Here is a 42439-nt window from a genome sequence, read left to right on the forward strand (position 1 = left end):
GATCGAACGCCTGGCACCCGATCGTTTCGCACCCGATCGAACGCCTGGCACCCGATCGTTTCGCACCCGATCGAACGCCTGGCACCCGATCGTTTCGCACCCGATCGAACGCCTGGCACCCTCACCCCTCAAACATCATCCACATCCCCTCTCCGCCGGTCCCCACCACCTCGCCCGCACCTTCGTCCAGGCGCCGGAACACCTCGTTCCCGTTCACCCAGGTGCGCACCGGCCACCCCGTCAGATCTCGCCCCGCGTAAGGCGTCCAACCGCAGCGCGATCGCTGATCCTTATCCTCAACCCGCCGCATCATATGCGGATCGATCAGCACCAGATCGGCAAACGCCCCCTCCGCAATCCGGCCCCGATCCACCACCTGATGCACCCGCGCCGGCCCCTCGCACATCCAGCCAAGAACCTCCTCGTAGCTGCACACCCCGCGAAACGCCGCGTCCAGCATCAAGGGCAGGCTCAGCTCGACGCCGGGCACCCCGCTGGGCGCCTGTCCGTAGGGGTGCGCTTTCTCCTCCGGGGTATGCGGCGCATGATCGGTAGCGATCATCGCGACCTCCCCGCGCCCCAGCGCCTCCCACATCGCGTCGCGCTCCGCCTCGGTACGCAGCGGCGGGTTCATCTGCACCCGCGTCCCCCAGAACTCATAGTCGCGCGCATCCAGAAAGAGATGATGCGGACACACCTCACAGGTGATTCGCCCGCCACCGCCTACCTCCTCCAGCCGGGCCTGCGCCTCTTTCAACGCCAGAAGCTCCGCCCGCGTTGAGAGGTGCAGCACATGCACCCGACGCCCGAATCGCGCGGCCAGTTCCCCGGCCACCGCCACCGCCCGCGCGGCCGTCTCCGCGTCGCGAATCTCCGAGTGCACGCCCGGATCTTCGCGTCCCTCAAACATCGCCTCCCGCTCGCGCATCCGCTGCGGATCTTCGGCATGCACGCAGATCCGCCCCGAATACGCCTCAAAGATGCGCTCCAAATCCTCATAACGATCCACCAGCAGGTCGCCTGTTGAGTCCGCCATAAAGATCTTCAGCCCCGCCACAGCCGCCTCACCCTGCGAGGTAAGGATCGCCTCGAGGTTATGCGGATTGGCCCCGAAGTAGAGCCCCACATTGCAGCGCGCCTTCGCCCGCGCCACCTCCCGCTTCTCGCTCAACCTCTCCAGGGTCGTGGTTGCCGGCGAAGTGTTGGGCATATCGATCACCGAGGTGACGCCTCCGCTGACGGCGGCTGCGCTCCCCGAATCCCAATCTTCCTTATGCGTTGGACCCGGCTCGCGAAAATGCACATGCGCATCGATCACGCCAGGCCACAACCACCTCCCCTCCGCGCGAACCTCCTGCGCGTCGCCCGCATTGCCCACATCGCCCACTTTCGCGATGCGCTCGCCATCCACCAGCACATCCCCCTCCACTCGCCGGCCATCTTCCTCAAAGATCACCGCATCTCGAATCACCCATCGCGTCATCACTCCCCCTTTAGCTCTCAAGTGTGTCCATGATCTGTGCCACCGTCCCCTCCCACGCCTCGGCCTCCCGAGGCTCACCCAGCAGATACCCCTGCCCGAGCGCCACCCCCATCTGCTGCAACACCTCCAGATCGTCGAAGGTCTCAATGCCCTCGGCGATAAGCTCCGCGCCGCTGCGTTTGGCCAGATCTTGCAGGTACTGCGCCAGCGCTCGCTTGCGCTCGCTGCGCGCGATCCCGCGGGTCAGCTCAAGATCCATCTTGATGTAATCCGGCTCCAGCTCGGCAAGCAGGCGCAGATTCGCTGCCCCCGTTCCCACATCATCGAGCGCAAAGCGGTACCCCTCCTCTCTCAACTTACGCACCGTGGGCATGATCCTCACAAACTGCTCGTAGGTGATCTGTTCGGTCACCTCAAAGACAAGCTGATCCGGCCGCATCCTCGCCAGCCGCCAGCTCTCAAGCAGCGCCTGCAACTCCGGGTTCGACGCATAAAACGTGGGCGGAAGGCAGTTGATAAACAACTTCCCCTCTTCCCCGATCTCCGGCCTGCGCTCCAACGAGAGCGCCCGACACGCCTGGTCCAACTCCCCATCGAGCTCCGCCCGCGACGCCGCCACAAAAAGATGCACCCCCAACCGTTGCGCCGCCCCTCCCTCGGCCCGACTCAAGGCCTCAAAGCCCTCCACGCGCCGGTCCGCAAGGCGCACCACCGGCTGAAACAGCGTGCGAATCTTTCGCTGCGCGATCAGATGCCCCACCACCCGGCTGCGGCGACGTTGCTGATCGTGATAGCCCACCTGCGCCTCCGCCCGCGCCCGCCGAATCGCCCGATAGATCTGCCGACGAGGATCGACCGACGCGTTGGCCAGCACCATCGCGCTCCCCAGCGCAATGCGCTCCAAAGCCTGCTGCACCACCATCTGTGCCCGATCAAACGCTCCCAGAAGTCGCTCGTTGATCGCGTCGAGCGCCCCCTCTTCGATCAGGGCATCGCCCATCACAAACACCACCAGCGTATCGCCTCCCGAAGCCTCCACACACGCCACATCCGGCGCGCCCTTCACGCCCTCCACACCCTGCGCCAACCGCCCCATCAGGGCATCAAAGGCCCCGCCCCCGTGCTGGCGCTCCCACCCCTCAAGCTGGCTCGTGTCCACCACCCACAACCCCGAGCAACGCCGCGCGGCCACCGCCCCCCCCACCTCATCGAGCACCTCTCCCAGCGTCGGCAGGCGACCTCGAAACTGCGAGGCCTCCTCATCGCGCACCGCCTCCGAGAGCTCTTCCAACGCCTGCTGCTCCATGCCCCCGAAGGGATCGTCTTCCCACATTCGTTCAGCTCCCGTCGCGTCGTCCCGCCATAATCTTTCAATAAAGTTGTAATCCTCTCCGACGCTAGAAAGAGCGCCCCCCGCTGTCAATTCCGACCTTCGCCTCCGCCCACCACCACCTTGTCACCGCGCCGCCGCTCCGCTAACTTCCCCACCGGTATTCGTCTCGTTGACTTCCCACTCCCCCTTAGACTCAGGGTGTCCCATGACCCACGCCTTTGTGGTCCCCCGCGTCCCCTCGGTCGACGCCGTCGCCGTTGAGGAGCGCGCCGCCAAATTCCGCACGCGCAGCATCAAGAAAGACGCCAAGATCAAAGGCCTCAAGCTCGTCGCCTCCATGATCGACCTGACCACCCTGGAGGGCATGGACACCCCGGGCAAAGTTCAGATGCTCTGCCAGAAGGCCATCTCCCCGGGCTCAGGCTGCCCGCAGGTCGCCGCCATCTGCGTCTACCCCACGCTGGTTCCCGTGGCCAAAGCCGCACTCAAAGGCACCTCGATCAAAGTCGCCTCGGTGGCCACCTACTTCCCCAGCGGCCAGGCTTCGCTCAAAGAGCGCACCGACGAGGTCCGCCGCGCCGTCGAGGCCGGCGCCGACGAGATCGACATGGTCATCAGCCGCGGCGACTTTTTGGCCGGCCACTACGCCAAGATCGACGAGGAGATCCGCGCCACCCGCGAGGCCTGCGGCCCGGCGCACCTCAAAGTCATCCTCGAGACCGGGGAGCTTCAGACCTACGACAATGTGCGCCTGGCCAGCCAGATCGCCATCGACGCCGGCGCTCATTTTATCAAAACCTCCACCGGCAAGGTCTCCCCCGGCGCCACCATGCCGGTGACGCTGGTGATGCTGGAGGCCATCCGCGACCACTTCATCAACACCGGCAAGATGGTCGGCATGAAACCCGCCGGCGGCATCCGCGACTCCAAGCTCGCCATGCATTATCTGGCGATGGTCAAAGAGACCCTGGGCGACGCCTGGCTCTCCCCGGACTGGTTCCGCTTCGGTGCCTCCTCGCTGCTCAATGACGTGCTCATGCAGCTCGAGAAACAAAGCACCGGACGCTACCACTCCGACCGCTACCTCAGCCTGAGCTAAGCCCCCCGCCATGTACGCGCCGCCGCGGACAGACTCCCGGCGCCGCTCGAAAGACTTCTCTGCCCGACACGCCACGGAGAACCACCTTATGGGTAAGACGGCCAACACTTCAGTGCGCGACCTCCTCTTCGGCGACCTCTGGGACTACGCCCCGGCGCCCGAGTCGCGCGATCATCTCACCATCCACGAGCGCTACGGCCACTTCATCGACGGCAAATTCGTCGAAGGGGAAGACCACTTCCCCTCGATCAACCCCGCCACCGAAGAGCAGCTTTTTGAAGTCGCCTCCGCCGATGAGGCCACGGTCGACCTCGCGGTCAAAGCCGCCCGCAAAGCCTACGACAAGGTCTGGGGCAAGATGCCCGGCTCAGAGCGCGCCAAGTACCTCTACCGCATCGCCCGCATGATCCAGGAGAAAGCCCGCGCCCTGGCCGTGGCTGAATCCCTCGACGGCGGAAAGCCCATCAAGGAATCCCGCGACGTCGACATCCCCCTGGCCGCCGCCCACTTCTTCTACTACGCGGGCTGGGCCGACAAGCTCGAGTACGCGCTCCCCGGCGCCTCCCCCTCCCCCATCGGTGTGGCCGGGCAGATCATCCCCTGGAACTTCCCGCTTCTGATGGCCGCCTGGAAGATCGCCCCGGCCCTGGCCGCCGGCAACACCATCGTCATCAAGCCCGCCGAGACCACCCCGCTGACCGCGATGATGCTCGCCGAGATCATCCAGGAGGCCGATCTTCCCCCGGGGGTCGTCAACATCGTCAACGGCGCCGGCCAGACCGGCGCGGCCATCGTCAACCACCCCGATATCGACAAGATCGCCTTTACCGGCTCCACCGATGTCGGAAAGATCATCCAGCGCGCCCTGGCCGGCTCCCGCAAAAAGCTCACCCTGGAGCTCGGCGGCAAAGGCGCCAACATCATCTTCGATGACGCCTCCCTCGATCAGGCCGTCGAAGGCATCATCAACGGCATCTTCTTCAACCAGGGCCACGTCTGCTGCGCCGGTAGCCGCCTGCTCGTCCAGGAGAACATCGCCGACGAGCTCATGCACAAGCTCCGCCACCGCGTCTCCACGCTGATTGTCGGCGACCCGCTGGACAAGAACACCGACGTCGGCGCCATCAACTCCCGCGAGCAGCTCCTGCGCATCCAGGAGCTCGTCGCCGCAGGTAAAGATGAGGGCGCTCAGATCTTCCAGCCCTCCAGCCCGCTCCCCGAAAAAGGCTTCTTCTTCAAGCCCACCGTCTTCACCGAAGTCACCCCCTCGCACCGCATCGCCCGCGAGGAGATCTTCGGCCCGGTCTTAAGCGTGCTCACCTTCCGCACCCCGGAAGAGGCCATCGAGAAAGCCAACAACACCCCCTACGGCCTGGCCTGCGGGGTCTGGACCGACAAGGGCTCCCGACTCTTCCGCGTGGCCAACGCCCTTAAATGCGGCATCGTCTGGGGCAACACCTACAACCGCTTCGACCCGACCAGCCCCTTCGGCGGCTACAAAGAGAGCGGCTTCGGCCGCGAAGGTGGTCTCCACGGGCTTCTCCCCTACCTGGAGGTGCGCTAATGGCCAAATCAACCCCCACCCGTCTGCGCGTCCTCAAGACCTTCAAGCTCTACATCGGCGGGGCCTTCCCCCGCACCGAGAGCGGACGTTTTCTCCAGGAACACAACCCCAAGGGGCAGCTCGTGGCCAACTTCTGCCGCGCCTCGCGCAAAGATCTTCGCAACTCCGTGGTCGCCGCCCGCAAGGCCCAGCCCGGCTGGGCCGGACGCACCCCCTTTAACCGCGCCCAGATCCTCTACCGCATGGCCGAGGTCCTCGAATCGCGCCGCGAGTCCTTCGAGAGCGCCCTCGCCGAGCGCGCCGGCATCAAGAGCGCCGACGCCCAGGCGGAGGTCGACGCCGCCATTGATCGCCTGGTCTGGTACGCCGGCTGGGCCGATAAGTTCGTGCAGATCATGGGCACCACCAACCCGGTGGCCTCCCCCCACTTCAACATCACCAGCCCCGAGCCCACCGGCGTGGTCACGGCTTTTGCCCCCCGCAGCGCCCCCCTGCTCGGTCTCATCACCGCCATCGCGCCGGTGATCGTCTCGGGCAACGCGCTGGTGCTCGTCGTCGAAAACGAGCACCCCTCCATCGCCATCGACCTGGCGGAAGTCTTCCACTGCAGCGATCTTCCCGGCGGCGTCGTCAACATCCTCACCGGCCTGCGCGAGGAGCTCGTGCCCCACGCCGCCAAACACATGGACATCGACGCCATCGCCACCTTCGACGCCACCGACGAGGAGCGCCGCCTCATCGCCCTGGAGGCCGCCGAGAGCGTCAAGCGCGTGCACAACTTCGAGAGCCCGGCCAAACACGACTGGGCCCAGGCCAGCGCGCAGAGCCCCTACAACATTCTGCCCTTCGTCGAGTTCAAGACCGCCTGGCACCCCATCGAGAGCGGCGCGGCCATGGGCGCCAAATACTGATCGCGCGGTCTCGGCCGGGTGCCAGGGCTTCGATCATCGTGCCGTCGTTCGGGTGCCTGGCACCCTTACATGACGATGTAAATGTTCGGGTGCCTGGCACCCTTACACGACGATGTAAATGTTCGGGTGCCTGGCACCCTTACATGACGATGTAAATCGTTCGGGTGCCTGGCACCCTTACACGACGATGTAAATGTTCGGGTGCCTGGCACCCTTACATGACGATGTGAGTGATCGGGTGCCTGGCACCCGAACAAGACACCCCAACATTGCGCGACCAAAAAACGCGACCGCCCTCCGGCGGTCGCGTTTTTTGCTCACTTCCCATCCCGTCGCAATGATCGAATGCCTGGCACCCGATCACGACTCCGTAAACGATCGAATGCCTGGCACCCGATCACCCTACCCCTGATCGAAAAACCCCCACGCCCTCCTCACCGCCTCCGCGATGCGATGCGCCGAGGGCTTACCCGCATACCCCGCCTCCGGAATCGGACTGCCGATCCAGGGCAACACCAGCCGCGATGCCACAATCGCACCCTCGGTATGTCGCTCCTGATCTTCGTCCACGCCGGTCGACTTGAGCACGTCCACCAGAAACTGACCCAGCACATGCAGGGTCAACAGGGGAGCCAGCCGCGCGGCAAAGACCGCGGCCTGGTGGGCGTAGGGGTCGCCATGAATGACCATCGCCAGCAACGCGCTGGCCCGCTCACTCAACCCCTGGCGCACCGCCAGCGCCCCGGCCACAAGTTTGGCCTCACTCGCGCCTCCCTCCAGCGTGCGCCGCACCACACGCTCCACCGCACCGTCGAGGCGTACAACCAGCTCAGCAAGCAGCTCGTTAAGACGCTCGGCCTGCGCCTCACCGAAGCTGTCCTCAAACGCCAGCAGCTCCAGAAGCTCCTCGTTGCATAAGAGCGCCCGATCCTCCTCGCTGCGGATCACCTCCGCCCGCCCGTACGCCTCCCCAAACCCGACCTCCATCTTACGCGCGAACATCGCCGCCGGCGCCGTGTCCAGATAACGCGCCAAGACCTGCGCCCCCCCCTCCACCGACTCCCGCTCCAGACGCTTTTTCACAAGCTCATACTTATGCAGCTCCGCGTCGTAGCGCTGGCGCAGCCGCTCGGCCCGCTCCGCCAGCGGCGCGGCCATCCACCGCCCGAAGAGCGGCGCGAGCTCAGCGAGCGCCTCGGTCAGCCGCGCCTCCAGCGCCGCCGGAACCTCACCGGCACGCAACGCGCCGGCCACCACCGGATGCTCCACCACGCAGAGCATCACCCGAACATCGAGCCCCTCCGCACTCCCCGGCTCCCCCAGAACCTCCAGCAGCGCCCCGACCGCCCCCTCATCCAGCGCGCCGGCTCCCAGGATCGCATCGACCGCGTCCATCAACGTCTGCGCATTCGCCTCGTACTTCACATCATCCTCGCCAGTCGGGCTCTTGTTCTCGTCGTCTCGTCGCGTCACTTCACCCTCATGGCGCTTCGGCGCAACGTCCACGTCACGCACCTCAAAGGCGTCTCTCTTTAAAAAAAATCGGCGCTCTCGCGCAACTTCTCTCCGCGGCGCTCGACAACAGAAGGCAGGCGCACCGCGCTCGCTGTCCCCATCGAACTCTGACCTGCAGGCAGCCGCCATCACGCGCACGCCTCAAGGAGGACATACCATGCAACGCATCATTTGCGCTTCAGAAATCCCGACCACGTCCGCTTCCTTTGATGCCGATCGCCACCAACGCCCCGAATCGCGCCCGTGGCACGCCACTCTGGAGCGTCTGCGTATCCTCACCGCGCGCCACACCGATCGTCCCTGCGCCTGCCCCCACCGCCTCGATCACATCGCCCTGGATGGGCCCCATCAGCAACGCTCCCTGCCAGCCCTCATCCTGCGCTACGCCCAGGCCCTCACCCCCGAAGATCGCCACTGGCTCGCTGCCCTGACCACCGCCCACCTCGACCTCTTCACCATCGAGGGGCTCGATGGTACCACCCCCATCGCTCGCCATATCCTCGACGACTCCCTCTACCCGCTCCTCGACTGGGAAGACGGCCTCCCCCTTGCCCCGGGCCAACTTCTGGCCACACGTCAGGTGCGCGCACCGGCGCATCCGGGCAGGATGGCCACCTCCCCCATTCGCATCCCCCGTGCCCTGGCCGACGATCTGCTCTCCGCGCTCTGGCGTGCCCTGGCCGACGGCCCCCACGAGAGCTGGCGACCCTTTATGCGCGACCTCGGCGCCCGCATTCTCCTGAGCTACCTGCACGCCTCCCCTCCAACCGAGCCGGCAGACGCGCCCATCCCGGCGGCGGAGTGGCCCGCGCTCGAAGACGCCTTTCACCGCCTGGAGAGCGCCATCTTCAACGGCCGCCTCACCCCGCGTCTGCCCGCCAACCTGGGCTTCGGCCGCCAGGCCCGCATCCTCGACCTGGCACCGGGCCCCATCCTGCTTGTGCAACAGCACGGCTCAAGCGCCGCCCGCTCCCCCTGGCTGCGCGCGCGCCGCGCCGACCCGCACAACCTCGACCCCGACGCCCTTGATGCCCTCCTCGACGCCGGCCTCAACCCCTTTGAGCAGGGAGGCATCATCGTCGAGGCCACCGATCTCCTCGGCCACCGACGCGATCTTCAGGCCGACGACCTGCGTGCGCTCACCGCCGCCTGCCTCACCCTTCTGGCCCGCGCGCCCTACTCCCAACGGCCCGCGGTGACGCGTGACCATCATCCGCTCCGAACCCACCACGCCGCCTGAGCAGTCACCCTCCGTAGGCGCACCGAAACCCCACATCGGTGCGCCGCGCGGTGGCCTTTCGTTCCACTCTGGCCGTCGAACGCAGCTCAAAGGGGTTGCTCACCCAGCTCCCCCCGCGCACCGCTCCCAGAAGCGGGTCCTCACCCTCAACCCACTCCGCCACATTTCCCGCCATGTCCCAGACTCCGGCCGGACTCGCGCCGCCCTCATAACTCCCCACCGGCGCCGTCCACACATACCCGTCCAGCGCCCCGGCCACCGGCCCGCCCACCACATCACGCTCTCCCCAGTTGGCCGACTCGCTCTCCCAGTGATCCCCCCACGGGTACACCCCGCCATCGACGCCCCGCGCGGCCCGCTCCCACTGATCGTGGGTCGGCAGCGCCCCGCCAGCCCACCCGCAATACGCCCGCGCCTCCTCCCGGGTCACACACACCACCGCTCGCCACTCCTCCTTAAGCACCCGCGGCACCCGCAGGCTGACCTGCAACCCCCGCGGCGTCCACACCTCACACCCCTCATAATCAATCGCCGCGCACGCCCCCTCATCCACACAGCGCTGGTACGCCCCCACGCTCACCTCGAGCCGGTCGATCGCATACGCCTTAAGCTCCACAGTGCGCTGAGGATACTCCCCGGCCAAAAGCTCCTCCTGCTCACAACGCTCCGGTTCGTCGCGCTCTAGCCGATGGCAGCTCAACATCATAAAAGACTGCGCCTGCTCGCTGAGCCCCCGAAGATAAGGCCCCGCCTCAACCTCCACACGCCCCGGCTCCCCGCGCTCAGCGACCTGCTGCGCCCCCTCCATCACCGCCGCACGCTGCAGGTACACCCAACTCATCCACGCCAGCGCCACACAGCACACCGCCGCCGAGGCCCACACCACCCCGCCGACCTGCCCGCTCCAACGCCGCAGCTCGCCATCTCTCGCGCGCGCCCGCGCCTGATCCCCCTCCTCCAGGGAAGCCTCATCCCCCCTGAGCCCCTCCCGGACCGAGATGGCGCGCATCCCCTCCATCACCGTGCGCCCCTCCTCAGCCGCCCAAAGCCCGCTGCTGCTCGTATCGCTCGGGGTGACGCCGCGCGAGGTCCCCTCCGCAGCCCCCGCAGAGGCGCGCCGCACCGGCGTCATCCCCTCGCGCACCGTATCGGCCGGCCGCATCCGATAGCCGCACCGCCCGCAAAAAGGCGCCCCCGACGACTGCTCCGCCCCACACTCCGGGCAACTGACCTGACTGACTTCGCTCATCGGCTCATCGCTTGCGCCCCTTAAGGCGACCGTCTACCATGCCGCCCGACTTCCCGGGCACCTTCTGCGTTTGTGTTCCCCTCCCGGGGCCGTCCTTCGGTCCGATGACCTTTGTAGAACCTGTCGATAGCTCGCGGCAACCGCCCGCCTTATTTTTAGGAGCCTCCCATGCGACTTCCACTGCGCGCCCTCTCCCTCGCCATCATCCTCGGCACCTCCTCGCTCGCCTGTGAGAGCAAGCCCGCCGAGGAGGCTCCCGTAGAGGCCAGCGACCAGGCTCCCGCCACCGAAGAAGCCGCCGAAGAAGCCACCGAAGCAACTGGCGAGAGCGCCGAAGATGACGAGAACGCCGAAGTAGGCGAAGAAACCGTCGAAGAGCTCGCCCAGGGCCAGTGGGTGCAGAGCGACCTCTACGCGGTGCGCTTCCGCGTCCCCGGTGACTGGAACGTCCGCCGCACCGCTGAGGCCGTCTCCGCCACCGCACCCGACGGCACCACCACCGTCCTGCTCGCTGGCTCCGAATCCGACAGCACCATCCAGGCCGCCATCAACGACCTGAAAACCGAAGTCGAGTTCAAAGACATCAACTTCGACAACAGCGGCCTGACCACCATCAACGGCATGCCCGGCACCCGCGGCACCGGCTCGGCCGTGCTCGTCGAAGAAGACGGCGACCGCGAGATCCAGTTCCTCGGCTACGCCGTGCGCGTGGGCACCAACAACGTCACCCTGATGGTCTTCAGCGACGCCGCGATGTACGAAGCCCAGAAAGATGTCATCGACGGCATCGCCCAGACCCTCACCCGTATCTAACTTCAAAAAGAGGCGCACACCGCGCCCCTTCTCATCTCCGAACCAACAAGGCACATCCCCATGTCCGAACTCTTTGCCCGCATCAAAGACGACGTCAAAACCGCCATGAAGGCCCGCGACACCGAGCGCCTCAGCACCCTGCGCATGCTCCAGTCCACGATCAAAAATCAGGAGATCGAGCTCAAGCGCCCGCTGACCGACGACGAGATCACCGACGTGCTGGCCACCGAGATCAAAAAACGCCGCCAGTCCGCCGAAGTCTACGAGTCCGGCGGCCGCCCCGAGCTCGCCGAAAAAGAGATCCAGGAGATCGGATTCCTTCAGGAATACCTCCCCGCCCAACTCTCCGATGAAGAAGCCGGCGCCATCGTCGCTGACGCCATCGCCGAGGTCGGCGCCGAGTCCCGCAAAGACATGGGCAAGGTCATGGGCGTGGTCATCCCCAAACTCAAAGGCGTCTACGACACCTCCAAAGTCAAAGATCTGGTCCTGGCCAAACTCGGCTGAGACATCGATTCAGCTCCAACCCAAAACCCCGGTCACCTCAGGCGACCGGGGTTTTTCGTTGTTTGCGTGTAATCGAACGCCTGGCACTCGATCTTCTTAGCCATGTTCGAACGCCTGGCACCCGATCGTCTCAGCCATGTTCGAACGCCTGGCACTCGATCTTCTCCGCACCCGATCGTCTCCCCCAAATCCACAAACTCCCCCCTGATCAAAAAAATCAGTGCATGCCGTCGTCGCCGAAGTCCGGCGTGCGGAAGCCAACCTCGTCCAGGAGCCCGAAGATCTCCGAGGTGCACTTTAAGCCGCTCGACGGAAACTGAATCCCGCTCCCCTCAAAACGTGCCAGAAACAAGATCGGATCGGCCCCACGGGTATACCCCAGCTGCACCAGCGTGGCCTCCGGGATGAACTCATCGCGCGAGATATGAATCCGCTCCCCCAGCACATAGAGCCCCTCCGGCTTGAGCGGGGTGAGCGTGGAGACGTAGGCCGGCTCGCGAATCAGATAGCCCTTCTCATGAAAACTCCACCGGTTATGCGCGTTGGCCGCCGGCAGCAGCAACAGGGGCGGACCCTGCTGCGAGTGGTTATGAAAATACACCAGCAGGTTCTCCCGAACCCACTGCTCTTTGCCGGGCAAAGCCTCGGTGGTGCGGTACAACCCGCAGGGCGGTAGACTTACATGCATCAGCTTGGTTCTCGCGTCAGGGGCATCCAGGCGGGCTTAACGTCCACCACGCTTGTTGACCAGCGTCTTGGCCATGCGCTGGACCTGGTGGGAGACGTTGCGATTGCGCGTCAAATCGCGCAGATCTTTGGTGCGAAGATGGTTCAAAAAGCTCATCACATCGCTGAGCGGCGTCTTCGGGTTCATCGTCAGACTGACCATCACATCGTAATGCCGCGTCCAGTCGCGGTTCATCGCGATATACTTAATGACACCCTCGGGGATCGATTTATTCGAGGCCAGCTGGCGAATGTCCGCCGGACGCAGCCGCGGTGAGCGAATCGCCGCCAGGTGCACAAGTTTGTTGGAGTCGCGCACCAGAATGTTGATCGCCTCTTTGCTGCCCACCGACGCCAGGCGAATCTTCTGCGAGAGGTTCATCTGCGCGATCTGGCTGTAGAGGCTCCCCTTACGACGGCGCTCCTCCACAACCTCTTCTTCCTCATCCTCCTCATCACCCATCAGCTCGCGTTGCATCCGCTCGCGCTCCGAGCGCGTCAGGCTCGGATCATCGAGCTTCGAGAGCATCTCCTCCTCAGATTTGCGACGGGTCTGCTCCTGCTGCAACACGCCGGCAAAGGCCTCATCATCGAGGCCACCCTCGCTGGTCAGCGGCTCCCCGCTGCGCAACGCCTCCTCAAGCCCGGGAAGCCCGGAGAGATCGACATCGTTACGCCGGGCCAGATCGATGAGCTTATCGACCGTCGCCATGCGCGCGCGCGTATTGGTGTAGAGCGCCTCAATGATCGCCGGGGTGCGCAAGACCCGCACCTGGTTGTTGGCGATGATCTCGCAGACCTCCGCGCTGGCCTCCTGCGCCAGGCGCACAATCGTGCGGTCGTCGGTGCCCTTGTTGAGCGCGATGGCCTGGGCCACCGTCTCGCTCGCGCGCAGCTCCGCCACCCAGTCGAGCACCCCGGCCGGCTGCTCGGCCTGCAACGCCGGCAACAACACCGCCTCGGGCATCCCGTCGAGCGCCTCGCTCACAGCCTGCGTCAGCGCCCCGTCAAAATGCAGCTGATAAAACACCCGGATCAGCTGATCCGGCGGCGCCGGCACCATCCCGCGCGCCGCCATCATCTTCATCGGCGCCGGCGCCTGCGGCCCCACATGCGTACGTAGATTCGGTGCAAAACTCTCCAGCGCCAGCGGCTGACGTTCAAACTCCTCGCTCATCGAGTGTCCCGGTCCTTAATCCATACGTTTTCAAAGGGCTTTGAATGACAGCCTCCACCTTAAGTGCGCCCCCCACCTTTGGCAACGCACCATCCTTGTTCGAACGCCTGGCACCCGTTCGGCAGCACACGATCCTCATCGCCTTGTCCGAACGCCTGGCACACGATCCTCATCGCCACGTTCGAACGCCTGGCACTCGATCACCACCTTCGCGATCGAACGCCTGGCACTCGATCACCACCTTCGCGATCGAACGCCTGGCACCCGAACGCCTCAACGACGACGCCTCCACCAGACCATCACCCCGCTCATCCCCAACCACCCCATCGCACCCGGCGCTCCGCGGCCTCCTGCCACCCCACATCCTCCCTCCCCCTGCCCATCCTCCTCCCCGGTGCCAGGCACCCGAACCTGCTCCTCCTCAACCTCGAGCCAAAACTCCCTCAAACTTTCATCGACCGAGATGTACGTCAGCACCACCGGCTCCCCATCCGGCCCGCTCACAAGCCCCAACTCCACGCCGGCGGCCAACCTCTCCCAGTACCCCACCGCCAGGCGCTCGCCATCATCCACGCTGCGAAGATCGAGCACCCGCTGCCCGTCCGAAGCCTGCCGAAGCGCGGCGATGTAGCCCGCCCCCACCCAGCCCCGCGCCACATCACTCAAAGGCACCCACCGACCCTCCAACTCGCCATCAAACTCCAGCTCACGATCGAAGATCGCCTCCTGACCCAGAACCCGCGTCACCCCGCTGAGAGCCTCCCCCCGCACCCGCCAGAACACCACCACCGAGCCATCGTCGAGCCCGTGCACAGGCCCCACCACCTCCCGCGCCTCCCAGCCCTCGATCGGCGGCGCCACATCCTGCCACCCTCCCGCACCGTCATAGCTCCAGAGCCGACGCCCCACGCCCTGCAGCTCCCCCAGGGTCACCCAGAAGCCGCCCGTCGCATCCGCCGAAACATCGTCGATCACCTCCCCCTGCCCCCCCTCGGGCCGCGCCCCCACCACCATCACCTCGCCATCTTCCACATCGACGCCATGCAGCTGCACCGTCTCCCGCGGACTTCCCCCGACCGACTCCTCGGCCTGCGTGAGCACCGTCACCATCCCGCTCATCGCGTCAAAGGCCATCCCGCGCGCCGTCGCCTCCCAGGTCCCCACATAGCCCTCATCCTCAGCAATCTGGCGATCTTCCACCGCCCAGACCTCCTCCCCGCTGTGGTTAATCCTCGCCACAAACCCGGTGGCCAGCCCCGCCGGAAGATCCATACGATCGCCGCGCACCACAAAGCCCGCCCCGTCGGGGAGCACCACCGCGTCCTCACAACGCGAGGGCGCCCCGGCCCGGCGGTAGCGGTAGCTCAACGCCTCATCCTCATAGGCCACCACCACCACACAGCGCGACGCGAGCTCCTCGCCCTCACTCATCACCAGCAGTGTGGTGCCCGCCCCATCGTCGCGCACCTGCGCAAGACGCGGATCGACGTCGGCGGGCGCATCCCAGCTCCGCAACGAGCGCGAGCTCAAGGTCTGGGCCCCGGCCGCGCTCGCCAACAGCGTCAGCGCAACCAGCGCCACGCCCCCCATCCCGAGTCGCCACCCCGCCTTTTCGACCTTCCCTGCCACCATGCCCATCCCTCTGCTCACCCAACAAAAAAGCTCGCCGGCATCCCGCCGACGAGCTTTTATCTTAACCTCACCCCACCCCGGGGAAACCAGCAAAGTTCGAGTGCCTGTCCCCCGCGTCTTTACGCACGATAATGCGCCACCCAGCCGTCCTTCGATTCAAAGACCCGGATGCAGGTGATCGTCTTATCTTCACACAGATCGAACCAGTGCCAGGTCCCCTGCGGCACGACCAGCAGATCGCCCGGGTGAACCTCCACATCAAAGACCTTGTCGTCTTCGCCGTGAATCGTGAACACCCCGCGACCATCGACCACAAAGCGCACCTCATCTTCGGTGTGCTCATGCTCCTTGTCGAACTTCGCCAGCAACGCATCCAGGTTCGGCGTCTCCGGCGTCAGCGCGATCACATCGGCGGACTGATAGCCCCCGCGCTCTTTGAGCGCGGCGATCTCGTCGGCGAACACCTTGAGGATGCGCTCCTGCTCGCTCTGCGCCTCCATCGCGCGGGCCTCTTCGGTGTGCAGCTTGGAGATATCCCAGCGCTCGTAGCCCAGCCCGTACCCCTTCACAAACGCGTCGATCGCGGCTGCGTCCGTCAACACTTCGTCCGTCCCGCGCACTCGCAATTCAGCCATCGTCTTCCTCCTGATCATCTCGTCGATGACCCGCTTTTGCAGGTCTGGCGTCTTCGTGGTGAAGACACCGGTTAATCCCTATCTCTCAGCTGGGTTTTACCTGCAGCAGCACACTCGCCGCAAGCCATGCCCTCAAACTTTCAACCTCCCCCCACTCTTCCCCCGTCCCCCCAAAAATAAACGCGCCGCCGATGTACACCGACGACGCGTTTTTTCAATCCCGATTCACAGCGCAGGTGCCGATCAGAGCCGGAAGATCAAAAACTCCAGGATCCGCTGCATATCTTCACCCAGGCTGCTCTGCTCTTTATTATGGAAGGACGTAAACACCACCGTCCCATAATTGGGCTGCTCGCGCTGGGTCACCAGAAGCGGCGAGTCCTGCACCGTCACCGTCGACGACGACGAGCTGCAGTTGGGGGAGCAACGCGAGACATCCCCCCTGAAATGCACCTGGGCGTTCGGCCCGGCTGAGCGCGCCACAACCCAGGCCACGTCACCCGACGAGAACTGAATGCTCGCCGTCGTATCGTTGAGCAGGGTCTGCATCTCCACCGAGTCCACCGCCGCCTCCACCGTCTGCGGCGCCGACCCCACCCGGGCCTCGGCCAGGGTCGACCCTTCAAACTCGATCATCCCCTCAAACACCTCGCTAATAAAGGGGTGCGCCCAGTCCGAGACGTAGAGGCTGTTGCCGTTAGCCACAAACTGCCGCAGGTTCTGGGCAATCAGCGTCATATTCGCCCCCCGCGCCTGCAAATCTCCCCAGAGCGTGCCGCACTCAATAAAGAGGATCCGGAAGTAGTCCAGCTGTGCCGGGTTCTCCAAAAAGAGTTTGGCGCGATCCACCCCGGTCGAACCAAACACCGACGCGTCCTGCCCCATCAACGTGTACTCCAGATCCAGGCTCTGCAAGATCTGACGCACGTTATCGTATTGCCCCTGCAGCACCGCGATGGGCACCTCACTGGCGTCCACACACAACTTATCGGCATCGGCTGTCAGATCGGTGGTCTGCCCGTTGTAGAGCGTCACCTGACGGGTGTTCGAGAACGAGCCGGAGCTCACCTCCACCTCATGCAAACCCGCCGGCACATCGGCGAACTCAAAGGTGCCGTCGCTGCCGGTGCGGGTGCTCATCTCAAAGGGCTCCCCCTCACAGTTGACGCCTCGAATCGTGGCGTTGGCCGCCGCCAACACCTGACCGTTGGTCGCGCAGGCCCGCGCAATCAGCTGACCGGGGCCGCAATCCTCCGGCGGCTCCACCACATCGCCCCCATCCGGCTCGCCAGCGTCCGACCCACCATCGGGGTTGCCCGTATCTTCTGGCGCGTCCGTATCGGGCTCCTCATTGGGAGAGCCGCTGTCCTCATCGCCGGCGTCCTGCTCATCGCCGCCAACATCCTGACCCGGCCCCGCCGACATGCAGAGCCCGCTGACCGGGTTGAGCTGCATGCCTGCCGGGCACGCATCCCGCTCGCCATCGAGCACATCTTCGGCGCACCCCGCCCCCAGGCTCAGCACTCCCACACACATCAGCCCGATCATCCACCGCTTCACCACCTTCATAGCTTCCTCGTATCAAATAGCATTCTGCCGTCCCGGGACTGCGTGCATCTCGTTTTTTCGTACTTCACGCACCGGACACTTCGGCGCAGCATCGCCGGGTGGCGATCCTTCATGTTTTTTCCTGAGCGATCTCAAGCGGCGTAGTTTAGCAAATCCTTAGTTTCGCTGCAATTCCCCCGCGAAACCCACCACTTATACCCACCCCGATCCTGACCGATCGATAAGTCGTGCTTGAAAGCGCGGCGAGTCGCCCCCACCATAGGTGGCATCGCTTATGTGACCTGCTCTGAGCACCGCACCCCGCCCACCTCTCCGACCGGCTGAGCCCCTTATGCACACCCCCGCCCTGCGACTCGCCAGCATCGCGCTCTTTGTCAGCGCCGCGCTCCCCGCCCTCTCCTGCTCCTCCGGTCCCGAAGCCTGCGGCGACGACGACATCGCCTGCCAGCTCAACATCTCGCCGGTCTGCCAACCTTCGGCCGCCGCCTGGTCGCCGGGCACCCCGATCTTCGAAGACGTCTCCGCACAGGCCGGCACAGAAGCGATGGGCGTGGTGGGAACCCGCATCTCGGTGGCCGACGTCAACCACGATGGCCTGCCCGACATCCTGGCGCGCCGCCCCGGCGGCGCCTCCGACGACTTCTCCGAAGAGGGCACCCGCCACACCTGGCTTTTGATCAACCAGGGCGACGGCACCTTTGAGGACACCACCGAAGTCTCCGGGCTGCTCACAAGCCGCTCCCCCTCCGACCCGCCGCGGCCGGTCGAAACTGTCGCGTTTGGCGACGTCAACAACGACGGCTTCCTCGACGTGGTCACCGCCTTCACCAACACCGCCTCCCCGCCCTCCGACCAGGGCGCCGAGGTGATGCTCGGCGACGGCCAGGGCGGCTTTACCGTCGGTCCGGTCTCACTTGCCCTGCAGAAGTCCGGCGAGTTGGCGGTGCGCGGCGGGCTCTCCCTGACCGATGTGGATCGCGACGGTAACCTCGACCTGTGGATCGCCAACGGCGCCGCCGGCGCAAACGGCCCCCAACAAGATCAACTTCTCAAGGGCGACGGCCAGGGCACCTTCGCCGAGATCACCGCCGAGGCCGGCCTCAGCACCGAGCCCTGGAACGCCATCGCCCCCCTCAATGAGGCCCGCGCCCACTCCAACGCCTGGTCCGGCGCAGCCTGCGACCTCAACAACGACGGCACCCCCGAGCTCCTCGCGGCTTCCTACGGCCGCGCCCCCAACCACCTCTGGCTGGGCGCATCCACCGGCGGCGACGTCGCCTTTACCAACCACGCCATCGCCTCGGGCTACGCCTTCGACGATCGCACCGACTGGAGCGACAACGAGTCTGCCCGCTGCTTCTGCAAGCTCAACCGCAGCGCCGAAGACTGCGCCGAGGTCCCCGAACCCCGCGTGGTTTGCGAATCGGAGGCCGACATCCTGCGCTGGAACCACGCCCAGGACCGCAACCCCTTCCGCCTGGGCGGCAACAGCGGCACCACCCTCTGCGCCGACCTCAACAACGACGGCCACCTCGATCTCCTTACGACCGAGATCGTGCACTGGGACGTCGGATCGTCGTCCGACCCCTCCGAGATCCTCTACAACAGCGCCGGCGACACGCTCGCCTTTGAGCGTCCCGGCCCCGAGGCCACCGGCCTCGACCGGCCGCGCGAGACCACCTTCGACGACGGCGACATCACCGCCGCCACACTCGACTTCGACAACGACGGCCGCCTCGACATCCTCATCGCCTCCACCGACTACCCCGGTACCCGCGCGCACCTCTACCACCAGCAACCCGACGCCACCTTTGCGCGCGTATCCCCCGAAGACGGCATCGACCTGACCAGCGCCCACGGCGTGGCCACCGCCGACTTCAACCGCGACGGCGCCCTCGACCTGGTCGTCGGCCACTCCCGAAACCGCTGCTCCTCCGGCGACCACTGCCGCGACTCCGCCCACGTGCGCATCTTTGAAAACACACTGCCCCCCAACAACTGGCTGCAGATTCAACTCGAAGGCACACCCGGCATCAACCAGAGCGCCATCGGCGCCCACATCACCGTCGACACCCCCGAGCTCACCCAGCTTACGGAGGTCCAGGGCGGCCACGGCCACTACGGCATGCAAAACGATCTCACCCAGCACTTCGGCCTGGGCGAGCACTGCCAGGCCGAGGTCACCGTGCGCTGGCCCGACGCCGAGCTCACCACCGAGACCTACACCCTTCCGGCGGGCTATCGTTTCGTGCTGAGCCCCGGAGCCCCTCCCAGGGTCGCGCCCTGAACATGATCGGGTGCCTGGCACCCGATCGTTTTAATCACGTTGAGCGCGATCGAGTGCCTGGCACCCGCGCACAGTCAGCATGATCGAATGCCTGGCACCCAATCTCGTCGAACATGTTCGAACGCCTGGCACCCGCGCACAGTCAGCATGATCGAATGCCCATGTTCGAACGCCTGGCACCCGATCTTCTCGAACATGTTCGAACGCCTGGCACCCGATCGTCTCGAAGATGTTCGAACGCCTGGCACCCGATCTCCTCGAACATGTTCGAGTGCCTGGCACCTGAGCTTCCCACCCGCGCAAGCTCTAACTTCAGTCACACCGCACCCACCCCCCCTCAAACGAATCCCCCTCCACAAAGCCCTTCATCCGCGGATAATCCTTACCCGGACCCGCCTCCTGCCAGTCGGTCACTCGACGCCCGGCATCCCTCGCTGCCGCCCGCACAAGCTCCTTGAGCTCGACGTTGCGCTTGCGATCGTTTCGACACACCAGCATCGAACCGCCCGACTTGAGCACCTCAAAACACTCCGCCAGCACCGCCTGATAGTCACGACGCACTGACCAGAACGCCCCGCTGCCCGCGGCCGCCGTCGGCGGATCAACAATGATCCCGTCAAAAAGCTCACCGGCCTCCACCGCCTGCCTCAAGTAGTCGCGCGCGTCCATCGCCTCATTCTGATGCCCCTCCACATCCAGCCCGTTGAGCTCCAGATTCTCATCGAGCCAGCGCAGATAACGCTTCGATAAGTCGACATTCACCGTCGCCGCCCCCACCTTCGCCAGCGCCACGCTGAACGCGCCGGTATGACAGAAGAGGTTCAGCCAGCGCTGCCCCTCACCGGCGCGCCGCTGCGCCTCAAGGCGGTTGTCACGCTGGTCGGCAAAAAAGCCCACATCGATCCCCTCCCAGGGCTCCACCCGGTACTTGAGCCCCGACTCCTTGACCACGAGACTTCCCCCCGGCTTTAAATATCCCCCGCTGCGCCGCACCACCTCGGCCTGGGGCAACTTCCCCTCGGCCTCACGCACATCGCGCATATGCTCCACCGACAGGATCATCGCGTCGCGGTCATGCGCCGCCAGCGCCTCATACACCGCCGGCGCAAGCCCCCGCCCACAGCGCCCGGTGATCGTCACCCGCATCACACTGCCCATCTGGTCGACCAACACCCCCGGCACCCCGTCGGCCTCCCCGTGCACCACCCGAAACACATCAGTGCGCCCCAGATCCCGGTACAACGCCCCTCGCCTGGCCACCGCCTCGTCAACTCGAAGCCCCACCTCTTCGTCGATCTTCTCGGCGGCCTCGACCTCATCGCTCCAGTAGCGGGCCACGATCTCACCGGTGCCATCCACCACCGCGTACACCTTGGAGGGCCCTTTCGGCCCCACAAGACGCACCGGCACCCCGGGCTCCATCCCCTCGATCGAGCCCGTATGGCGGTCGCGCAACACCCAGGGATGTTTGCCCGCCTCCAGAAACTCCAGGCTCTTGCCCGACACCTCCAGCGTTCCGACCTTCGCAGCCGCTTTCACTCCCTTCTTAAACGCCTGCGGCGTTGGACACACCGGAATCGACGGACGCCAGGAGCGCAAACTCGGCCAGCTGTTCGCAAAATCCTCCCCCCCAAAAAGCGCGCCCAGCCTTAACCTCACCCCGCCCTCCACCGCATAACCGCCCCGCTCCACATCCCCCAGCGCCGGCGATCCCCCACGGGCGAGCGCTTCGAGCACCCCCTGGTAGATGCCCCGCTCCGGCGCCCTTTCAAACGCAACGCTCAGCTGCATCTCCGCCAGCCCCTCCCACGTCATCGTGACCGCATAGCTGACCTTCGCCCCCGAGGCCTCCCACACCCCGGTGGCATGCAGCGGCCGGGGCACAATCGCCACCCAGGTCTGCTGCACTTCCCCCCGCCACAACTTCGCCTCCAGCTCCTCGGCCCGCGACGCGCTCGTGGCCAGCAACCACGGCCCACCCGCGTTGCTGGGCGCCTCCCACACCGGCGTAAACCCCTCGCGATCCACGCCGAGCATATCCGCCAGAAAAAGCACCGGATCCATCGGATCCTCCGGGTCAATCGCCCCGGCCATCCCCACCGGCTTCTCCACCACCACCCACCCATCACCCCACAACAGCGCCTCAGCCTCCGGAAGCCCGTAGACCTCCTCGCCCTCCCCAACCTCAACCTCAACCCTGGCGCCAAAACCCACAACCTGCTCAGCCTTAAAGCAGGTCGCCCCGTTGACCTGCACCTCCCCCGACGCAAAGAGTGCCTCCACCTGCTCGCCAGTCCCCTGCGGCCAGGCCCGCTGCACCCACTGCCCTACCGGCGTGCGCTGCTCGTCCCCCTCCTTCGGCACTAAAAACGTCAGGCTCTTTCCCATCTTCTCACCCATCGGCGTCGGTTCACTTCCCGCACCCTCGCCATCGCCGCCGCACCGGCAGCGCCGCAAAGAGCGCATCCCCCGGCGTCATACCCCCCGCACCCAACCTCGACAAGATCCTCGACCTCACCCGACGACTTTTCCTGCGCACCGCTCTGCCTTAGCTTCAACACGTCACAGGTAACACCCGTACGAACGCCTGGCACCCGTGCGGCCCATGATCGAATGCCTGGCACCCGTGCGGCCCATGATCGAACGCCTGGCACCCGTGCTGCCCATGATCGAACGCCAAAAGATCGAATGCCTGGCACCCGTGCGGCCCATGATCGAACGCCTGGCACCCGTGCTGCCCATGATCGAATGCCTGGCACCCTTTCACCCCCGAACCACTCGCGCTAACCTCCCCCGCGGCGATCACCCCCCTGTTTCCTCGTTTACTCGGCGCACCGATGACCCCTGACGAAAAACGCATCCTTTACTGGCGCCCGATCGCCCTCTTCGTGGCCGCTTTCATCGGCCTCAACCTCTTCGGGGCCTTCGGCTACCTCGCCAGCCTCAACACCTACGTCGTCCTCATCCTCTCCCAGGTTCTGGTCGTCCTGGGAATCGCGCTGGCCTACCGACGCTTCGTGGCCACCGATGCCCCCGGATGGCCACGCCTCTCGCCACGCGGCCTCTCCCCGCTGGCGATCGTGCTCACCATCCTGGCTGCCGTCACCCTGGGCTTCTTCGCCAACCTCCTGGGCGCGTTGATCGTCGAGGTGGTCCCCGGCATGCGCGAGATCGCCGAGAGCTACCAGCAAACCGTCGAGAGTCTTCTCCTCCCCGACGATGCTTTCTCCCAGGTCTTGGGCGCCGTGGCCGTCGCACTGATCGCCCCCCTCTGCGAAGAGTTCCTCTTTCGCGCCACCATCCTCCCCGAGCTCGCCCGCACCCGCCGCGCCCGCAACGCCATCATCCTCAACGGCTTGCTTTTCGGCGCGATGCACGCAAACCCCATGGCCTTTGTCCCCCTCTCCATCGTGGGCATCTTTCTGGCCCACATCACGCTGAGCAGCGGCGGGGTCTTTCTGGCCATTCTTGCTCACGCCGCCCTCAACACCGCCAACGGCGTCGTCCTCCCCCGCATCGCCCACCTCGCCGAGACCGCCCCCGAAGACGCCGGTCTGCTCAGCACCCTCAAAGCCCTGGCCCTGGTCACCCCGCTGGCCATCTTCTTCTGGTGGTCGATTCACCGCGAACTCAAACGCATCGCGCCCGCATCATCCTCGGAGTCTTCTCCGGTACGCTAAAACGCGTCGCTGGCCTCATCCACCGCGGCCTCCACCTCATCGAGCTCCAGCCACTCCACATAACGCGAGACCACAAAATCGTCGGCCAGCACATCCGGCATCGCGCGCCGCCCCCCCGTCCAACGCCGTGCCCCGCACAACCACAGCGGCATCCCCTCCTGCTCCTCACACAGCCCCAGCTCGGCGAGCTCGGTGTACGCATAACGCGGCTGCATCTGGCGCTGCGCGTCGATCACCCCCAGATAGGGAAACGCCCGCTCGTCGTACTCCTGACGATCCCCAAACATGATCCGGCATGTCTTCAGCCACCGATAATGCACATACGCATCGGTCGGCCGCAGCCCCACCCGCGCGATCGTTGCCAGGCGCTGAGCCACATCATCTCGCACCCGAGCATCGGGCGAGTTCATCATGCGACACATCGAAAACAGCGCCCCCAGTCGCAAATCCACATCATAATCGGGAAGCCCTTCCGCCTCGACCACCCGCCACGCCGGCGGCTGACCGTACTCGGCCAACCTCCCCAGCGCCGCGCTCATCTCCAGGAGCACCTCCACCTCGGGCGAGCCCTTCAGCTGGCGATCGATCATCTCCAGCACATCGCTCCCCTGAGCTGGCGAAAGCTGTCGCGTGAGCTCCAAACAGCTCGTGGGCAAACTGCCCTGCTGGCGCGCCGCACACCCGCGCAACCACCGGTAAAATCGCTCCGTCTCCGGCCGATCACGCTCCTCGCGCATCGCATCGACCACTGCTGCCACCAGAAGTTGATGTGCGCCCCCCTCAACCTCGGCCCAGAACCCATCCATCGCCCGGACCAGCTCCCCCTCAAAACGCTCGCCAAGATACCCTCGCACAAGACAGGTCCACGGCGCGCGCTCGCTGCGCCGACTCACCGCCAGCGCCAGTGCATCCCACTCCGGTGCATCCGGCCCGGATGCCTCGACATGCCAGCTGCAGATCTTCTCGGTAAGCGCCCGCGGCCCATACTCAATCGCCCGGACGCGCTCCGTCTCCTCCAACGCCCCCACATCAACCGCACCGACATCCCACCGTTCAAAGACCTCCGAAGCCTCCCGCGCCTGGCGCTCCGCCGGCGAAAGGCCGGCAAGCGGATCGACCTCCGCCCCCTGCTGCGGCACCACCCAGAGCCCCCAACCCAGCACCGCCACCGTCAATGAGAGCGCGAGCCCACCCCACAACCCCGCATCGAGCTCCCCCTCGCGCGGCGCCTCTTCCCCCGGCGCCGGAATCACCAACTTCGCCATCACCTACTCCCAGAACCCGAGCTTCGCCTCATGCAACCGCAACCTCTCGCACGCGCCGCCATCCTATCGACGCCCCCTTAACCCGTCCACCGGGTGTATCGCGCTCGGACGCCTGGCACCCGGTCACCTTCTCCATGTTCGAACACCTGGCACCCAATCACAGCCCATGTTCGAACGCCTGGCACCCAGTCTCACTGACCATGGTCAAACGCCTGGCACCCAATCACAGCCCATGTCCGAACGCCTGGCACCCGATCACAGCCCATGTTCGAACGCCTGGCACCCGGTCTCACTTCACAGCCCATGTTCGAACGCCTGGCACCCGATCACAGCCCATGTTCGGACGCCTGGCACCCGATCTCCTGCACCCACCTCATGATTCGTGACCGCACGCCGGAGCCCCCCTCCTTCCCCGTCGAACGCCCAACATCCCACACTTTTCTTGCCCACACCCCTCACCCCCCCTACCATCAACATCGATCTCTTCAGTCCCACATCTCCGACCGGCCCTCGCGCCCAACGGAACGCCATGACCCGGCCGAAGTCCAACACCAGCCCCCCCCTCAACGTCGCCGGCAAGCGCACATCGAGCCCTTTTGACCTCGACCTCTTGCGTGGCTGGTCCGAAGACCGCGATCCCGCGCTGGCCAGCCCCCATGCCCTCTCCGCGCTGGCCACCCTTCACCAGCTCGACGCGAATCACACGCCCATCGCCTCCTACCCCATCTTCGGCCCGGCGATCTTACTGGGGCGCTTTCACTCCCAACACTCCCCGGTCGACCTTCTCCTGGACAACCTCCAGGATCACCAGACCTACCGCCTCGGCTCCCCGCACGCCCACCTTGAACTTCTCCCGACCGGCCAATGGGTGGTTCAGGCGCTCGCACCTCAAACGCCCACACGTCTCAATGGCGAGCCTATCGACACCCTGGCGATGGCCCGTGAGGTTCGCGCCGGCGACCGCCTCACGCTCGGCGTGACGACCTTTGATTTTGAACCTCACGACATCACGCTCGATGACCACCAACGCCAACTCGACAGACTCCTCGACAGTTGTGACCCGCCGGCGCTCTTTTTGATGCGCAGCGGCGCTCCCTCGGGCCCGTACCATCCTCTCGATCCCCGACGCCCTTTGACCCTGGGGCGCTCTTACCCTCCGGCCGGCACCCTGCCCAACTCCCAACATTGGCCCTCCCGGCCGGACCATTTCTGGGATCTGAGCGGACTCCCCGACGTCGAGCGAAAGTTCGTCGCCTTTCAACACGCGCGCCTCATCTTCAAAGACCAACGCTGGCATATCGAACCGCTCTCAACGCGCCAGCGCACCTACGTCAACCGCATCCCTATCAACGTCCCCACTGTGCTGGAGCCCGGCGATGAGCTCGGCCTTGGCTCCGCCCTCTTCCACCTCCAACTCCCCACCACGCGCGCACGTCCCCGGCGCAACATCACCCCTCCACGCCCCATCGACTGGAGCGAAGGACGCCCCCCGGCTGAGGATCCCGAACGATGAGCGCCAGGCCAGCCCCTTCCATCGTCACCCTGCCCTCCGAGCCCGACGCGCCCACCGCCTCCATACTCCGAGGCTCAGACGAGCAGCCCTACCTGCGCTGGACCGGCCCCGCAGAGTGGCTCGATGGCGTCCGCGAGGCATTCGCGCCTCCCGGACACCCCTGTCTGCCCTCGGCCATCGACACACCCGACGAAACCTCTCTCGATCTCAAACTCCCCTCTCCCAACGCTCAACCCTTTGACGCCTGGGCCTGGAGAAACCTCCCCGACCACACGGCTGTCGACGCCCTCCTCAACCTCACCCGCGCCATTCAACAACTTCATCACCGCGGATGGACGCTCCGCGGCCTGCGCACAGGCGATCTTCTCCTCGACGCCTCCCGCGGCACCCTCCTAATCGCCGCCGCCCCTCGCCTCGCGCCTATGCCGCGCACCCCCGACAACGAGACCGTCTGGCGCGATATCCGCGTCTTCGCCGAGCTCACCTACGAAAACTTCCTCGGCCACGAGTACCCCGGCGGCCATCACCTGGTCACCCTTCTCCAGGACCGCAACGCCCTGCGCGACGTCGGCCTCACCCACCCCGCACTCCCTCAACTTCTCGCTGGCTGCGTCACCCCCTACGGTGACCTCGCCTACCGTCACACCGACGAACTCATCGGCGGTCTCACCCATCTGCGCACCGAACTCACGCGCCCCCTGCAACTCGAAGTCGCCTCGCGCTCCACCCAGGGAAACTACCTCTTCCGCCAAAACAACCAGGACAGCTGCGGGCACATCCTGCTCGACACCGTCTGCGACTCCCAGACCCACCGCATCGGCTTCTTCTGTGTCGCCGACGGCATCGGCGGCATTCAGGATGGTGCGGCCGCCAGCACCGCCGCCGTACGCGCAGCCTGCGCCGCCTTCATGCGCGCCTGGGAGCACGCCCCACCCCGGGACATCCTCCACGCCCCCACCGAACTGGCCCGCGCGATCGCACGCGTGACCAGCCAACACCTGGCTCTCTACGGCGAGTTCTCCCCCGACCAGAACCGCGGCGGCACCACCTTCACAGGCCTGGTCATCGCGGGCGACCACGCCGGTCTCTGCCACGTCGGTGACTCCCGCGCCTGGCTGCTGCGCGACCAACACCTCATCCCCCTCTCCGAAGATCACACCCTGGCCAACATCTTCAAAAAACTCGACCACGCCCCCTCCCCTGCCGAACGCGACGCCAGCCATCGCACCATCGCCCGCTTTTTGAGCACCGGCACTGAGCTCGACGACGCCCGCATCGACACCTTCCGAAACGACCTCCCCGACCTCCTCAACCAGCCCGACCTCCACGCCCACGGACTCCGCCTCCGCGACGGCGACCTCCTCATCTTGACCACCGATGGCGCACACGGCGAGCTAAGTGACAAAGATTTACATTCCCTCGCCCTGACCCACTACGACGCCCCCCACGCCCTCTGCGACGCCATCGTCAACAACGCCCTCAGCCGCGTCGGCAAAGACAACAGCACCGCCATGGCGATCCGCCTGAGTCGACGCCCGCCAGCCTGACGCTGAACATCTTTTTACTTGTCCCTACTCAACTCGCTCCTAGCTTGGCTGTACTCGTTTTCAGCCATCCCTCTTTTCGGGAGCTTCTATGCGTGGGGACACATCCCGATCGCCGGTCCTCGACCGCCAGCCTGACATCGACGCCACCGTCGCGCGTTTCCGTGACGTGCGCGCCACCACCGAACGCCTCGCCGAGCCAATCCCGGCCGAAGATCAGGTCGTTCAGTCCATGGCCGATGCCAGCCCCACCAAATGGCATCGCGCCCACACAAGCTGGTTCTTTGAGACCTTTGTCCTGGCCCCCCACCTGCCCGACTACCAGCCCTTTCATCCCCGCTTCGCCCTGCTCTTCAACTCCTACTACCAGGGCGCCGGACCTCAACACCCACGCCACCTCCGGGGCACTCTGGGGCGCCCCACCTGCGACGAGATCACCCGTTACCGACGCCACGTCGACGACGCCGTCGAGCGCCTCTTTCACTCCCAGCCCGACCGCCTGGGCGAGGTCACTCCCCTGATCGAAGTGGGCCTGGAGCACGAGCGCCAGCACCAGGAGCTCCTGCTCACCGACATCAAACACGCGCTCGCCACAAACCCGCTCCAACCCGCCTACAACGACCTTCGCGAAGCACCGCGCCAGGACCCGACGCCTCTGCGCTGGCGCTCGTACAGCGGCGGCGTCTACCGCATCGGCCACTCCGAGCAACTCAACGCCTTTGCCTTCGATAACGAACGCCCCCGCCACGGCGTCTTTTTGGAGCCCTTCTCGCTGGCCGATCGCCTTATCACCAACGGCGAGTTTCTCAACTTCATCGAGGACGGCGGCTACGACTCCCCACGCTGGTGGCTCTCCGCCGGCTGGGACCTCGCGCAACGCGAAGGCTGGCGCTCCCCCCTCTACTGGCAGAACCTCGACGGCCAGTGGCACACCTTCACCCTCGGTGGCCCGCGCCAACTTCGCCTCGACGAGCCCGCCTGCCACCTGAGCTTCTTTGAAGCCGACGCCTACGCCCGCTGGGCCGGAGCCCGCCTCCCCACCGAGGCCGAGTGGGAAGTGGCCTGCGCGGATCTTCCCCTCGACGGAAACCTCCTCGAAAGTCAGGCACTTCACCCCCGGCCGGCTTCCGAGAGCCCGTCCAACGCGCTCCGACAGGCCTTCGGCGACGTCTGGGAGTGGACCGCAAGCCCCTACTCCCCCTACCCCGGCTTTGAGCCCTGGTCGGCGACCCTGGGGGAGTACAACGGCAAGTTCATGTGCAACCAGTTCGTCCTGCGCGGCGGCTCCTGCCTGACGGCCACAGACCACATCCGCCCGACCTACCGAAACTTCTTCCCGGCCCAGGCCCGCTGGCAATACACCGGCATTCGCCTGGCCCGCTGATATCCCCGAATATCCCCCTGATACTTTCCGCGTGTGAGCATCTCATGAGCCTTGATACCACCCCGTTCCCCTCCCCCGCCTCGCGCTTTCTCTCTGACGTCGTCGAAGGTCTGACCCGTCCTCAAAAAAGCCTGCCCTGCAAATACCTCTACGACGATCGCGGCTCCCAGCTCTTCAACGCCATCTGCGAGCTCCCCGAGTATTACCCCACACGCACCGAGCTCGCCCTCACCGAGCGCTTCGCCCCGGAGGTCGCTCAACGCATCGGCGAAAGCGCCAACCTCATTGAGCTGGGCGCCGGAAGCGGACTTAAAACCCGGGCCCTGCTCACGCACCTCGAAGATCCGGCGGCCTACATCCCGGTCGACATCTCCTCCCATGAGCTCTCCCGCTGCGTCCGCGCGATCGCCTCACAGTTCCCCCAACTTACCGTGAAGCCCGTCGTGGCCGACTACACCGGTGACTGGTCCTTGCCACGCCTGGCCCGAAGCGCTCGCTCACTCTTCTACTTTCCCGGCTCCACCATCGGGAACTTTGAACCCGACGCGGCGCGCGACTTCCTCGCTCAAAAAGCCGCCCTGGCCGGCCATGACGGCGCGCTGCTCATCGGCGTCGATCTCAAAAAAGATCGCGCCATCCTCGAAGCTGCCTACAACGACCGCGCCGGCATCACCGCCGAGTTCAACCTCAACCTGCTGCGCCGCATCAACCGCGAGCTCAACGCCGACTTCGCGCTGCACGACTTCCGCCACCAGGCCATCTACAACGCCGAAGCGGGCCGCATCGAAATGCACCTGATCAGCGAGCGCGAGCAGCAGATCGCCCTGCCCGGCCACACCATCGAGTTTCAAAAGGGCGAATCCATCATCACCGAGCACTCGTACAAATACGCCATCGAAGAGTTCGCGAGCCTCGCCGAACAAGCCCACTGGCGCACCCGCTCCTTCTGGATCGATCCCGATGGCCTCTTCAGCCTCTGGTACCTCGAAACCACCGAGATGCACTGATTGCTGAACCTCTCACTCGAAACCGCCGGGCATGCCTCGGGGCCAGAACACACTGCGTGCCGGATACTCATCGAGTTGGCGCTCGCGCCACGCCCCGCCGTGGCGCGCCGGCCACAACCCGACCCGCTCGTCAGCCGACGCCTCCCAGGCCGAAGCGCGGCGTTGCTCAAATTGCGGACTCACATACAACGCCCCGGTCACCTGCTCCCACAAGACCTGCTGCAGCGCCTCAATGACCCAGGTCTCCGGCTGCGCCCACGCCACCGCATCTACGGGCTCCGCCTGAGCATCCGCCGCTCCCAACCCCACCCATCGCGCGCCCTCTTTGCGCCAGCGCATCGCCAACCCCGCCGACTCGTCCACCGCCGGGTCCACCCGCACCCGCCACTCCGAGACACCTTCCCCCGGCACCCCCGACGCCTCCACCCATACACCCGGGCCCACCTCCTCCTTCATCGAGAAGATGCGCAGCACCACACCTTCGCGCCCCCCGTCAGCGCGCATAAAAAAACTCAACTCAAAACGTGTGCTCTCACTCAACGGGTCCAGCACCATCAGCGCCATCTGCACCGCCTCGGCAGCGGGCCCCCGACCCTGAGGATCACTCAGCGGCCACAGGCCGTGAAACACCACGTCCCAGACCTGCTCTCGAAACGCCGGATCCCCAACCTCCCAGGCCTCGAACACCACAACCTCGGCGTCCTCGCGCGCCCCCAGCGGCCACATCTGCGCAACCGGCCTGGACTCCCACCCCATCCACGCCTCGCGCTCATCCTCCAGCCCCAGCAACCCACCCTCCAGACGCCCCGATGAACGCTCCACCGGCGCGCCACTCGCACATCCCGCCGCAATCATCAGCCCCACGAGCCACACCCGGCCTATCGCCATCACCACTCCTTCCAACCTGCATCACCACTGCCACACAACCCGCTCTCCAACCTCGCTCACTACTCCTGCCCCCCGGCACGGTACGCCACGCTCAACCCGAGCACCTGCCGTCCATACGCCTCACCGACCCCAAACTCCTGCGCGTAAAGATCGTAGCGCAGCTCCACCTCCCAGTGCTCAGCGACCTGCCGCGCCACGGCAACCACCAGCGCGTTGCGGTTCTCATCATCGATCACAAAGGTCTCATCAATCAGAACCGGATCTTCATAACGCGTGCGCTGAACCTCCGCCCGCCCCGAAACAAAGGTCTCCCACGGCCCCGGAAGGGTCAACGAGGCCTCCACCTGATGCCGACGCAACCCCTGCCCGTACGAATTGGACTGATTGCGCTGATAGGCATACCCCAGCTCTGCCACCAGCCAGCGTCGATGACTCACCCCGACCTGAACCACGTCGAACACATCGGCGCGCCGCGCGCCCTCCTGCCAACCCAGCGTCTGCCCCTCTTCCAGGCGCAGCGGCTCGCCCTCAAACCCTCGCCAGCTCCGACTCCACGCAGCCCGTGCCCACACATCCGAACGCAGGCGTAGCGCCGCCCCCACCTGCGCCGTCGGTCCCTGACTGCTCACCTCCGGTTGTGGCTTAAACCCGAAGTAGCGCCACCCTCCACCGCCCCAGACCCGCACCGGACCGCCCGACCACACCACCTGCCCGCTCCCCCCCGCCCGCACATAATCGCGCACGCTCACCCGCTCACTGCGATCTTTGACATCCCCCGCCGCGCTCACCATCAGGCCCGACGCAAACCACCGCGACCCAACCACCTGCGCCGCACTCAAAAACGCATCCGCCTCCCGTGCGCCCCAGAACACCTTCCCGCCATGCTGCACCTGCCCTCGCACCTGCCCCCGCTCCCCCACCTCGGACTCGAGCTCAAGCTCCCCGTAGTAACGCGTCAACCCGTCACCCGCGCTACCCGCCCCCTCCTCCCGATACGGATTGCTGTCATACTCGCTGCCCGCGCGCACCGCCGCCTCCCAGCGCGTCTCCTGCGCCCCGGCTTCCCCGCTGAGGCAGAGCACCACCGCCCACGCCCCGAACCCTGCCCCACCTGCGATCGCCCGAATCAGACACTCCCTTATGGCAACCACCCTCGACTCGTCCTATGCTGACCGCGCACCATCTGCACTGAGACCCGATACCATCACTTCCTTATCTTTGCCCCAAGACGACCATGTTCCCTGGCGCTTTTCAACGCTGCTCTCGTGCTCTTCTGCTCACCGGCATCCTGATGCTGACGGTCGCCTGCACCAAAACCATCCCGCCGCCGGACAACGCCCTCGAAGATCCCGCAGAGCTGCGCGCGGCCATCGACCAGCGCTACGCCCACGTCCACGACGCCCGCTTCAAGGAAGTCACCCTGGAGTACTTCGGCGAAGGAGAACGCGTCCGCGTCCGACAGCTCATCCTCGTTCAGAAACCCGCCAACCTCCGCGTGCAGACCCGATTGCCGGGCTCCGACGAGATCCTCAACCTCCTGGTCAGCGACGGCGAAACCTTCGCCATGCACCAGCGCGACACAAACGATTACTACACCGGCCAACCCACCCGTGAGAACATCAACCGCCTGCTCCCCGTCGATCTCTCCGGCGCCGACGTCGTCCGCGTGATGCTCGGCGGCGCCCCCTGGGACCGCTTCGACCGCGAGCCCGGCGCCGACACCCTCGACTGGGACCGCCGCCGAGGCCTCTACAGGCTCAGCCGCCAGACCTCCTCCGGCGGCACCCTCTCGCTTTTTGTCCGTCACACCGACTTCGCCGTCACCGAAGTCCTGGAGCAAAGCCCCGACGAGCGCACCCTCTACCGCTACACCACCGAGGGCTGGCGAGATCTCGGCGAGCTGGTGATGCCCGACTACCGTCGCTTTGTATGGCCCGACCGCGATCTTGACTTCTCTCTGGATGTGCGTGAGACTCAGCTTAACATTTCGCTGCAACAACCTCTCTTCGAGCTTCCGCCGCCCGCCGGGAGTCGAATCATCGACGTCAATGGCTGAGCCACCTTTCCGTGGCTCGTTGACCCCCGCGGCCCCGGCCTTAAGGTCCTCACCGGGCCGCGCCCCCCGTCAGATCCCAGGACAGCGTTCTCGATGATTGACGACGCTCAGCTCATCCCCCAGCTGCTCGCTGCGGGTCTCGTTGACCAGACTCGCCTCCAGCATGGCTTGCGCCTGGCGCAACGCGATGCGGCCTCGCTCTACGACGTCTTGATCTTTCACAAGATTGTCGAAGAGCGCGCGCTGGTGGAGATCGCCTCCAGGCTCCTCAACGTCCCCTGCCTGCATCTTGACGAGACCGCGATTAACGTGGACATGGCCCACCTTGTCCCGGCCCCCATCGCCCAGCGCAGCCGCACTCTGCCGGTTCGCTTCGTGGATGATGACGGCAACCGCGTGCTCCTGCTGGCCATGGCCGACCCCATCGACGTGATGGCCATGGACGAGATCGCCAGCCACACCGGGGTCAACATCCGCCCGGTGCTCGTCGGCCCGGCCGACCTTCGGCGCGCCCTCGACGATCTCTACGCTCGCGCTGACGCCGACGACCTGCCCAAATCCACCACCGTGGAGCATCACAGCGGCCTCTTTGCGGCCTTCGATCCGCCGGATGACGACGCCGCCCCCGACGACGATCCGATCATCGACCTCGGCGACCCCGTCGAGGAGCCTGCGCCGAGCTTCGACGCCTCCGCGCAGGCTGCTCCGGACGACAGCTGGGCAGCCTTCTTCGACAACGCCCGCGACCTGGGCGCCGAGGAGAGCTCGGTGATCTCGCAAGAGATGCGCGATCGCCCTCCCACCGACATGTTTGAAGTCGTCGAAGAAGAGCTCGAAGAACTCGACGACGACCTGGGCTTCGGCGCCGAACCGCTCCCCTCGCTCCTCGAAGAGTCCGTGGGCACCTCCGTGGGTCACTCCCTGCCCCTGGACGACTGGGAGCTCGACGACGACTTCGACTCCCCGGCCCCCCTGGCCAATGAGGATCCAGACTCCCCGGCGCCTCCGGGCTTTGCGGCCGAACGCTCCGAGGCCAACCGCACCCAGATCGGGGTCGGCCTGCGCGGCCTGGGCCTCGACTTCGCCGAGCCCCCCGACGAAGAGGTCATGCCCCTTCACACCATGGACGTCGAGCTCCTCTCCATCGAAGAAGAGCTCAACGAACCCGAGAGCGAGATCCCCCCGCTACCACCCAGCGAGGCCGAAGAGCTCGAAGAGCCCGGGGAGTCCGATGCGCCCGACGCCTCGACCGGCGCCGACGCGCCCGAGAGCGCGCCTCACACCGAGGCCACCGCCTCCAAACCGGCCCTCTCGCTGAAAGAAAAGCTCGCGCTCAGGCCTCCTTCCCCGGCCCGAAGCATCCGCGATGCTCTGGCTGGCAGCGCCCCCAAAAGCGCCGAGCCCGCCGACGAAGAAGACGCCTCCCAACCGGATCCCGACCCGATCGATGAGCGCGAGGGCGTCAGCAAACTCGGTCGCATCCAGGTCAAGCGCATCGCCGTGCCACGCTTCGGCGGCGCCATCGAAAAGCGCAGCGATCTCGACGCCCGGCGCGCCAACGCATCGGACGATTCATCGCAGGATGACGCCGATGATGCCTCGACGGACGACGCACTCCTAAACATCCCCGACGACGTCGACGCCGCCCTGCTCGCCAGGGCCGCGCTGACCCTGCTCGTCGAACATAACCTGATCTCCGCCGACGAGATCCACGCCCTCATCGCAAAGTTACGACGTTAGAACGCTAGGCGCTCGTCCCGGCGATCTCCTGCAACAGCCGTGACGCACCGGCCAGCAGGCGCAAGAGCACCTTGTTGCCCAGCCCCGGATCTTCGGTGACCAGCTCCCGAAGATGCTCCCTCGATAAAAAGAGCGCCTCGCCATCGGCCTCCGCGCACGCATCGGCCGAGCGCACCGGCTCGCCAAAAAGCGCCAACTCACCGAAGTAGCCCCCGGCGCGCACCCGGCTCAGCTCCCGCCCCGCCAGACGCACCGAAACCTCGCCGCTGACAATCAGGTACAGCCCGTCGACCTCATCGCCGCGCCGCACCAGCTGCTCCCCGGCCTCAAACCCGCGCACGTACACATAGCGCACCACCTTCAGGAGCTCCGGCACATCCAGCTCCTCAAAGAGCGCCAGCTCCCTCAGCAACTCCACCTTATCAAGGGAGTCGCGGCGAGTCGGATGACGCTGAAAGTCGCCCGCATTGAGCTCCGAGATCTCCACGATCAGCGCCGTCACATTGTCGCGCCCACCTCGCGTCAACGACGCCTCCAGAAGCCCCTGCACCAACGCCTCGCCACGTGCATGGCGCCCGAACGTCGCGATCTCGGCCCCGCTCAGGTACCGGGTCAACCCATCGCTGCACATCAGCAAGCGATCCCCCTCCTCCAGCTCGATCAGCACCGTATCCACCTCCACATGCGGCGCGCTGCCGATGCATCGCGTGAGCACATGGGTGTAGCGCGCCGCATCCGGGTAATGCGCGCGAAGCTCCGGATGATCCCGAAGATGCTGCTCAAAGGTGTGGTCCCGGGTGATGCGATAAATCGCCCCATCCCGCATCAAATACACGCGGCTGTCGCCGACATGCGCCACATAGGCCACTCCCGCCCCCAGCACCACCAGATCCAACGTCGTACCGATCCCCCCCGGATACGCCGGCTGACTCCCCAGCTGGTACACCTCCGAGTTGACGCGGTGCATAAAACCGGTCAACGCCTCGAACATCGCCTCACGACCGGCCTCATCCTCCCCCGAAGCGCGCGCGTCGGCCAGCGCTCGAAACTCCATGGCGGCCTCCTCCACAAGACGCACCGCCTGCGCACTCGCAACCTCCCCGCCGGCCCGTCCCCCCATGCCATCGGCCACCGCGAACACCCCCAGATCGCCGTCGCAGAAGTAACGGTCCTGATTGCTCTCTCGAACTCGCCCTGTATCGCTGCGCACCCAGCCCTGCGCCAACATCCTGGCTCCTTTGGGCAATGAATGCCCTCGTATCGCGCCATCTTCGGAATGCCCCCTCGTCCCGCGGCGTTGTCGCTTTGACGCGAGCCCTGCCCACGTCCTTGACCTCGCCAGGGCTCCATCCTAACTTCCACAGAGGCGCTTTCCAACCGGCGCCCGGCATCACACCAGACCCTCCGGCGGTCTTTTTTCAGGAGCTTCCCATGATCGGCATCACGACCCTGGCGGCCGAGAAGGCCCGCAAAATGATGATGGACAACAACCTCTCCCCCGAGGCCAACAACGGCATCCGGATCGGCGTCAAATCCGGCGGCTGCTCCGGTCTGAACTACGTCCTCGATATCGTCGACAGCCCTGCCGACAACGACCGCGTCTTTGAGCGCAACGGCGTCAAGATCTTCTGCGATCCCCGCAGCTACCTCTACCTTAACGGCACCGAGATCGACTTCGAAGACTCCGTGATGGGCGGCGGCTTCAAGTTCAACAACCCCAACGCCCGCCGCTCCTGCGGCTGCGGCACGAGCTTCGCGGTCTGATCGAACGCCTGGCACCCGGACACGATCGAACGCCTGGCACCCGGACACGATCGAACGCCTGGCACCCGATCACGCAGCACCCGATCACGCAGACACGATCAAACGCCTGGCACCCGATCGTCTCAATCATGATCGAACGCCTGGCACCCGGACACGATCGAACGCCTGGCACCCGGACATGGTAATCGACTTCCATCGATCATCGCGCCATCCTCTTAAGCGCAGCCCTTCGGGCTGCGCTTGATTTTTTTGTCTTAAGGCCGAGCCTGATATGCGCCCAGTGATGCAAACGCTGCAACGCCCCATCGTCTACCGCAGCGCCATCGCCCTCTATGTCATCATGATGCTCGGCCTCATCACGGCGTCGGTCGCCATTGGCAACCGCGATGTTCGATCGGCCCTCTACCTGACCGGCTCGCCCACCTGGAACACGCCCCGTCCCTACGCCGTGCGCGCGCTCTACTTTGATGCAGCCACAGGCACGCGACTTGCCCCCGACCACTTCGAAATTCAGTGGAGCGCACCGGACTCCCCCCCTCTTGCAACCGCCGAAGCCGGCCCAGGACACTACCTCCACATACAACTTCCTCCCTACGAGCGCCTGGCACCCGAGCACAACGACGACGCGATCGACGCCCTGGCACCCGGCGCAGGCGCAGACGCCGCCACCAAAACACGCGACATCTGCGCTCTCGCGCGCCGACAGACCGTCCCCGACCTCCGAGATTGCTGGACCATCGAGCTTCGAGAGCCCCCGCGCACACCCTCCGACGCGCTCCAGCAGGCCATCGGACCGTCGACCTCCCGTGACCCCGACCAGGACGAGCGTCGCCCGGCCCTCACCGACGAGGATCCCTCCTCCCAACTCGCCATTCAAATCGGGCCAGCCGACGGCGAGCTCGTGCGAGGGCTGCCTGACACCCTCTGGCTGCGCGTGCTCGAGCGCAGCACAGGCCAACCTCTGCGCGCCCACCTCGACATCACCCTGGAGCGCGGCCTCACCCAGGCGCCCCTTCCCACCTCGCTGACCACCGACACACTCGGGCTCGCCAGCCTCCCGGTGCACGCCACGACCGAGCTTACGCTGAAGGTCAAAGCCCGCCCCTACGCCCCGACCGACCCACCTACCTCCGCATCCTACACGCTGCGTCTCCCCACCGTCGCTGCGCAGTTTGCCGTCTCGCTTCCCCGCCCCTTCACCGTCGCCGGGGTGCCCGTGGAAGGCTCGGTAAACACCATCCTCACAGACGCCCCCTTTATGACCGACCTCTTTGAGGGGCCGTCGATGATCGCCGCCAACGCCTTCGGCTCTGCCAATGGCTCCGGTGGCTTTACCCTCCCCACGCCCGAGAGCCAGAACCCGGGCCCGCTGGCCCGCGTACAGGTCTACCAGAGCTTCTTTGGCGCCGGAGACGCCTGGGACATCGCGCATCTCCTGATCCTCAAAGACGACGCCCCCGAAACGCTGCGTGAGACCACCGCGCTCCTCCTCAACCATCTGCACACCACCCACCCCGACGAGCGCTGGGATGCCTACCTCGATCTGCTCTCACCACCCCACTCCCCCTCCGTCGATACCGCCGGGCGCATAGCGCCGCTGATCGCCTTCGCGCTCAGCCGCCTGCCTCGCGACTTCCAATCCCCTCAACCCCTGCTCAACACCCGCGAAGAAGATCGCCGCGAGCTCGAAGCCTGGAAAGACGACCTCCAGCGCGACCTCTACTACATGATGATCGTCGTTCTGCTCGTCGGCCTGCTCATCGTCGCTTACTTCGCACTTCTGGGGCTGCGCCGGCTTCGCCGCGAAAAAGCCCTGTTGGCCGAGATCGATCTCGAACTCGACGGCCCCCTCACCGACAACTCCGACGCCCGACTCGAAGACCTGGTCACGCTCTTTCAAGCCTTCATCGTCTTCGCCACCATCGCCCTCTTCGGCCTTGGAATCATTCTGGTGGTCAGCTATCTATGACCTCGAATCAGCCTTAAGCCATGCGGCCATCCGGCCCTCATGCACCGCGATAAACCATCGCTCTTCCCCTTGATGTTCAGGAGCCCCCATGCCGAAGACGCCCGACGATTCCAACCAGATGAGCTTCGCCGACCTCGCCGACCACGCGAACCTCGACGGCAAGACGCTCTATCTGGTCGACGGCTCCTCCTACATCTACCGCGCCTTCTACGCGATCCGGAACCTCTCCAACTCCGCCGGGATGCCCACCAACGCCATCTACGGCTTCACCCAGATGCTCAAAAAGCTCATCGAAGACGAAAACCCCGACCTGATCGCGGTGACCTTCGACGCCTTCGACGCCGACGAGCACACCTTCCGCAAAGAGCTCTACGACGACTACAAAGCCAACCGCAGCGCCATGCCCGACGAGCTGCGCATCCAGATCCCCTACTTCCGCAAAGTCGTCGAGGCGCTCAACATCCCCATCATGGAACAGGCCGGTGTCGAGGCCGATGACCTCATCGCCACTGCCACCGTGCGCGCCCGTGAGGTCGGCCTCAACGTCTGCATCATCAGCGCCGACAAAGACCTGATGCAACTGCTCGGCGACGGCGTCTCCATGCTCGACACCATGCGCGGCCGACGCTACTCCCCGGCTGACGTCCTGGAGCGCTTCGCCGTCACCCCGGACCGCGTCAAATACGTGTTGGCCCTGGCCGGCGACACCTCCGACAACATCCCCGGCGTCCCGGGCATCGGCGAGAAAACGGGCGGAAAGCTCATCGCCGAATTCGGCGACCTGGAGACGTTGCTGGCCAACATCGACAAGGTCTCGGGCAAAAAACGCAAAGAAAATCTCACCGAGTTTGCCGACCAGGCCCGCCTCAGCCTGGAGCTCGTCACCCTGCGCGACGACTGCCCCATCGCCTTTGACATCGAGCACCTTCACCTCTCCCCGCCGGACTTTCAGGCCCTCGCCCACCTCTTTCATGAGCTGGAGTTTGAGAGCGTGCTGCACGACCTCAACCGCTGGTTCAAGTCCCGCGGCTGGCTCGACGATCGCGACATCGAAGACCTCAAAGACAGCCTCCTCGACGAAGAGATCACCCGCACCGACGAAGCCCGCAAAGACTACCGCGCCATCTTCACCCTCGACGAACTCGACGATCTTCTGACCGCCTGCAAAGACGCCGGTCGCTTCGCCTTCGATCTTGAGACCACCAGCATCGACCCGCTGGAAGCCCAGATCGTCGGGATGTCCTTCGCCTACAAACCCAACCACGGCGTCTACGTCCCGGTGGCCCACAACTACGAAGGTGCCCCCGCACAGCTTGCCCTGGATGATGTGCTGGCCCGCGTCGCCCCACTTCTCGAAGATCCCGATCTCCCGAAGATCGGCCAGCACTACAAATACGAGTGGCTGGTGCTGCGCCGCAACGGCATCAACTTCCAGGGCGTGAGCTACGACACCATGCTCATGAGCTACGTGCTCGACCCGGGCAAAAACTCCCACGGCCTCGACACGATCGCCTTTGATTTCCTCAACCACCGCAACATCAAGTTCAGCGATGTCGCCGGCCGCGGCAAAAAACAGCTCACCTTCGATCAGGTCCCCCTCGACAAAGCCACCCCCTACGCCGCCGAGGACGCCGACATCACCCTGATGGCCTGCGACGTCCTCCTGGAGCGCCTCGATGACGAACCCGAGCTGCGTAAACTGCACGACACCCTGGAGATTCCCCTCTCCCGTGTGCTCGGCGTCATGGAGCTCAACGGCGTCAAGGTGGACTGCGACATCCTCAACCAGCTCAGCGCCGAGTTTGAAGTCGAGCTCGAACACCTTCAGGACGAGATCAACGTCCACGCCGGCTCCGAGGTCAACCCCAACAGCCCCACCCAGCTCCGAGAGGTCCTCTTCGAACGCCTGGAACTCCCGGTGAAAAAACGCACCAAAACCGGCCCCTCCACCGATCAGAGTGTGCTCGAACAACTCTCCGAGCTCCATCCGCTGCCGCGCCTCATCCTGGAGTACCGCTCCTTCTCCAAACTTAAAGGCACCTACGTCGACGCCCTGCCCGAGCTCATCCGCAAAGACACCGGCCGCATTCACACCGACTTCAACCAGGCCGTCGCCGCCACCGGGCGCCTCTCTTCCTCAAACCCCAACCTGCAGAATATCCCCATCCGCACCGACCGCGGCCGCGAGATCCGCAAAGCCTTCGTCGCCGACGAGGGGCACCTCTTGCTCGCCGCCGACTACTCCCAGATCGAGCTGCGCATTATGGCGCACCTCTCCGGCGATCCGGTGCTCCTGGAGGCCTACCGCGAAGGCCAGGACATCCACGCCCTGACCGCCTCCCAGATCTTCGACGTCGCCATCGACCAGGTCACCTCCGAGCAACGCCGCGCCGGCAAAACCATCAACTTCGGCGTGATGTACGGCATGGGCCCTCGCCGACTGGCCCGCGACCTCGACATCTCAATGCCCGAGGCCAAAAGCTACATCGACAACTACTTTGAGCGTTACCAGGGCGTCGCGACCTACTTCGAAAAGCTCGTCGCCGACGCTGTCGAGACCGGCTACGCCCTGACCATGTTCGGCCGCAAACGCCTGCTCCCCACCCTGGAAAACAAAGGGGCCGGGCGCGCCTTCGCCGAGCGCGCCGCCATCAACACCCCCATCCAGGGCACCGCCGCCGACATCATCAAGCTGGCCATGATCGCCATCCAGAAGCGCATCGAGTCGGAAAACTGGCCGGCCCGCATGCTCCTCCAGGTCCACGATGAGCTCATCTTCGAGATCGCCGAAGATGCCCTCGACGAGCTCCGCCCCCTCATCTGCACCATGATGGAGACCATCGTCACCCTGGACGCGCCCCTGATCGTCGAGAGCGGTGTCGGCAAAAACTGGTTCGATGCCAAATAACCTGCACACGCTATCAGCATCGGCAAGCACCCTTTTCTACTTTTTCTCGATCGATGACCTGGCACCCGGGCAACTGCCTGTCTACAGGGTGCCAGGGCATCGATCATCGCAGGGAGTCCTTGAACCGGCGCCAGACGTGTGTACATCTCCTCACGCCCGGGCCGATTCGGCTCGCACACCCTTTTTCTGTTAGCTCATTTTTTCACGGAGTTCTTACCCATGGCTGTAAACCCCAAACTCTCTGTTGGCGACGCCGCCCCGGACTTCACCCTGCCCTCCGACACGCAGGGCGACGTGAGCCTGGCTGACCTCAAGGGGCAAAAGTTCGTGCTCTACTTCTACCCCAAAGATATGACGCCGGGCTGCACCAAGCAGGCCTGCGACTTCCGCGACAACCTCGACACCTTCGCCGAGCGCGGCTACGCCATCTATGGCGTCTCCCCCGACCCGGTAGAGCGCCACGCAAAATTCCGCGAGAAGCACGACCTCAACTTCCCGCTGCTGGCCGACACCGACCACAGCGTCGCCGAGGCCTACGGTGTCTGGCGCGAGAAGACCAACTACGGCCGCACCTACGAGGGCCTGGTCCGCTCCACCTTCTTCATCGACGCCGACGGCACCATCGAGGCCATCCACGATAACGTCCGCGCCACCGGCCACGTCGGCCGTCTGGTGCGTGATCTCGGCTGAAGTTTTCGCCAGATTCGCGAAACGCCCCGAACGCTACCCAACCTGCGTCCGGGGCGTTTTTGTGTTCGCACCATCACCTATCCTCAACACCCGATCCTCACTTCCATGTTCGAACGCCTGGCACCCGATCCTTACTTCCATGTTCGAACGCCTGGCACCCGATCCTCACTTGAGCTTCCCCCGATTTCCCGTACACGTTCTTCAGGCAGCTTTTGCCACCTGAGCTTCAAACGCCACCGGGCTCATATACCCAATCGCCGAGTGGCTTCGCGCTCGGTTATAAAACACCTC

32 protein-coding genes are annotated in these 42439 nt (G+C 65.3%); 18 read left to right on the plus strand and 14 right to left on the minus strand.

All coding sequences use genetic code 11. From position 1 onward, the window contains the following. Nucleotides 1–121: 121 nt before the first annotated feature. The gene (pyrC, locus tag FRC96_RS14450) at nucleotides 122–1483 is read right to left on the minus strand and encodes a dihydroorotase (protein ID WP_146975395.1); all 1362 of its coding nucleotides are present in this window, start codon (nucleotides 1481–1483) and stop codon (nucleotides 122–124) included. Between the two features lie 10 nt (nucleotides 1484–1493). Further along, nucleotides 1494–2816, minus strand: a complete 1323-nt coding sequence (locus tag FRC96_RS14455) for an EAL domain-containing protein (RefSeq protein WP_146975397.1) — start codon at nucleotides 2814–2816, stop codon at nucleotides 1494–1496. A 205-nt stretch (nucleotides 2817–3021) separates the two neighbouring features. Between FRC96_RS14455 and deoC the strand changes: the two genes are divergently transcribed. The 3 genes from deoC (at nucleotide 3022) to FRC96_RS14470 (ending at nucleotide 6390) form a co-directional block, all read left to right on the plus strand. Continuing rightward, a complete protein-coding gene (gene deoC / locus FRC96_RS14460) occupies nucleotides 3022–3915 on the plus strand; it encodes a deoxyribose-phosphate aldolase (RefSeq protein ID WP_146975398.1) in 894 nt (297 codons plus the stop codon). Nucleotides 3916–4003: 88 nt separating this feature from the next. Further along, nucleotides 4004–5479: an aldehyde dehydrogenase family protein gene (locus tag FRC96_RS14465; RefSeq protein ID WP_146975400.1), complete on the plus strand. Its 1476-nt coding sequence runs from the start codon at nucleotides 4004–4006 to the stop codon at nucleotides 5477–5479. Beyond that, complete coding sequence (locus FRC96_RS14470) at nucleotides 5479–6390, plus strand: aldehyde dehydrogenase family protein (RefSeq protein ID WP_146975402.1); 912 nt, start codon at nucleotides 5479–5481, stop codon at nucleotides 6388–6390. The genes FRC96_RS14465 and FRC96_RS14470 overlap by 1 nt, the downstream gene beginning before the upstream one ends. 402 nt (nucleotides 6391–6792) lie before the next feature. On the opposite strand, the gene FRC96_RS14475 is transcribed toward FRC96_RS14470, so the two are convergent. Next, nucleotides 6793–7863, minus strand: coding sequence for a hypothetical protein (locus FRC96_RS14475; RefSeq protein ID WP_146975404.1), 1071 nt, complete (start codon nucleotides 7861–7863; stop codon nucleotides 6793–6795). A 199-nt stretch (nucleotides 7864–8062) separates the two neighbouring features. Here FRC96_RS14475 and FRC96_RS14480 point away from each other — a divergent pair, with 199 nt between their 5' ends. Then, nucleotides 8063–9145, plus strand: a complete 1083-nt coding sequence (locus FRC96_RS14480) for a hypothetical protein (RefSeq protein WP_146975406.1) — start codon at nucleotides 8063–8065, stop codon at nucleotides 9143–9145. A 4-nt stretch (nucleotides 9146–9149) separates the two neighbouring features. On the opposite strand, the gene FRC96_RS14485 is transcribed toward FRC96_RS14480, so the two are convergent. After that, the gene (locus FRC96_RS14485; RefSeq protein WP_146975408.1) at nucleotides 9150–10394 is read right to left on the minus strand and encodes an SUMF1/EgtB/PvdO family nonheme iron enzyme; all 1245 of its coding nucleotides are present in this window, start codon (nucleotides 10392–10394) and stop codon (nucleotides 9150–9152) included. 168 nt (nucleotides 10395–10562) lie between these two features. Between FRC96_RS14485 and FRC96_RS14490 the strand changes: the two genes are divergently transcribed. Continuing rightward, a complete protein-coding gene (locus tag FRC96_RS14490) occupies nucleotides 10563–11207 on the plus strand; it encodes a hypothetical protein (RefSeq protein WP_146975410.1) in 645 nt (214 codons plus the stop codon). Between the two features lie 60 nt (nucleotides 11208–11267). Then, nucleotides 11268–11714 (plus strand): GatB/YqeY domain-containing protein, encoded by a 447-nt coding sequence (locus FRC96_RS14495; protein ID WP_146975412.1) that lies wholly within the window; start codon nucleotides 11268–11270, stop codon nucleotides 11712–11714. Nucleotides 11715–11931: 217 nt separating this feature from the next. Here the strand turns inward: FRC96_RS14495 and FRC96_RS14500 are convergent, their stop codons facing one another. The 5 genes from FRC96_RS14500 to FRC96_RS14520 all read right to left on the minus strand — a co-directional run bounded on the left by FRC96_RS14500 (nucleotide 11932) and on the right by FRC96_RS14520 (nucleotide 17453). After that, nucleotides 11932–12402, minus strand: coding sequence for a hypothetical protein (locus FRC96_RS14500; protein WP_146975413.1), 471 nt, complete (start codon nucleotides 12400–12402; stop codon nucleotides 11932–11934). Nucleotides 12403–12438: 36 nt separating this feature from the next. Then, on the minus strand, nucleotides 12439–13617 hold the full coding sequence (locus FRC96_RS14505) for a hypothetical protein (protein WP_146975415.1): 1179 nt from the start codon (nucleotides 13615–13617) through the stop codon (nucleotides 12439–12441). 273 nt (nucleotides 13618–13890) lie between these two features. Further along, the gene (locus tag FRC96_RS14510) at nucleotides 13891–15249 is read right to left on the minus strand and encodes a hypothetical protein (protein WP_146975417.1); all 1359 of its coding nucleotides are present in this window, start codon (nucleotides 15247–15249) and stop codon (nucleotides 13891–13893) included. A 119-nt stretch (nucleotides 15250–15368) separates the two neighbouring features. Then, the gene (locus tag FRC96_RS14515; RefSeq protein WP_230470278.1) at nucleotides 15369–15884 is read right to left on the minus strand and encodes a 1,2-dihydroxy-3-keto-5-methylthiopentene dioxygenase; all 516 of its coding nucleotides are present in this window, start codon (nucleotides 15882–15884) and stop codon (nucleotides 15369–15371) included. Nucleotides 15885–16127: 243 nt separating this feature from the next. Continuing rightward, nucleotides 16128–17453, minus strand: coding sequence for a carboxypeptidase-like regulatory domain-containing protein (locus FRC96_RS14520; protein ID WP_146975418.1), 1326 nt, complete (start codon nucleotides 17451–17453; stop codon nucleotides 16128–16130). Nucleotides 17454–17784: 331 nt separating this feature from the next. Here FRC96_RS14520 and FRC96_RS14525 point away from each other — a divergent pair, with 331 nt between their 5' ends. Beyond that, nucleotides 17785–19740 (plus strand): CRTAC1 family protein, encoded by a 1956-nt coding sequence (locus tag FRC96_RS14525; protein WP_146975420.1) that lies wholly within the window; start codon nucleotides 17785–17787, stop codon nucleotides 19738–19740. Nucleotides 19741–20052: 312 nt separating this feature from the next. Here the strand turns inward: FRC96_RS14525 and FRC96_RS22675 are convergent, their stop codons facing one another. Beyond that, entirely contained in the window at nucleotides 20053–22140 is a 2088-nt protein-coding gene (locus FRC96_RS22675; RefSeq protein ID WP_146975422.1) for a class I SAM-dependent rRNA methyltransferase, read from the minus strand. A 437-nt stretch (nucleotides 22141–22577) separates the two neighbouring features. Between FRC96_RS22675 and FRC96_RS14535 the strand changes: the two genes are divergently transcribed. Then, a complete protein-coding gene (locus tag FRC96_RS14535; protein WP_146975423.1) occupies nucleotides 22578–23420 on the plus strand; it encodes a CPBP family intramembrane glutamic endopeptidase in 843 nt (280 codons plus the stop codon). Here the strand turns inward: FRC96_RS14535 and FRC96_RS14540 are convergent. Further along, the gene (locus FRC96_RS14540; RefSeq protein ID WP_146975425.1) at nucleotides 23417–24685 is read right to left on the minus strand and encodes a hypothetical protein; all 1269 of its coding nucleotides are present in this window, start codon (nucleotides 24683–24685) and stop codon (nucleotides 23417–23419) included. The two genes, FRC96_RS14535 and FRC96_RS14540, sit on opposite strands and share 4 nt — an antisense overlap. A gap of 529 nt (nucleotides 24686–25214) precedes the next feature. On the opposite strand from FRC96_RS14540, the gene FRC96_RS14545 reads away from it, so the two are divergent. The 4 genes from FRC96_RS14545 (at nucleotide 25215) to egtD (ending at nucleotide 30133) form a co-directional block, all read left to right on the plus strand. After that, nucleotides 25215–26198, plus strand: coding sequence for an FHA domain-containing protein (locus FRC96_RS14545; protein WP_146975427.1), 984 nt, complete (start codon nucleotides 25215–25217; stop codon nucleotides 26196–26198). Continuing rightward, nucleotides 26195–27745, plus strand: a complete 1551-nt coding sequence (locus FRC96_RS14550) for a PP2C family protein-serine/threonine phosphatase (protein ID WP_146975429.1) — start codon at nucleotides 26195–26197, stop codon at nucleotides 27743–27745. The genes FRC96_RS14545 and FRC96_RS14550 overlap by 4 nt, the downstream gene beginning before the upstream one ends. A gap of 88 nt (nucleotides 27746–27833) precedes the next feature. Further along, nucleotides 27834–29126, plus strand: coding sequence for an ergothioneine biosynthesis protein EgtB (egtB, locus tag FRC96_RS14555; RefSeq protein ID WP_146975430.1), 1293 nt, complete (start codon nucleotides 27834–27836; stop codon nucleotides 29124–29126). Between the two features lie 44 nt (nucleotides 29127–29170). Next, entirely contained in the window at nucleotides 29171–30133 is a 963-nt protein-coding gene (egtD, locus tag FRC96_RS14560; RefSeq protein WP_146975432.1) for an L-histidine N(alpha)-methyltransferase, read from the plus strand. 12 nt (nucleotides 30134–30145) lie between these two features. Here the strand turns inward: egtD and FRC96_RS14565 are convergent, their stop codons facing one another. Together FRC96_RS14565 and FRC96_RS14570 are read right to left on the minus strand one after the other, a co-directional pair. After that, entirely contained in the window at nucleotides 30146–31021 is an 876-nt protein-coding gene (locus tag FRC96_RS14565; RefSeq protein WP_146975434.1) for a hypothetical protein, read from the minus strand. A 59-nt stretch (nucleotides 31022–31080) separates the two neighbouring features. Further along, nucleotides 31081–32172 carry a hypothetical protein gene (locus tag FRC96_RS14570; RefSeq protein ID WP_146975436.1) on the minus strand — a complete coding sequence of 364 codons (1092 nt, stop codon included), beginning with the start codon at nucleotides 32170–32172 and terminating at the stop codon, nucleotides 31081–31083. Between the two features lie 83 nt (nucleotides 32173–32255). On the opposite strand from FRC96_RS14570, the gene FRC96_RS14575 reads away from it, so the two are divergent. Next, complete coding sequence (locus tag FRC96_RS14575) at nucleotides 32256–33077, plus strand: LolA family protein (protein WP_146975437.1); 822 nt, start codon at nucleotides 32256–32258, stop codon at nucleotides 33075–33077. 93 nt (nucleotides 33078–33170) lie between these two features. Continuing rightward, nucleotides 33171–34817, plus strand: coding sequence for a hypothetical protein (locus FRC96_RS14580; RefSeq protein WP_146975439.1), 1647 nt, complete (start codon nucleotides 33171–33173; stop codon nucleotides 34815–34817). A 4-nt stretch (nucleotides 34818–34821) separates the two neighbouring features. On the opposite strand, the gene FRC96_RS14585 is transcribed toward FRC96_RS14580, so the two are convergent. Continuing rightward, nucleotides 34822–36045 carry a cyclic nucleotide-binding domain-containing protein gene (locus FRC96_RS14585; RefSeq protein WP_146975441.1) on the minus strand — a complete coding sequence of 408 codons (1224 nt, stop codon included), beginning with the start codon at nucleotides 36043–36045 and terminating at the stop codon, nucleotides 34822–34824. Between the two features lie 203 nt (nucleotides 36046–36248). Between FRC96_RS14585 and FRC96_RS14590 the strand changes: the two genes are divergently transcribed. The 4 genes from FRC96_RS14590 (at nucleotide 36249) to bcp (ending at nucleotide 42148) form a co-directional block, all read left to right on the plus strand. Next, the gene (locus tag FRC96_RS14590) at nucleotides 36249–36581 is read left to right on the plus strand and encodes a HesB/IscA family protein (protein WP_146975443.1); all 333 of its coding nucleotides are present in this window, start codon (nucleotides 36249–36251) and stop codon (nucleotides 36579–36581) included. Nucleotides 36582–36852: 271 nt separating this feature from the next. Beyond that, nucleotides 36853–38550 carry a hypothetical protein gene (locus FRC96_RS14595; RefSeq protein ID WP_146975444.1) on the plus strand — a complete coding sequence of 566 codons (1698 nt, stop codon included), beginning with the start codon at nucleotides 36853–36855 and terminating at the stop codon, nucleotides 38548–38550. Between the two features lie 88 nt (nucleotides 38551–38638). Beyond that, nucleotides 38639–41458: a DNA polymerase I gene (polA, locus tag FRC96_RS14600; RefSeq protein ID WP_230470279.1), complete on the plus strand. Its 2820-nt coding sequence runs from the start codon at nucleotides 38639–38641 to the stop codon at nucleotides 41456–41458. 219 nt (nucleotides 41459–41677) lie between these two features. Continuing rightward, on the plus strand, nucleotides 41678–42148 hold the full coding sequence (gene bcp, locus FRC96_RS14605) for a thioredoxin-dependent thiol peroxidase (protein WP_146975446.1): 471 nt from the start codon (nucleotides 41678–41680) through the stop codon (nucleotides 42146–42148). Nucleotides 42149–42439: the final 291 nt, after the last annotated feature.

This window comes from Lujinxingia vulgaris (assembly GCF_007997005.1).
Lineage (GTDB): Bacteria > Myxococcota_A > Bradymonadia > Bradymonadales > Bradymonadaceae > Lujinxingia.

Excerpts from the sequence above, each read along its gene's own strand:
- pyrC (WP_146975395.1), bottom strand. The coding sequence starts at position 1,483 with ATGACGCGATGGGTGATTCGAGATGCGGTGATCTTTGAGGAAGATGGC.
- FRC96_RS14455 (WP_146975397.1), bottom strand. The coding sequence starts at position 2,816 with ATGTGGGAAGACGATCCCTTCGGGGGCATGGAGCAGCAGGCGTTGGAA.
- deoC (WP_146975398.1), top strand. The coding sequence starts at position 3,022 with ATGACCCACGCCTTTGTGGTCCCCCGCGTCCCCTCGGTCGACGCCGTC.
- FRC96_RS14465 (WP_146975400.1), top strand. The coding sequence starts at position 4,004 with ATGGGTAAGACGGCCAACACTTCAGTGCGCGACCTCCTCTTCGGCGAC.
- FRC96_RS14470 (WP_146975402.1), top strand. The coding sequence starts at position 5,479 with ATGGCCAAATCAACCCCCACCCGTCTGCGCGTCCTCAAGACCTTCAAG.
- FRC96_RS14480 (WP_146975406.1), top strand. The coding sequence starts at position 8,063 with ATGCAACGCATCATTTGCGCTTCAGAAATCCCGACCACGTCCGCTTCC.
- FRC96_RS14485 (WP_146975408.1), bottom strand. The coding sequence starts at position 10,394 with ATGAGCGAAGTCAGTCAGGTCAGTTGCCCGGAGTGTGGGGCGGAGCAG.
- FRC96_RS14490 (WP_146975410.1), top strand. The coding sequence starts at position 10,563 with ATGCGACTTCCACTGCGCGCCCTCTCCCTCGCCATCATCCTCGGCACC.
- FRC96_RS14495 (WP_146975412.1), top strand. The coding sequence starts at position 11,268 with ATGTCCGAACTCTTTGCCCGCATCAAAGACGACGTCAAAACCGCCATG.
- FRC96_RS14500 (WP_146975413.1), bottom strand. The coding sequence starts at position 12,402 with ATGCATGTAAGTCTACCGCCCTGCGGGTTGTACCGCACCACCGAGGCT.
- FRC96_RS14505 (WP_146975415.1), bottom strand. The coding sequence starts at position 13,617 with ATGAGCGAGGAGTTTGAACGTCAGCCGCTGGCGCTGGAGAGTTTTGCA.
- FRC96_RS14510 (WP_146975417.1), bottom strand. The coding sequence starts at position 15,249 with ATGGTGGCAGGGAAGGTCGAAAAGGCGGGGTGGCGACTCGGGATGGGG.
- FRC96_RS14515 (WP_230470278.1), bottom strand. The coding sequence starts at position 15,884 with ATGGCTGAATTGCGAGTGCGCGGGACGGACGAAGTGTTGACGGACGCA.
- FRC96_RS14520 (WP_146975418.1), bottom strand. The coding sequence starts at position 17,453 with ATGAAGGTGGTGAAGCGGTGGATGATCGGGCTGATGTGTGTGGGAGTG.
- FRC96_RS14525 (WP_146975420.1), top strand. The coding sequence starts at position 17,785 with ATGCACACCCCCGCCCTGCGACTCGCCAGCATCGCGCTCTTTGTCAGC.
- FRC96_RS22675 (WP_146975422.1), bottom strand. The coding sequence starts at position 22,140 with ATGGGTGAGAAGATGGGAAAGAGCCTGACGTTTTTAGTGCCGAAGGAG.
- FRC96_RS14535 (WP_146975423.1), top strand. The coding sequence starts at position 22,578 with ATGACCCCTGACGAAAAACGCATCCTTTACTGGCGCCCGATCGCCCTC.
- FRC96_RS14540 (WP_146975425.1), bottom strand. The coding sequence starts at position 24,685 with ATGGCGAAGTTGGTGATTCCGGCGCCGGGGGAAGAGGCGCCGCGCGAG.
- FRC96_RS14545 (WP_146975427.1), top strand. The coding sequence starts at position 25,215 with ATGACCCGGCCGAAGTCCAACACCAGCCCCCCCCTCAACGTCGCCGGC.
- FRC96_RS14550 (WP_146975429.1), top strand. The coding sequence starts at position 26,195 with ATGAGCGCCAGGCCAGCCCCTTCCATCGTCACCCTGCCCTCCGAGCCC.
- egtB (WP_146975430.1), top strand. The coding sequence starts at position 27,834 with ATGCGTGGGGACACATCCCGATCGCCGGTCCTCGACCGCCAGCCTGAC.
- egtD (WP_146975432.1), top strand. The coding sequence starts at position 29,171 with ATGAGCCTTGATACCACCCCGTTCCCCTCCCCCGCCTCGCGCTTTCTC.
- FRC96_RS14565 (WP_146975434.1), bottom strand. The coding sequence starts at position 31,021 with ATGGCGATAGGCCGGGTGTGGCTCGTGGGGCTGATGATTGCGGCGGGA.
- FRC96_RS14575 (WP_146975437.1), top strand. The coding sequence starts at position 32,256 with ATGTTCCCTGGCGCTTTTCAACGCTGCTCTCGTGCTCTTCTGCTCACC.
- FRC96_RS14580 (WP_146975439.1), top strand. The coding sequence starts at position 33,171 with ATGATTGACGACGCTCAGCTCATCCCCCAGCTGCTCGCTGCGGGTCTC.
- FRC96_RS14585 (WP_146975441.1), bottom strand. The coding sequence starts at position 36,045 with ATGTTGGCGCAGGGCTGGGTGCGCAGCGATACAGGGCGAGTTCGAGAG.
- FRC96_RS14590 (WP_146975443.1), top strand. The coding sequence starts at position 36,249 with ATGATCGGCATCACGACCCTGGCGGCCGAGAAGGCCCGCAAAATGATG.
- FRC96_RS14595 (WP_146975444.1), top strand. The coding sequence starts at position 36,853 with ATGCGCCCAGTGATGCAAACGCTGCAACGCCCCATCGTCTACCGCAGC.
- polA (WP_230470279.1), top strand. The coding sequence starts at position 38,639 with ATGCCGAAGACGCCCGACGATTCCAACCAGATGAGCTTCGCCGACCTC.
- bcp (WP_146975446.1), top strand. The coding sequence starts at position 41,678 with ATGGCTGTAAACCCCAAACTCTCTGTTGGCGACGCCGCCCCGGACTTC.